Here is a 55,639-nt window from a genome sequence, read left to right on the forward strand (position 1 = left end):
GACGGCACGCACCGCACGAGGAGCACTACTGGGAGACCTTTGCCGCCGCGGAGCTGCCCGAGGAGGCGGTCTACCTGCGGCAGGAGGAGCTGCTCGGGCATCCGGCGGTGGCCGCGGTCTGCACGGCGCGGGTGCTCGCCGCGTGCAGCCGTGACCCTGCCCGAACGGTCGGCTGGGAGCTGGAGCCGTGGCCGGTGCAGATCGGCCGGGACCGCTGGATCTTCCACTGTCTGGCCGGGCCCGGCACGGGTGAATGGCTGGGCAGCGCCTTCGCCTGAGGCGGCATACTCATCGACATGGGTCCCCTCGCACGCCGCGGCGCGGTCTTCGCCGGATTCGCCGCGGCCACCGCGCTCGCCGCGTACGCCCTGCACGACACCAACCTCGACGCATGGACCTGGTTCAACGCCGACCCGCAGGGTTTCGAGCAGGAACTGTGGGCCTGGTTGACGGCGGGGGCGTTCACGGCGACCTCCGGCACGCTGGTCGCCCAGGTCGCCGCGCTCCTGTTCGGACGGTACGCGGCACGCATGGGCGCGAACCTGGCGTCGGCCCTGGCCGGAGGGCTCGGCCTGGCCGTGGCGCAGCTGGCGGTCGCCGTGCCGATGGCGGTGGACCGGCTCAACGGCAAGGGCATGGCCATCGAGATGGCGCGGCACGGCCACCCGTTCGACCCGGCGCTGTGGCGGCAGCCGGCGGTGGTGACGGCGGTGCTGGCGACCACGCTGAGCTGCCTGGCCTGGGCGGCGGTCGGTCACGGCATCGGCCGGCGCACCGGACGCGCGGTGTGGGCGGTGCTCGGCGGTGTCGTCACGGTTGTGTACGTGGCGGTCCTGGCCATGTTCACGGGCGCCGGGCCGTGGTGGGCGCCGGCCGTGCCCCTGCTCGTTCCATGCATCGCGGCGGCGGTCCTGGCCCTGCGCCCCTCTGCCGAGCACCCGACCCCGGCCACGACCTGATCGGCCGCGTTCAGCGGTCGAGGAGCCTGCGCAGCACGGGTCGGGCCGCGTCGACAGGGTCGGTGTCCGGGGGCACGCTGAGCGCTCCGGCCAGCCACAGGCTGGCGAAGCCGTGGGCGATCGACCAGCCCGCACGGGCGGTGTTCTCGCTGCCCTCAGAGGTGGCGACCGTGCGGGCCCCCTGCGCGAGCAGCGCTCCTGCCCGGTCGCGGGCGTGCCGCACGGCGTCGTCGTCGGCGCGGTAGAGCTTCGGTTGGAACATCACGCCGAAGTGGACCGGGTGTTCGGTGGCGAAGCGCACGTAGGCGAGCCCGGCCTCCAGAAAGTCCGGGCCCGCCTCGCGCAGGGTGTCGGCGAGCAGGTCGAAGCCTTCGGCGGCCAGTGCGGTCAGCAGCCCGGCCTTGTCCCCGAAGTGGTGCGCGGGGGCGGCGTGCGAGACCCCGGCACGGCGGGCCAGCTCGCGCAGGCTCCAGCCGTCGAGCCCGGACTCGCCGATGGCGTCGACCGCCGCGTCGAGCACCGTACGCCGCAGGTCTCCGTGGTGGTATCCGATCGTCCTCACGCCCTTCCGCCGTGACCGAGGTCTCCATCTTTCCATTGACAAGTTCAGCGTGTCCAGATTACCGTCAAGTCTGAACTTGTCAATGACTAGATCAGGAGCGTCATCATGACCACCCCCGTACTGATCATCGCTTTGCTGGTTCTCCGCGGCCTCGGTGCGCTAGGCGTCCGCAGGTTCGCGACCTGGACCGCGAGCGGCGCGCACGCGCTCGCCGTGATGCTGGTGATGACCGCGAGCGCGCACTTCGTCCCCGCCGGCGTGACGGTGATGCCGACCCACGCCGACCTGGTGGCGATGGTGCCGCCATTCGTGCCGGCCCCCGGCCTCACGGTGTACGCCACCGGCGTGCTGGAACTGCTCGGCGCGATCGGGCTCGTGCTCACCCGGACCCGCCGCGCCGCCGGATTCGGCCTGGCGGTGCTGTTCCTGCTGCTCCTGCCCGCCAACGTGTACGCCGCGGTCGCCGACGTGCCCTTCCACGGCGAGGCGGCCTCGCCGCTGTGGCAGCGCATCCCCGAGCAGGTGCTCTACATCGGCGTCGCGCTCGCCGCGGCGCTGTCGGCCCCGGACCGCGCGTCCGCCGCGACCCGGCAGACTGAGCCGGTCACCGCCGCCCTGCCGTGACCCGCAGGGCGACACCGCCGCCGGTTCGCGTCAGCCGACCGCCTCGACCTGCGGTCGGGCCTGCAGCGAACCGGCGGCGCTGAAGCCCAGCAGCGCGACGCCGGCCAGCACGCCGGTCCACGGCGACGCGGCCTGCGTGACGGTCAGGGCGAGCACTCCCCCGGCGACCGCCAGGCCGATCATGGTCCAGCCCAGGCGGGCGAAGACCGGGGCGTGGAACACGCCCGCGAACGGCAGGAAGTGCGCGCCCACCACCAGCACCACCCACGGCACCGTCAGCACGGGCTGGTGCGCGACGTTGTTGAGCAGGTTCGCGCCGACCGGGATGCCGAGCGCCATCGCCGTCACCGAGAACCCGTAGACGCGGATCGCCTGCCGCGACGGCGGTTCGGCCGGGCCCGGCCCGCCCGACGGGCGGACGACCGCGAACCACACCACGGCAGCGAAGGCCAGCACTCCCACGACCCGAGCCAGGGTGCTCACGGGTGCGGACAGCTCCCCCGCGTTGACGAGGATGAAGACCAGACCGCCGATGGAGCCGATCATCGCTCCGATACGTTCTCCGCGCATCGCCCCATCCAACCATGATCACTGACGGTGAGACACGGCGGTACGAATCCGGCGGGCGCGCAGAACGCCGACGCCGCAAGGCGTGTGTCCCCCACCACTCGACCCGGCGCGAAGGGGCGGCCTGCGGTAGCGTCGGCGGCGCGAAGGGGAGTAGCTCCCGAACGTGGTGGTCGACATACTGGCCCGCTCCGGCGGGCCCGGCCACCCGACCTGGCTCCGGCCAGGTGAGCGAGACCTTCGACCAGGCAGTCCATGCCGGGTCGAGGTCGTCGCGCGCGTCTTCCACCCGGTGAACACGTCCCGGGAGGACACAGTGGAAGGTTTCCTCGCCGCTCTGGCGATCAGTTTCGGCGTCGTCTTCGTGGCCGAGCTGGGTGACAAGTCGCAGCTGATGGCGATGACGTTCGCGACCCGCTACCGCACCGGCATCGTGCTGGCCGGCATCACCATCGCCACCGCCGTGGTGCACCTGGTGTCGGTCGGGGTCGGCGTCGGGCTCGGCAGCGCGCTGCCGACCGGCTGGATCGCGCTGGCGGCGGGCCTGGCGTTCCTGGCGTTCGCCGCCTGGACGCTGCGCGGCGACAGCCTCACCGAGGAGGAGAAGTCGAAGGCCCAGCGCGGCGGCAAGTCGGCGCTGTGGGCCGTGGGCGGGGCGTTCTTCCTCGCCGAACTCGGCGACAAGACGATGCTGGCCACCATCACCCTGGCCACCCAGCACGGCTGGTTCGGCACCTGGATCGGTTCGACGGTGGGCATGGTGGCCGCGGATGCACTGGCCATCCTGGTCGGCCGCTGGCTGGGCCGCAGCCTGCCAGAACGGGCCGTGAAGTACGGCGCGGCCGCGCTGTTCGTCCTGTTCGGACTGTGGCTGCTGGTCGACGCCTACGGCCGGCTCACCTGAGCAGACCCGGGGCGGCGTGCGGGTGCGCGCCGCCCCGGTTCACGAGTCGGGTCAGCCCAGGTCTCGGCCGAGCTTCACCAGGAACTCGGTGTCGTTGTGGTGGCCCTCGAAATCGGCGAACTCGCCGGCCACGAAGGTCCAGCCGCCCTCAGCGATGATCGCCCGAAGCTTGTCCATCGGCAGCCGCACCGCCTCCACGGGCATCTCCCACTCGCCGACGATGACCTCCTCGGCGCGCTCGCGCAGCTCGTCGAACGTGGCGAACTCGTCCGGCTCCTCGTCGGCGACCTCCAGCCACTCCCCCTGCGCGGCGCGGCGCAGCAACTCGGCCTCCATCGCCTCGACCCCTTCGATGGACTCGTCCCAGTCGTGTTCGAAGAACGAGAAGCGCAGCAGCACACTGTGGTCGGTCATCGGCGGATCGTACGGCGGCCCGGCGACGGATTCAGCCGCCGTCGACCGCCGCCAGCACCGCCGGGTCCTGGCAGCCGCGCGCGAAGCCCGCGATCCGGCGGCGGATGTCGCGCCCGAGCAGCCACACCCCGATCCGGTCGGCCACCGGGCGCAGCAGCGCGGGCCGGGTGCGGAAGTGGTATCGCCAGGTGGCGACCGTGTGCCCCGGCTCGGCCGCCGGGGCGAAGCGCCAGCCTCCGGCCATCATCTCGAAGAACCACGGCCCGCGGACCATCTTCATGCCCACGTTGGTCGGCGGGGCGTAGGAGACGTACTCGCTGACCATGGTCAGGCCGTGCCGCGAGCGGGTGAACGTGCGCACCCCCTTGCCGGGGCGGGCCGCGCCGTCGAGCAGGCGCTGCTCGCGTACGAACGGGTCCCAGCGGTAGCGGGTCTCACCCGTGGTCTGCGACACCGCGAACGCGACGGCGGGCGGGACGGGGACGATCGCGACGGCCTCCACGACGGGCATCGGGCCATCCTGCCACGGCTCACCCGTTGCGCGCCTGGTACGCGGCCCGGCTGGCCTCGATGTGCGGGACGTGTTCGACGGCCCAGCCGGCCAGGGCCAGCGCGGGCGGGATGAGGCTCTTGCCGTTGGCGGTCAGGGCGTACTCCACCCGGGGCGGCACCTCGGCGTACACGGTCCGCGACACCAGGCCGTCGCGCTCCAGGTTGCGCAGGGTCAGCGTCAGCATGCGCTGCGAGATGCCCGGGATCTGCTGGTGCAGGTCGGAGAAGCGCAGCGTGCCCTGGTCGAGGGTGGCCACGACGAGCAGCGTCCACTTGTTACATATACGGTCCAGGATCGCCCGGATCGTCTGGCCGTCGTCGCCCCGGATCAGGCACGTGTGCTCGTACTCCATGACAGCTCCCTGTGCCTCACGCACACCCGTGTGCCTTTTGTAAGCCGTCGCTCACTGACGCATGATGTGGCGACTTCCGGATGGTAACCATCCTGGTCACCGCCGCATCTCGCCACCGAGGGAGCGCTCATGGAACTCGCCTACTGGATCGTCGCGGGGTTGCTCGCGGTGTTCTACCTGTACGCCGGCGGCAAGAAGGTCGCGCAGAGCCGGGAGCAGTTGCAGCCCATGATGGGCTGGGTCGACCGGGTCCCGATGCCGCTCGTGCGGGCCATCGGGGCACTTGAGGTCCTCGGCGCGGCCGGACTGATCCTGCCGCCGCTGAGCGGCATCGCGACCTGGCTCGCCGTCGCGGCCGCGATCGGGCTCGTGCTGATCCAGGTCGGCGGCATCGCGGTCCACCTGTCCCGCGGCGAGGCCCGCCTCATCGGCCTCAACATCGCGCTGCTCGTGACCGCCGCCGCCACCGCCTGGCTCGCCACCGCCTGGCTCTGAGCAACGCACCCAGCCGACGTCGACAAAAACGGGCCGGCTCGGGAGCGCGAATCCGGTCAGGCGGGCAGGTGGGAGCCTGAGGACAGGTTGAGCGTTGCGGCGAAGGTCAGGTAGACCAGCCACAGGCCGACCAGGATGTGCAGCAGGCCGAGCACCTTCTGGCCCGGGTTGCTCGCCGGCCGGCCGTCGTGTGCGGGCTTGCCGCCGATGTTGAAGCTGGCGAAGAACTCCGCGACGTACACCAGCATCAGGCCGGTGAAGAGCAGCCCGAGGGGCCAGTCCCCGGCCTTGAAGAAGACGATCATGCCGAGGATGCCGAGCAGCACGAACGGGATCGACATGTATCCGTTGGGCCTGGCGTCCGAACCCTGCAGCCGGATCCAGCCCAGGGCGAACCAGTGGATGCCGTACGCGCTGAACGCCAGGGCGGCCATGTACAGCGTCTTGTTGGTGGTGAAGACCTCGAACCAGGTCAGCCCCACGAACAGGTAGAGCCCGACCAGGAACTGGCAGAAACCGGGCATCAGGATGCCCCACACCCCGTTGCTCCGATCGACCTGCCGGTCCCGGGGCGGATAGCCGAACAGCTCCTGCGGGCCGTAGATCAGGTACCCGGTGGCGAGCCCGAAGAAGCCCAGCGCCACCGGCACGAACATCGAGGCCGGAAGGATTTCCATGGCAGCATCCCCTCGTGGACCGACGCCGCCGTTTCCGGGCCGCACGGCCCGGCCGGGGTGGAACTGCCGGCGGCCACGATCATTTTACTGCCGCGCCACCTGCCCCGATCCGGTTTCGGAAAGGACGGCCGGGGCCGACCCCGCTGCCGGGGCGGCGACGCCGACCGGCAGCAGGATCGCCGCGGCGATCAGGAGAGGAAACCGCCTTACAGCGTGGTCTCCCCGTTGAGGCCGAAGAAGTCGTGCCACTTCGCGCCGCGGCCCCCGAAGGGAACCGCCGTTGTTCGACGAACCTCGCGACCGTCCTCAGGCGACGACCGTGAACGACGCCCGGCGCAGGTCCTCGGCCCGCGAGGACGGACCCACCCGCAGCTCGAACTCGCCGGGCTCGACCACCCGCGCGCCCTTCGCGTCCACGATGGCGCAGGCGGCGACCGGCAGCTCCAGCTCGACCACACAGGTCTCCCCGGGCGCCACCGGCATCTGCCGGTAGGCCTTCAGCTCCTGCTCGGCCCAGGTCACCGAGGTCACCGTGTCGCTGACGTACACCTGGACCGTCTCCAGCGCCGGCCGCGACCCGGTGTTGCGCAGCTCCACCTGCGCCCGCACCGTGCCGTCGAGGTCCACGGTCGGCGTCAGCACCCGCAGGCCGGAGTACTCCACGGTGGTGTAGCTCAGCCCCTGCCCGAACGCGAACGCCGGAGCCTGCGTCAGGTCGGCGTAGCGGTGGCCGTGCTGGCCGCGGACCTGGTTGTAGTAGGTCGGTTGCTGCCCGGCGTGCCGGGCGAACGAGATCGGCAGCCGGCCGCTCGGCTCGATCAGCCCGAGCAGCAGTTCGGCGACGGCCCGGCCGCCGCGCATGCCGGGGTTGGCGGCGTACACGATCGCGGCCGCGTCGGCCACTGACGGCGGCAGCACCAGCGGCTTCGAGCTGAGCAGCACCACGACCAGCGGCTTTCCCGTCGCGGCCAGCGCGTCGAGCAGCGCCACCTGGCCGCCCATCAGCTCCAGCGTGGCCGTCGAGCGGTACTCGCCGACCAGCTCGATCCGGTCGCCGACGACCGCGACCACGTAGTCGGCCCGGCGCGCCTCGGCCACCGCCGCCGCGATCATCGCCTCGTCGACCGGAGCGGGCAGGGCCACGTCGGGGCGAGGCTGGCCGTCGGGGAAGAACTCGCCCTCCGGGTCGGGCCCGGTCACGACGATGTCCGCGCCGCGAGCGTGGGTGACCGTCCACCCGGCCGGGGCGACCTCGCGGAAGCCGTCGAGCACCGTGGTGATCATCTCGCGCGGGTGGCCGTCGGGCAGCCACTCGGCCTGACCGGACGCGCCCGCCCAGTCGCCGAGCTGGGTGTGCGGGTCGTCGGCGTTGGGGCCGACGATCGCGATGGTGCGGGCCGGGGCGTCCGGGGCGGCGGCGCGGCCGTCCGGCCCGGCGGTCAGGCCCCCGGCCAGCGGCAGCGTGCCGTCGTTGCGCAGCAGCACCAGCGAGCGCCGGGCGACCTCCAGGTTCAGCTCGGCGTGCGCGGCCACACCGATGACCTCGGCCTGGCGGGCGGCGTCGGGGTGCCGCGGGTTCTCGAACAGGCCCAGCTCGAACTTCAGGGTCAGGATGCGCGCGACCGCCGCGTCCAGCTCCGACTCCTCCAGCAGGCCCTTGGCCACCGCGTCCTGGGCCCCGTCGAAGAAGTCGGGCGTGGTCATCACCATGTCGTTGCCCGCCTTCACCGCGGCCGCCGACGCGGCCGTGAAGTCGGGGAAGATGTGCTGCTCCCAGACCATGCGCCCGACGTTGTCCCAGTCGGTGACCAGGGTGCCCCGGTAGCCCCATTCGCCGCGCAGGACCTCGTTGAGCAGCCAGTCGTTCACGGTGACCGGCACGCCGTCCATCGACTGGTAGCCGAGCATGAAGGTGCGGCAGCCCTCGCGGGCGACCCGCTCGAACGGCGGCAGGAACCACGAGCGCAGCTTGCGCCGGGAGATGTCGGCCTCGCTGGCGTCGCGGCCGCCCTGGGTCTCGGAGTAGCCGGCGAAGTGCTTCGCGCAGGCCAGGATCGCCGTCGGGTCGGCCAGGCCGTCGCCCTGGTAGCCGCGCACCATCGCCGAGGCGAACTCACCGATGAGGAACGGGTCCTCGCCGAACGTCTCGCTCACCCGCCCCCAGCGCAGGTCCCGGGCGATGCACAGCACCGGCGAGAAGGTCCAGTGCACGCCGGTGGCGGCGACCTCCACGGCGGTGATCCGGGCGACCTTCTCGACCAGCGCCGGGTCCCAGGTCGCGGCCATGCCGAGCTGGGTCGGGAAGATGGTCGCGCCCTCCCAGAACGAGTGGCCGTGGATGCAGTCCTCGGCGATCAGCAGCGGGATGCCCAGGCGGCTGCGCCCGGCCAGCTCCGCCGCCTCGCGCACCCGCTCGGGCGAGGCGTGCAGGATCGAGCCGACGTGGAACTCCTCGACCAGATGGCGTACGCCGTCGCGGGCGGTGAGCTGGAGCATCTGCCCGACCTTCTCCGGCAGGGTCATCCGCCCGACGAGGTCGGCGACGCGCTGCTCGGTCGGCAGCGTGGGGTCGAGGTACGGCAGGGAGGACACAGGGTTCCTTTCACGGACACCGGCGGTGTCCTGACTGGCGGGGGTGGGAAAGCGCGGCGGGTCGGTCAGCGGCGTCCGGTGAGCGCCGACGACCGGTCCAACGAGCGGGTGGGCGGGATCAGCAGGGCGGCGTCGGGTCCGGTGCTGTCCCGCACGACGAGGTCGATGGCGAAGAACCGCCGCCAGTGCGGCGCGGCCGCGCCCTCCAGCAGCGCCCTGGTCGCGGCGGCGGCCATGTCCTCGACCGGCAGCCGCATGCTCGTCAGCGGCGGGCTCATGCAGGCGGCGACGACGCTGTCGTCGAACCCGACGACAGCGATGTCACCGGGCACGCGCCGACCCGCGTCGGTGATCGCCTGGACCGCGCCCGCCGCCATCTGGTCGCAGGCCGCGAAGATCCCGTCGACGTCGGGGTGCTCGGCCAGCAGCCGGGCGGCCGCCGCGTAGCCGCACTCGCGGCTGAAGCCGCCGTCGACGGCGAGGTCGGCCAGCCCCAGCTCCCGGACAGCCTCCAGGTGGCCGGCGCGGCGACCGGCCGCGCAGGTGTTGGCTTCGGGTCCGTGGATCGCGGCGATGCGGCGGCAGCCGATCCGGTGCAGGAAGGCGACGGCGTCGTACGCCCCGCGGCTGTTCTCGGGTTCGACGGCGGGCACCTGCGGCGCGGTCGCACCGAGCGACACCACCCGCCGGCACCGGGCGTGGAACCTGGCCGCCAGCTCCGGCGGCACGTTGACCAGCACCGCGCCGGCCGTGGCCGACTGCGCGACCCGGTCGATCAGCTCCGGCGCGCCGGCCGGCTCGGTCACGTTGACGCGCAGCTGCACGTCGCCGCCGGCCAGCGCGGCCATGACCCCCGCGATGACGCGGCTGTAGTACGGGACCGCGCCGAACATGTGCGCGTCCGTGCGGCACGCGATCACGACCAGGTCGAGCACGTCGCGGCGGCCGGAGGCCAGGGCGCGGGCGGCGGCGTTGGGCCGGTAGCCGAGGTCGGCGACGACCCGGTTGACCCGGTCGCGCAGCTCCTCGGAGACGCCCCGGGCGTTGTTGAGCACCCGCGAGGCGGTGGCGCGCGACACCCCGGCCTCGTGGGCCACGTCCTCGATGGTCAGCTTCCGATACGGCATGGGCACTCGCAATCTCGGCACGGCGGGACGTCCCCGTTGCACGTCCCGTCGGCACCATAGTTTGGAGAGCGCTCTCAACGGAACCCGGTATGACGATGCTCCACCTGCCGGGATCGCGCTCTCCAGACGATGCGGCGCGGGCCTGCTCTAACTACGGCTCCACCGGGCCAGCGAGCCCCACTCGCCGAAGCCCGGCACCGGCTCCCACTGCGTGCTGACGTCCACGCCCACCCGGTCCTCGACGGTGCGCTGCTGGGCGGTGTCGTCACTGATGACACGGCGGGCGCTGCCGTCCTCGCGGAACTCGAACCAGGTCACGCAGGTCGCCCCGGACAGGGTCGCCGCATCGGCGTCCGGGTAGTCCCACTGCGTCATGCCGCCGAGGAAGAGCAGCTCGCCGCTGCGCCGGAAGGAGTAGTGCAGGCACTGGCGGCCGTAGGCGTCGAAGAACCAGACCCCGGCGTGCCCGTTGTCCCAGGCGATCTCGATGACCACGTCGGGCACGCCGTCGGCAGGCGCGGCCGGGACCACGGCGTACGGCTCACCGGCGGAGTCCCTGGCCTGGGCCTCACCCGCGGACAGCGGGTCGACCGGCTCGTGGCGGCGGAAGTTCCACCGTCTGCAGTAGACCGGCGGCAGCGCCGGGTCGTGCCCTGCGATGTGGACGGTCACGCCGAGTCCTCCCCGTGGTCAGGCGTGACTCACGGTAGACCGTACGGGCCGCGCCGGGCAATCGCGGCGGGCCCGCACGGCGAGCAGAGCGAGCAGCACCACCTCGGTGAGCAGCAGATACCGCTCGGCCGCCCCGATCAGGAAACGGTCGGCCAGTGTCGCGCTGGCCAGCATGAGCCCCGCGAACCCGGCGGCCGCGGCTGCGGTCCAGCGGACGGCCCGGCCCACCGGGCGCAGCGTCACCGCGGCCAGCGGCAACGCGACGAACGCCAGCATCGAGGCGTAGCGGTGCACGTAGCCGGTCGTGCTCAGCGGCCCGAGATCCGTCGGAGCCAGCGCCGCCACCGCCATGGCCGTCCCGAACAGGGCGAGCAGGACGCGGGGCGCGGTCTGGCGCAGCGCGGGCAGCAGGCACCAGGCCGACAGCCCGAACACCACCATCGCGGTGTCGGTGGCCCCGCCGCGGTCGTGCACGGCGAAGTCGCTGACCGTCAGCGAGACGTGGCTGAGCTGCGGGTCCGGGTCCACCTGGCCGACCGCGGCGAGCAGCGCGGTCAGCGCGCTGCCCGCGAGGCCCGCACCGGCGAGAACGCGTCTGTCGATCATGAATCGACGGTATGCGCGCTGCGGCCGCCGAGCGCTCCGGTGTTCACCCTGCCCCGACCCCGAGTTGTCCGGCCGCGCGCTGCGGGTGATCCCTGAGCGGGGCATCCCGGACCGCGACGGGAAAACCCGCGCGACGGCTCGCGTCGACGCCGGTGAGATGTTCCTGGTCACCGGCTTCGTCCACCCCGCACACCGTGACCGGGGCCATGGCACGGCGATGTTGCGCCGCCTGGAGGCGTACGCGGGCACGCTCGGCTCGGGCGCACCGTTTAAGGTGCTCGGCGGCAACGCCGACGACGGGCAGCCGGGCTCGCGGCAGCTGCTGCTGGACCACGGCTACCGGGTCGCGTTCACCGTCGTCGACCTGAGCCGTCCCGTCTCCGCCGACGAGCCCGACGCGCCGGCACCCGGCCTGGATGTCCGCCCCGTGCTCGCCGAGCACCACCCGCGGATACACGCCGCGATCGCCGAGTGCTTCACCGACAGCAGGCTCGGCTTCGTCTCGGTGGACTACGACACCTACCTCGCGGGGGTGCGCGACACCGAGCTGTGGGCGGTCGCCTGGGACGGCGACGAGATCGCCGGACTCGTGATCAGCGAGCGGGAGGGCGACGGCGTCGCCGACTCGTCGTGGGTCGCGGTGCGGCCCGCGTACCGGCGTCGAGGGCTGGCCTCGGCGCTGCTCAGCCACAGCCTGGCCGCCATGCGCGAGCACGGCGTCGGCGTCGCCACCATCCGCACGGTGGCCGAGAATCCGAACCGGACCGTGCAACTCTACGAGCGGGCCGGCTACCAGGTCGTACGGCGGCAGCCCCGCTACCGCAAACCGCTGACCGCCGCTTTCACCTGAGCGGAGTACACAGATCCGCCGTCAACACTGTTGCTCGAAGTTTCTCTTGATCACACTTCGACAGATGTCGGGTGACGTCCCCGCACACGAGACTGTCCTGGAGATCCCCAAGCGGATGATGCAGTTCTTCCCGGAGGTAGGCGCCAGTGGCGGTGCAGCCGACATTCGCTGAACTGCTGGCCAAGTGCCAGCGCAGTGCCGTCCACCTCGAGATGCGAGACGGCTACATGCTCGACGACCCGAACTACCTCGCGTGGCGCAACGGCGAACGTCCGGTCCCCGGTTCCAGACCCGAGTGGGCTCACCCCTGGTACGAGATGGTCGGAGCCGTGATCAGTCGCGGAGGTTCGGTGCGCCGTGCCCGCATCGTCAGCGAACCCATCAGCGATTACGTCAGATTCGAGTACGACACCACCGACGTCTGCAACATCACCGCCGGTGAGGCCGTTCGCTGGCTTCCCCGCCGGCAGGCGTCTGACCTCACGCTGCCTGGCAACGACTACTGGCTGTTCGACGACGGCATCGTGTTGTTCAACCATTTCGACGGGGAAGGTAACGCCACCTTCCGCGACACGAGCAGCGACCCGGCGGTGGTCGAGCTGTGCAGGCACGCGTTCGAAGCAGTCTGGCAGCGGGCCATCCCGCACCACGAGTACCGGCCGGCCTGACTCGGGACCGCACGTGGCTTCGAACACTTCGTCCAGTTCGCAGGAGGCCCTGAATGCGCTTGGCCAGCGCTTGCGTGAGTTGCGCCTGGACGCCGGACTCAGCGGCAGGGATCTTTCCCGGCTGACCGGCTGGCCCCCGTCAAAGGTCAGCAAGATAGAGAACGGCAGGCAGGCACCGTCGACCGAGGACGTCCGGCAGTGGTGCTTCCACTGTCGGGTTCCCGAGCAGATACCTGACTTCATCACCTCCCTGCGTGCGGTTGAGGGGATGTTCGTCGAGTGGCGTCGCATGGAACGCACCGGACTCAAGCAGGCGCTTGAGTCCACGGTTCCGCTCCACGAGAAGACGAAACGTTTCCGCACGTACAACGCGTGGCTGATACCGGGCATCCTGCAGACGGCCGACTACACGAAAGCGGTGCTGTCCACCATTGCCGGTCGGCGAGGTGTGCCCGACGACAGCGACGAGGCCGTCAAGGTGCGGCTGAAGCGACAGCAACTCACACGCATGGGAGACCACCGTTTCGCTGTCATCGTGGAGGAGTCCGTCCTCTACAGCAGCATTTTGAGCCCTGAGCTGATGTACAGGCAGCTCGAATACGTCGTGGACATGTCCGCCCTCCAACGGGTGAGCCTTGGTGTCATCCCGAGGAGTGCCGACCGCAGCTCCATGTGGGCGGTCGAGTCCTTCTGGATCTACGACGAGGACAGGGTGACGGTGGAGCTGGTATCGGGCTTCCTGAACCTCACCCGGACTCATGAGGTACGCATGTACGCCCAGGCGTTCGCCGCCCTTTCGGCGATTGCACTACACGGGCCACCGGCCAGAGATCTCGTCCTGGCGGCTGCGCGCACCTACCGCGATCTTCTGCGGTAGCCGTGCCTAGCCGATCCATGGTGCTTGCGCAGCAACCTGGAGCAACGTCGTACAACCTGTCGGCCCATGCCGCCTAGCGTCGAACCGTCACCTGCGGACAGCTGGCTCCCGCTCGTACGTCGGAGCGCCCTCCCGGCTCGCACCCTGGGAGTGCCCGCCGTTCGCAGGTGACCACTACGACGGAAGGTGTGCACCGTGAACCGGCAAGTCCCACGACGTTCGGAGCCGTCACCTCCACCGACCTGCCCGCAACCTGCGGGAAGCGTCTCATACGACGGAGTGTGGTTCGTCCGGGCCATGAACAGCACGCATAGATGGGACACCTCCACGGCGACCGTTCAGTTGGTTTACGAAGCACTCAAACGTTCGGTGGATCGTCGTGGGTAGCCCGACGAACTGGCTGATCGACGACGGGCACATGGTGTCGATCGGTGACTACGTCGCCCTGGACCTGGACTGCGACGCGGTCGGCCGCATCGTCGAGGTCTGCGGCGACCACACCGGCCGCCCGGTGGTCGAGGTGACCGAGGGCCGCAGGGCCGGTAAGAAGATCGCCGTCTGGCCGTCGCAGATACTCCTCCGCGTGACTCGGTAGAGAACTCACGGCTGCGGTCAGGTTGCGTCGCTGGTCGACTGCGCCGGTTGTCCGTCCCTGTCCTCGCCCCAGAGCCTCGTGTACGTGCCGCCGGGCCACAGTCGGTGTTCCTCCAGGAGCGCGCAAGCGACCTCGACGAGCTGCCGCCCGTACCCGGTTCGCGGCCGGAACGACCTGCGGACCTGGTCGGCCGCATCCTCAGGTGCCTCAGCCAGGAGCGGCAGCAGGAGCAGGAAGCGCGCCATCGGGAGGACCACGCCGGACCGGCGGGGAGCAGTCGTCGCGATCCCGACGAGTTCGTCCCACTCCAGCACCCCGACGGGCTGATCGCCTTCCATCGAAGCCAGGGTGACCGGTGCGCCGTCAGCGCCGACACGCTCGAAGTCGATGCCCGCGTCCTCGGGAAAGTTGCGATAGATCACCGCGAGGTGGCCGCCTTCGCGCAACGGCACCCGCAAGTGCGGCCACCGCTCGGGATCGGTCAGCTTCACGCTGAGCGCGTCGACGTCGGCACCGTCCACATCCAGCATCTCCATCAGTTCGCCGATGTCGTATGCCCAGAATAGGTAACCCGGCCAGAAGGCAGGATCAAGGACCAGTCCAGAGGTATCGAGCAGCGGGTAATCGGCCCGGCCGGGAAAGAGCATGTGCTGAGCCCGTCATGCGCTCGTCGGTGCCGCGTTCGCCGCGTGCGGGAGTTGCTCGGCGACGGCATAGTGGTCCACCAGGCCCGCGAGGACCTCGCGGGTCCGCTGCATCTCGCGGAGCTGGTCGTCGACCCGGGTCAGTTCGTCGCGCAGCCGCGCGGTCAGTGCGGGGGTGCGGATGGCCTGCTCGGTGATGCACGGCAGGACGTCGTAGATGGTGCTGCTGGACAGCCCGGCGGCCAGCAGCGAGCGGATCAGGGCGACCCGCTCGACCGCCGTCGGCGGGTAGTGTCGCTGCCCGCCGGTGCTCCGGGCGCTGCCGAGCAGCCCCTGCTCCTCGTAGTAGCGCAGCGATCGCGGGCTCGCCCCGGTCGCTTCCGCCAGTTCGCCGATACGCATGCGGAGACCTGCCTCACAAGACTTGACCCTGACGTCAATGTGAGGTCCTACCTTAACCGCATGACCGACGTCATAGCACCCGCCACCGCCTCCGGCGCCCTGCTCGCACCGGCGCTCGAACCGGTCACCATGGCCGGCCTGCGACTGTCCACACGCTTCGTCATGGCCCCGATGACCCGCGCCCAGTCGCCCGGAGGGGTCCCGACGCCCGCGGTCGCGGCGTACTACCGCCGCCGTGCCGAACACGGCGTCGGGCTCATCATCACCGAGGGGGTGCTGGTGGACCACCCCAGCGCCGGGCACGAGTACGCCGTGCCCCGGATGGCGGCGGGTCCGGCAGAGGACGGCTGGCGGCACGTCGTGGACGAGGTTCACGCGGTCGGCGGCCGGATCGCGGCGCAGCTGTGGCATCTGGGCAGCCTGCGCGAGCCGGTCGACGGCCTGGCGGCCTGGTCGCCGTCGGCGGTGCCGGAGCCGGGGCGTCCCCTCGCCCATCCGATGTCGCTCACCGACGCCGACACGATCCTGATGGCGTACGCCGAAGCGGCCCGGGTCGCGGTGCGCGCCGGATTCGACGCGGTCGAGATCCACGCCGCGCACGGCTACCTGCTCGACGAGTTCCTGTGGCCGCGGACGAACCGGCGCACGGACCGGTACGGCGGGTCGGCGGCCGGCCGGGCCCGGTTCCCCGCCGAGGTCGTGCGCGCCGTGCGCGCGGCCGTCCCCGCGGACATGCCGGTGATCGTGCGGTTCTCCCAGTTCAAGGAACGCGACTTCGACGCCCGCATCGCCGACTCCCCGGCCGAACTCGCGACGATCCTGGAAGCCCTCACCGGGGCGGGAGCCACCGTCCTGCACGCCTCCCAGCGCAGATTCTGGCAACCGGTGTTCCCCGGCTCGCCGCTCAACCTCGCGGGCTGGGCCAAGCGGATCACCGGCCTGCCGGCCATCACCGTCGGCGGGGTGGGCCTGACCCGCGACTTTCTCGAACCCGGCCGGGAGACCTCGCTGACCGGACTGGTGCAGCGACTCACCGACGGAGAGTTCGACCTGGTCGCCCTCGGCCGCATCCTGCTCGGCAATCCCAGCTGGGTGACCCTCGCTGCCGGGGGCCGGATCGACGGCATCGAGGACCACCGCAAGGAGCACGAGCACACGTTCGCCTGAGATGGCCTGGAGTTCGCCGAATCTTCGAGCTGATTCTGTGAACCCAGGGGTCATCAACGCCCCTCCCCGCACATGGCGTTGATCCCTGAGTCGGTCCTGGATGCCGGGGGCTGCGTCGGTATTCTCCCGAGCCTCGCTTCCGGATCGACATCGGTGACCACGAGGTACCCGGTTGGCAGTTGTTGTCTTCACTGACACCATGCCGATCATGCGATGGGCACCGAATCAAGATCAGAATGTTTACGTGATGGTCGGGCCGTCCGGGGGTCGACCCGACTTCGAGCAGGTCCCGCGCATTTCATCGACTATCTTCGCTCCACCTGGCCAAGACGTGACCCCGCCTGCCGGCATTGTGCATCTGGTAGGCGACCTGGTCTTCTATCCGCATGTCGCACGCATGGCCCTGCTCAGTGCCATCGGCCGCTGGATTGCCCATTGGGTGGTGTTCCGAGGCGGCTGGACGGTCTACATAGATGCGCCGGACCGGGACCCGATCAAGATCAGATGTGCTGGGCGAGCGGAAGCCCGCGTCCGCGCAGATCAGCTCGCGGTCGAGATGGAAACCCATGGCGTGGAGGCGGTGGACCGGCTGGCCCGGTAGCGGTTCGCCGAGGATGCGGTCGCGGCGGATGACCTGCCCGGACATGCCGAGTCGCCGGTTGATCCACGCCGGCCACACTCCGCTCAGGATGTCAGGAGCGGGGCGGCGTGAGCGCGGCGGCGTGCAGCGCGGTCAGGGCCGCGTCGAGCGCCGCCGACAGCGGCTCGATCGACCGGGTGGCCTGGGTCAGCAGCAACCCGCCCTGGACGGAGGCGAACACGGCCAGCCCCAGGCGGTCGGGGTCGGCGTCGGGGCGCAGCAGGCCGCTGTCACGCATGCGCCGCAGCCCGTCGCGCAGGTATCCGCACCAGCTGTCCAGGTGCCCGGCGACCTGCGCGGCCGCCACCGGGTCGGTGCCGGTCAGCTCGCTGACCAGGGTGCCGACGGGGCAGCCCCAGTGCGGCTGGGAGCCGTAGTGGGCGAGCAGCGCGTCGCGCCAGCCGTCCCAGTCCGCCCAGGTGTCGAGCGTCTCCAGGTAGGGCCGCTGCGCCTGGAGCACCCGCTCGAACTGGTAAGTCGCGATGGCCATGACCAGTTCGGTCTTGCCGCCGGGGAAGTAGTGGAACAGCTGGCTCTTGCTGGTCAGCGTGCCCGCACGGACGTCGTCGAGGCTGGTGCCGCCCACTCCGCGCGCCAGCACCAGGTCCGCCGCCGCGGCGACGATCCGGGCGCGGGTGGCGGCACCCTTGGCGGTGAGCCGGGGTGCGGTGGCGGTCGTCATCAGCACATTCTAGCGATACTGGACCACAAGGTCCAATTCTCGGCGAGGCTCCCACGCCGTGGGCGGCCCTGACCCGATGAAGAAAACTTTTGTAGGCTCCCCGGTGACATAGCTATTTCCTACAGGGGGAGCGCATGAACGAGCCGACGCGGACCATGTCGGTGGCGGTCTCCGCCGCCGGACTCTGGACCTCCCCCGACGTCGTACGCCCCCTGGACGCCCCCGCCCTGAGCACGCCGGCGGGGTTGCGCGCCTGGGCCGCGGCGCAGGGCCCCGACGAACGACGTGACCTGTGGGGCCGGCTCGACAGCCAGCTGCTGCTGGGCGAGACCGTGCTCGTCGCGGAGGTCCGCGACGGCTGGGCCCGGGTCAACGCCCCGCTGCAGCCCTCCCGCAAGGACCCCCGCGGCTACCCGGGCTGGCTGCCGCTGTCGCAGCTCGCCGCCCCCGCCGAGCCCACCGGCGAGCAGGTGGTGGTCACCGAGCAGGTCACCGAGCTCAGAGACGCTCCCGACGGCAGGGTGCTCGCCGACGACGTCAGCTATGCCACGGTGCTGCCCGCCCGCCGGCGGCAGGACGCGTTCACCGAGGTCGTGCTGCCCGGCGGGAGCACCGGGTGGCTGGCCGACAAGCACCTCGACGCCTATCGCGCCCGCGGTCCGCTGCCGACCACGGAGCAGCTGGTCGCCGCGGGACGGCTGTTCCTCGGCCTGATGTACCTGGCCGGCGGCACCCACGGGCTGATGCTCGACTGCTCCGGGCTGCCCCACCTCATCTACCGCCGGTTCGGGCACAGCGTCCCGCGCGACGCCAGCGACCTGGCCCTGCTGGGCGAGCACGTCGAGGTGGCCGAGCTGGCCCCCGGCGACCTCGCGGTGTTCCAGAACGACGAGACCGGCGACGTGTACCACACCGGCATCTGCACGGGCGGCGAGCAGCAGGTGCTGCACGTCTCCCAGCCCGACTGGGCCTGCCTCGACGGCGCGCTCAGCGAGCGCCGCCGCCGACATCTCGTGTCGGGCCGCCGCCTGCGGTCGGAGTAGCGCGCCCGCTCCCGCGCGGGCCGGCGGCGGCCCGCGCGGGAATGGTCGGCGTCAGCCGCCGTTGACCGGCCGGAACGGGGTCAGGTCGACGGTCGGCCGGGTGGTGCGGGCCGTGGCCGCGGCGACCGGGGCCGGGATCGAGTCGAACAGCTGTCGGCCCAGCACCGCGTGCGCCTCGACGGCCGGGTGGGTGGCGCCGTAGTTGTCCAGCCCGCCGAGCGAGTCGGCGAAGAAGGCGAACGTCAGCGCGGGCGCGCCCGAGCTGTCGAACATGATGCCGACCTCGTGGCGGCCCGCGCCCAGGGTGTTGAAGTCGGCGCCGTACTTGACGGCCACCCGGCTGCGCTCGTTGGACGACATGTTGCGCCGGATGCCGTCGTGGTAGCCGTTGACCCAGCGCATGATGCCCAGCAGGAAGTCGCAGGACTTCGGGGACAGCAGGGTCTTGTTGGCCAGCCGCCACAGCAGGTCGTGCATCTCGGCGGGCGTGGTCTTGCCGAGGAAGAAGCGGTTGGGGTTGGCCACCGGGATGACCCGGGTGTTGACGAAGCCCTTGGCCGCGAGGATCTGGTTGATCTCCAGTGCGGGCACGACCCGGCCGCACATGCGCACCGCGGTGTTGTCGGAGACCAGCAGCAGCGCGGTGAGGAAGTTCGCGACGGTGATGTCGTCGCCCCACACGGTGTGCAGGTGGTAGATGCCGCTGCCGCCGAGGATGATGTCGGCCTGCAGGTCGAGCTTCTGGTTGAGCTGCAGCTCGCCGCGGTCGATCTTGTCCATCACGGCCACGGCCACGGCGACCTTCTGGACGCTGTAGCCGTCGACGATCGCATCGACGTCGTCGGCGATGATCGTCTCCAGCACCCCGGCCGCGTTCACCGCGGCGACGTGCGAGTGCCAGACGCCGCCGGCCTTGGTCTTCTGTCGCTGGTACACCCGGCGCAGGTGGCCCGGGCCGGTGCCGCGCTCGTCCTCGGCGGCCGACGCCGGCGCGGCGACCCCGAACGTCGCCGCCGCGGCGCCGAGGCCGAGGCCGCCGATGGCGGCGCGGCGGGAGAGAGGTGTGGACACAGGGGTTCCCCGTTCGTCGTCAAAGGATGGTCCGGTCGATCGTAGGCACGCCCACGTCCGGTTGCCGACCCGTCGCCGCCGCGGCCTGCACAGATATCCATCAGGGCGCATGCGGGCGGCGATCGGTCCCTCCACTCTCGACTGTCGGCGGCCGCGCGAGCAGCGCCGATCACCGGACGTGCGAACCCGATCGGGTGACTGTCACCAAAGCGACACGCCCGCCACGGTACGCGAGCCGCCCTCACGACCTCGGCTGCCTGGCCATACGCATGATCCATCTGCCGTGACATCGATCCCTGACGCTCATTCAGGTTTGCGGGCAACTCGGCCGGTGTCGGGCGCTTCGCCGGGAGTGCTACCTAGGGACTCTTCCCAGGATTCGGCAGAGGAGACGGACCGGCGTGCTCGCGGACGATGACACCAGGCAGTGGGCGCAACGCCTCGCGGCGGCGACCGCACCGCAGGAGACCGGCATAGCCGACGGCGTCGTCGAGGCGTACCTCGCCGGCGGAGCCCAGCGTGAGGCGATCCTGCGCCCCGGCCGCACCGGCTCCGGTTCGGCGGGCGTCGAACTGGTCACCGCGCTCGCCGCGGTGCTGCAGGCCGTCGACGTCGCCGGGGTGCACCTGAAGGCGCTGCTGGACGCCGAGGCCACCGGCAACGCCCTGAACCTGCTCGCGCTCATCGTCGGGATCAAGGCCTACCGCACCTCGAAGGCGAACCGGCCGCCGCAGGACCCGCCCGTCGACCCCGAACTCGCCGCGCGGGCGAGGGCCGCGGTGGACCGGATGCAGACCTCCCTGGAGAAGTCGGGACTGCCCGCCGACGAGGCGCACGAGCGCGCCGTCCTGATCATCAAGGAGCTGCTGGCGGCCCCCGCCTCCGCCGCCGCGTTCGTCCGCCGGGTCAGCGCCGAGGCCGCCGCGGAGCCCCACTCCGGGCCGCCCAACAGCTCGCGCCGCTGGTTCCGCCGCGGCGGCAACTGAGATGGGCCCGCACCGGCCGCGGCGACCGGCCCGATGACCGCCACCGCACCCGCGCCGGCCGTCGCGCCCGCGCTGCCACGCCCGCTCGCGCCGCCCTGGTTGTGGCTGTTCTTCGCGCTGTGCCTGCTCAGCACGGCATGGAACCTGCCGAGCCTGCTCACCGACCCGGTGGCGGCGACCCGGGCCGTGTTCGACCGCGGCTCGCACGCCGACCCGACCGTGACCGCGATGCTCGCGGTGCTGGCGGCCTGTTCGGCACTGCCCACCCTGCTGATCGGCCTGGCGCTGGTCGCGGTGCTGCTGCCGCGGCTGCGGGGGCGGCTCGTCGAGCGGCGGCTCGTGCCCCCCGGCGCGCTGCCGGTGCGCGCCGCGTCGGCCGTCGCGCAGATGCAGTCCTTCGTGGACACCGTCCACCGCGGCGTGGTCGTCCGGCTGTCGGCCGCGCCCGGCAACGGCGGCGCGCAGGTGTACGCCGCCGGCTGGCGCGCGCCGCGCATCCTGGCGTACCCGCCGCTGGTCGCGCTCTGGGAGCAGGACCCCGCCGCCGCCCGCGCCATCCTGGTGCACGAGCTGGGCCACATCCGCAACGGCGAGCACCTGCTGGTCGGGCGGCTCGGGCCGTTCGCGCTGCTGGCCCGTGCCTGGGCGCCGGTCTACCTGGCGCTGCTGGCCGCGCCGCCGCTGCTGCTGCCGATCGCCGACGAGCAGGCGTTCGAAGTGGCGGGCTCGCTGCTCGGCGGCGCGGTGACCGCCGCGCCGTCCGGGCTGATCGCGCCCGTGCTCGCGCTGTGGGTGGCCGAGCTGACCGCCGACCGGGTCGCCGCCGAGGACGGCCGGGCGCAGCCGCTGGCCGGCACGCTGTCGCGGGGCCGCCGCGCGTTCGGCCGCCTGCTCACCCACCCGCCGCGCTGGCTGCGCCGGGCGCTGCTGCGCCGCCCCGACCCGGCGACCGTGGCGGTGCTCGCGGCGTGGCCGCTGACCTTCCTCGGCGAGCTGGCGCTGCTCGGCGCGGCGGCGCTGGTCGCATCGGCCGGTGAGCGGTGGACGCTGGCGCAGGCCTGGCACCACTACACGGGAGCGGGCCACGGGTTCGCCTCGGCCGGGCTGCGCACCTGCCTGGTCGCCGGCCTGCTGCTGCTGTGCTGGCCGTGGCTGAGCGGCGGGTGGCCCGCGCTGTGGACCCGCGGGCGCGCGCCCGTGCGGCCGCGCACCGGCACCGCGCTGCACGTGGCCGCGGCACTGATCCCGCTCGCGGTCGCCGGGGCCGTGTTCGCCGTCCGGCCGGTGCCGCCGGGGCAGCTGTGGAGCCTGGACTACCCGACCCGGCTGACCGCCGAGCTGAGCGGCGTCGGCCCGGCCACGACGCCGCGGCCCGGACCCGACCTGCCCGACGGCGCGGGACCCGGCTGGACGGGCGGCCCGCTGACCTACCCCGTGCGGCTGCGGACCGTCGCCGTGGTGTCGCTGACCCGCCTTGGCGGCAGCGACGGCCGCGCCGCCGAGGCGAACGCGATCCTGCTCGGCAGCACCTGGGAGTTCACCGCTGACGGCCGGGTCGTGTGCCGGCCCTCCGCCGGGCGCAAAGCCGTGGGCGGCACGTTCACCGCGGACGGGCCGTGGCGCCTGTCGGTGGGCGCGTTCCCGGCCGACTTCACCGACCCCGTCGCCGACAGCGTTGTCGGCCGATTCGACCTCGCCGTGAGCCCGCCACGGGCCGAGCTGCAGTGGTCCGTCGGCTGGTCGGCCGACGGCGACAGCAGCCAGTACCGGACCGTCGTCACGCTGATCCCGCAGGACACGCCATGAGACCGCTGCCGTCCCTCGCCCGCTTCTACCGGCGCCACCTGCGGATCAGCGGGACCGTGAGCACCCTGCTGCTGGTCGCCGGGCTGACCACCGCCGCGCTGCTGCCCGCCCCGCCCGCGGCCCGGCCCGCGCTGGACATGACCCGGGCGAGCGCATGGCTGGAGAGCACCACCATCGGCGCGGTGTCGCTGGTCAGCGCCACGGCCGGCCGCGTCGTGACGGTCACCGCCGTGCCCGGCGCGGCCGGCCACCGGATGTCGGTGCAGCAGGACGGGCCCGATCCGTACGTGTCCGATCTCGACGCGAACACGATCACCCGGGTCGACGGCGCACGCCTGGCCGCCGACCCGGCGGTGGCGTTCCCCGCCCCGGTGGACCTCGTCACCGCGGGCGGCGACCAGTACGCCGTCTCCACGACCGCCGGCTCGGTCACCGCCGTCGACCCGGTGACCCTGGCCGAGACCGGCGTCCCGCTCGGCCTGCCGCATCCGCCGCTGAGCGCGGTGCTCGCCGGGCCCGACGGCACCCTGTGGGCGCACATGACCCTCAACGGCACGCTGGTCGGCGTCCGCGACGGCGCCATCCGGACCAGCGCGCCGTCGGCGTTCTTCACCGAGCAGGTCGCCCTGTCCGAGGTCGACGGCACGGTGGTGCTGGCCAACCTCGCCAAGGGCATCGTCGTCGCGCTGGACGAGCGCGGGGTGCCCGCGCAGCGCTGGGCGGCGCTGCCCGCCACCGGGCCGACCGCGCTCGTCGCCGCCCGCGGCGCGGACGGCGTCCTGCCGGTCGTCCTGCCCGGCCGGGGTGAACTCGTGCTCAGCCGCCCCGGCGGGGCCCCGGCCGACATCGTCGACCTGCGCGCCGGTTCCGCCGCACGCCTGGGCAGGCCGGTGCTGGCGGGCGGCGTGGTGTACGTGCCCGACGACGCCACCGGCCGGGTGCTGCGCTACGCGCCGGGACGAGGGCTGCTCGCGCCGCTGTGGGTCACCGCGGGCCAGGCGAGCCTGCGAGTCATCGCCCGCGACGGCCTGGTATGGGCGCACGACGCGGACGGCCCGCAAGCGGTCGTGGTCGACGGCGACACGGTGCGCAGCCTGCTCAAGTACACCGTGCCGAGTCCGAGCGCCGTCCCGTCGGCCGCACCGCCGAGCGCCGCCGCGCCACCATCGCCCGGCCCGTCCCCCGTGCCGCGCCGCGACCCGGTGCCGCGCCTGCCGATCACCTACCGGGCCGTGTCCATCACGTCGTTCACGCAACTGCAGGGCCAGCCCGCGTGGGCGCCCGCGATCAAGGACCGGCTGCTGCACGGCACCTGGCGGCTGACCAAGTCGGGTTCGATCTCGTACACCGCGCCGGGCCTGGCCGCCAACATGCAGCCCGTGCGCGGCACGTTCTCGGTGTCGGGCAGCCGCGTCAGCTTCCGCGGCAGCAAGACCTACCGGGACTCGGTCGCGAACAACTCGCTGACGATGTCCGGCACCATCACCGCCGGTCCCCGGCCGGTCATGACGGTCACCTTCAACTCGCGCAACGAGACCGTCGCGGTCGTCAACGGGCAGACCTTCCGGACCGTCGTCATCTCCCGCTACCGCGCCACGCTCCGGCTCACCGCCTGATGAACCCCTCGGAAAGGACCTATATGACCGACCTGCGCAACGGCACCGTCCTGGCCCAGCAGCCCCCGCCGCCTCCGCCGGACGTGGCGGCGTTCGCCCGCAGCTTCCGCAGCCTCACCGGCGTCGTCGAGCAGACCGTGCACGGCCAGGCCGAGCACGTCGCGCTCGCGGCGACCTGCCTGCTCGCCGAGGGCCACCTGCTCATCGAGGACGTGCCGGGGGTCGGCAAGACGTCGCTGGCCACCGCGCTGGCCGCGGCGTTCGGCGGGCGGTTCCGCCGCATCCAGTTCACCGCCGACCTGCTCCCCGGCGACATAACCGGCGTCACCGTGTACGACCAGCGCCGCAACGAGTTCACCCTGCACAAGGGCCCGGTCTTCGCGAACGTGGTGCTCGCCGACGAGATCAACCGGGCGTCGCCGAAGACACAGTCGGCGCTGCTGGAGGTCATGAGCGAGCAGCAGGTCACCATCGACGGCACCCGACACCAGCTGGAGTCGCCGTTCCTGGTCGTCGCCACGCAGAACCCGGTCGACCACGACGGCACGTACCCGCTGCCCGAGGCGCAGCTCGACCGCTTCCTCATGCGGCTGGAGCTGGGCTACCCCGACCACGGCGCGGAGCGGCAGATCCTCGCCGGACACCGGGGCGGGGCTGCGACCAGGCCGCGCCCGGTCACCGCGCTCACCCCGGAGCAGGTACGGGACATGGCCGCGACGGCCCGCTCGGTGCACGTCGACGACCAGGTCGCCGACTACATGATCCGGATCGCGGCGGCGACCCGGGCGGCGGAGCAGACCCGGCTGGGCGTCAGCCCGCGCGGCACGGTGGCGCTGCAGCGCGCGGCGCAGGTGTGGGCGGCCGCGTTCGGGCGCGAGTTCGTCACCCCCGACGACGTCGTCGCGCTGGCCCCGTGGGTGCTCACGCACCGGATCCTGCTGACCGCAGACGCCGAGTTCGCCGGAGCCACCGCGTCCGGTGTGGTGCAGGCGGCGCTGGACGCGGTCGCGGTGCCCCGCCAGCCGGTGCGGCCGTGACGGCGTCCGGGCTCACCCGCGCCGGCTGGGCGGTGGCCGCCGTCGCCGTCGTCGCGCCGGCCGGCGGATACCTGCTCGGCTACGCCGAACTGCTGCTCGTCGGTGTCGCGGCGTTGGTCGCGCTGGCCGTGGCGGGGATCTCGGTGCGCGGCGCGCTGCCCGCCGCGGCGGACCTCGACCGGCTGCCCGCCCGCGCGCAGCGCGACACCCCGACGTCCGGCCGGCTGGTGGTACGCGCGCCGTCGCGGCGCCGCAGCCGCGCGTGCACGGTCCACCTCCAGGTCGGCGACGCCCTGGTGGCCGTGACCGTGCCCGCGCTGGCGGCGGGGCGGGACTGGAGCGGCCCGGTGCCGCTGCCCACCGGCCGCCGCGGCGTCGTCACCGTGTCCGCGCCGCGGCTGTCCCTGGTGGACGCGCTCGGCCTGTGCCGCCGCGAGCGCATCGGGCACGGCGGCGGCAGCATGTGCGTGCACCCGGTGGTGGCCGCCGGGCTGCCGTCCGGACGTTCCCCCGCCGGGGACGGGCACCCGGCCGGCCAGCCGTCACCGGCGGGCCTGACCCACTGGGGGCTGCGGGACTACCAGCCCGGCGACGACCTGCGCCGGGTGCACTGGCCGTCCAGCGCGCACACCGGCCGCCTGCTGGTGCGCCAGTTCGAGCAGGACCTCCAACCCGGGCTGACCCTGCTGATCGACAACCGGCCGGACGCCGACCCCGACGGGTTCGAACTGGCCCTCGACGTGGCCGCGACGCTCGCCGTCGCCTGCCTGGCGGCGGGAGCGGGCTGCGAGGTGCGGTTCACGGCCGGACCCGGCTGGCGGCCGGCCAACCCCGCGACCGCCCGCGCGGGCCTGCTCGACCTGCTCAGCCGCACCGCCGTCGCAGCCTCCGGGCAGCTCACGCCCGCCCGGCGCGGCGGCGCGGCGGCGCTCGCGGTCGCGGTCACCGCCCGGCCCGCCGGCGCCGACCCGGCGCTGCTGGCGCACCTGTCGGGGCTGGGCCGCCCGGTCCTGGTGCACACCGGCCCCGGCGCGCCGATCACCTCGCTGACGGGGTTCACCGCCGCCTGGCCCCGGCTCGCCGCGACGGCCCGCTCCCGGGCACGCCGATGACCGCCCCGGACACGGCGGTCCGGGCGCAGGTCCCGACATCAGCCACCGCCACGCGACGGCCGACGGGCGCGGCACCGGTGTACACCTGGCTCGCCGCGGCGGCCGCCGGAGCCTGCGCCGCGGTCGGCTGGCTGCGGGTGCTGCCTGGCACCCGGATGGCGCTGCTGCTGACCCTGGCCGCGACCGCGCCACTCCTGCTCGCCGCTGCGGCCCGGCTGCTGCGGCGCACAGCGTCCACTCGCGACCTGAACGCGGAAAGCGGCTCACGGTCGTCGGCCGTGCCTGTGGTCGTGCCCGCCCCGGTGCCCGCATCCTCGCCTGAGCCCGCATCCTCGCCTGGGCCCGCGTCCTTGCCCATGTCAGTGGCTCTGGCCGCGTCCATGCCGGTGCCGGTGCCGGTCACGCTAACGCTGTCGCTGGCCATCGCGGCGGCGGTCGCGGCCGTGGCGTTCTGGGGATCACCGGCGCGGGTCGCCCAGGCCGCGGCGGCTGCCGTCGACGGCTGGGCGCACCTGCTGGCGACCACGGTGCCCGCCGACCCGGCTCCGCTGCTCGCGACCGGTCCGTTCCTGCTGGTCTGGCTGGCCGCCGCGATCACCGGCGAGCTGCTCGCCCGGACCACGCGCACCGCCTGGGTCCTGATGCCCGGTGCCGTCGTCTTCGCAGCGTCGTGCGCACTGGCAGGCGGCACCGCGTACGCGGTCGCCGCGGCGGCGGCGTTCACCCTCGGCGGTGTCCTGCTGCTTCGTGCACGGGCCCGCGACCTGCGCAGTCCTGCCCCCGTCACGGCGCGCGCGGCACGGGTGGCGCGGGCCGGGGCGGCGGCCGTCGCGGCCGTGGCGGTGGCCGCCGCGGTCACCCCGCAGCTGCCCGCCCGGCCCCGACTCGACCCCCGTGACCACGTGACCGTGCCCGACACGGCGCTGACCGGGGTCAACCCGCTGGACCGGGTGACACCGTGGCTGTCCGCCCCGGACACCGAGCTGTTCCGGGTCACCGGAGACGGGCCGCTGCCGCAGCGGCTGGCGCTGGTCGCGCTCGACGCGTACGACGGCCGCGCCTGGACCTCGACGGCGCGCTACCGGCCCGCCGGGTCGGGTGTGCCGTCTGCCCCGTCCGGCGGGCGGCGGCTGACCGTCGAGGTCGCCGTAACAGGGCTGGGCGGCGTCGCGCTGCCCAGCGTGGAGCGCCCGGTGCGGCTGGACGGCCCGGCCACCCTCGCCGTGGACCCGGACACCGGCCTGCTGCTGGACACCGGCGGTCTCGCCCCCGGGCTGCGGTACACGATGACGAGCCTGGTGCCCGCGCTGCCGCAGCCCGCCGACGTGGACGCCGCCCCGCGCGACCCGGCCCCGGCGACGGCGCTGCCGCCCGGCGTACCGGCCGAGATCGACGCCCTGGCCCGGACCGCGGTCGGCGGCGAGACACGACCCGGGGCGCAGGCCCGGCTGCTCGCCGCCTACCTGTGGGCCAGGGTCCGCAACGACCCGGGCAGCGCCCCCGGCCACGGCTACGGCCGGCTGGCGGCCGTGGCCGCGACCGGCGTCGGCGGCGCCGAGCAGATCGCCGCCCTGTACGCCGTCGCCGCGCGCGGCCTCGGCCTGCCGGTACGGCTGGTCGTCGGGTTCACCGTGCCGGACGGCGCGAACGGGCTGGTGCACTCTGGCGACGTCGCCGTATGGCCGCAGGTGCGCCTCGGCGGGCTGGGCTGGGTCTCGTTCGGCCCCACCGCGCGGGCCGCGCCCGGCTGGCAGGCGGCTCCCCCGCCCACGGCGGCACCACTGCCGTCGACGCCGCCCCGCCTCGTGCCGGGCGCGGGCGCACCGACCCCGGGTGACCAGCTCGCGGCGGACGGGCCGCTGCCCGTACGCCGCCCGGACTGGCCGCTGATCGCGCTGATCGCCGCTGCGCTGCTGGCCACGGCGTGGCTGTCGCCCCGGGTGGCCCGTGCCCTGCGCCGCCGGCGGCGGCGAACCCGTTTGGACCCCGCCGAGCGGGTCGCGGCCGCGTTCCAGGAGGTCGTGGACACCGCCGCGCGCGCCGGAACGCCCGTCGCGCACAGCGCCACCGTGCGGCAGGCGCTCGACCGGGTCGACACCGCCATCGACCGTCGCCGGCCGCCCGACACCGACTTCGCTCCCCGCCAGGTCGACCTGCACGTGCTGCGGGAGCTGACCGAACGCGCCGTCTACGGCGCGCGGCCGCTCACCACCGCCGAGGCCGACGACGCCTGGGCCCGCGCGGACCGGCTGCGGCGCAGGCTGCGCCGGCCCGTCCCACGGCGGCGACGCCGCCCCTGAACGCGGGCCCCGGCGCACCTCCGGGGCCCGTCCGGACCATCCATCCATTCCCGACCGGAGGAACCACCCCCGATGCGAAACCTCTTTTCCCTACGATCACTGACCGCCTTGGCCGCAGGTCTGACCCTGGCCGTCACCGGCGGCCTGCCCGCGTCGGCCGCGCCCGCCGAGGAGCCGACCATCGTGCTCAGGCTGGACGACGCGTTCGCGGCCAAGACGGCCGCCCAGCAGAACCCCGCCCTGCGCGGCTGCGCCGGGATTCCGGGCGGGTCCGCGCAGGGCGTCGACGGCTGGGTGTTCAACCAGCCCGTGCCGGCCACCGCGAAGGCCGTCTACCTGATCAGCTACCAGAGCGCCGACCTGAGCGAGGCGTACCTGCTGGGCGTCAACGACGCCGGGGTCACCCGGCTCACCCCCGACGGCGAGCCGCCGGTGCCGGCCACCCCGCCGGCCGGGGTCGCGGGCGGGCTCATCGGGCCGAGCGGCGTCGGCGGCGTGTGGCTGCAGACGCCGTCCGGCTGGAACCTGGTCGAAGGCCTGATGCGGGCGTACGTCGCCGAAGCCGAGCGGACCACGTTCGACCTGGTGAAGGTGTGCCGGGTCGGTGAGGAGCAGCCCCCGGCCAGCCCGTCGGCGAGCGCGTCGCCACGGCCCGGTTCCGCGTCGCCGGTGCCGGGCACGGGCGGCGGCCTGCCGGTGACCGGCCCGCAGGTGTGGTTGCTCGGCGGTGTGGGAGCCGCCCTGGTCGTGGCCGGTGGTCTGCTGCTGCTGGTCCGCCGTTGCCGGGTGAACATGGACGATTCCCTCGCGTCCTGACCACTGTCACTGTCGGATCCCCGCGGGCGCGCGCTCGCGGGGATCCGCGTGTATGGGCGGCCGGACCGCGTTGCCCGATCTCCGACAACGCTCTGATTGAACATTCAGCTTTCGGCCCTAGGCTCAAAGGATGCTGAGTCGCGCCGGAAAACTCGACCGCCTCCCGGACGCGCCACCCGCTGCCGCACCGGTGGAGGCCGAGCCCTCGCCGACGCCGCCGGCCCGGTGGCGGCTCGACCGGCGTGCGCTGGTCGCGGCCGGTGTCGCGACGGCGCTGGCGGTCACCGCTGTGGTCGCGTTCCGGTGGGGCGCCGCGGGATCCGACAGCCCCGCCGTCGTCACGCCGACACCGTCGCCGTCGGACGACGGGGTGCTCACCGTGGCCGAGGTCTACCAGGTCTTGCTCCCGTCGGTGGTGTCCATCCGGACCACCGGCGCGGGGCGCGACGCGGCGTCGGCGTCGGGCACCGGGGTGCTGGCCAACGCCGACGGCACCATCCTGACCGCGCTGCACGTGGTCAAGGGCGCGGCCGCGATCGAAATCACCTATGCCGACGGCAGCACGACCCCGGCGACCGTCGCGGCGTCCGACCCGGCCAAGGACATCGCCGCGCTGACCCCCAAAGACCTGCCCGCCGTACTGGTCCCGGCGGTGCTCGGCGGCACGCCCGGCATCGGCGAGCAGGTCGTCGCGATCGGCGACCAGCTCGGCCTGACCGGCTCGGCGACCACCGGCGTGGTGTCCGGCCTGGAGCGGTCGGTCACCGTCGCCGACGTGGGCAAACTCGGCGGCCTCATCCAGTTCGACGCCGCGGTCAACCCGGGCAGCTCCGGGGGGCCGCTGGTGAACATGCGCGGCGAGACCGTCGGCATCGTGGTCGCGCTGGCCAATCCGACCGACGCCGGCACCTTCATCGGCGTCGGGTTCGCCGTGCCGATCGTGACGGCCGCGGCCGCCGGCGGCCCACCGCCGCCCCTGTGACGTCCCCCGACCACACCCGCAACGACCCTCGATCCGAACAGGACGGTTCCATGAACACACCCGCTTCCGGCAACGGCCACCGGCAACCCTCCCGCCCGGGCGGGCCGTCGCCGGCCGCCGGCCAGAGCACCGTGGAACAGGTGCTCTACGAGGTCAAGAAGGTCATCGTCGGGCAGGATCTGCTGCTGGAGCGGCTGATGGTCGCGCTGCTGGCGCGCGGGCACATCCTCGTCGAGGGCGTGCCCGGCCTGGCCAAGACGCTGGCCGTGAAGTCGCTCGCGGAGGCCGTCGGCGGGCAGTTCCACCGGGTGCAGTTCACCCCCGACCTGGTCCCCGCCGACATCACCGGCACCCGCACCTACCACCAGCACAGCGGCGAGTTCCAGGTGTCGCTCGGGCCGGTGTTCACGAACCTGCTGCTCGCCGACGAGATCAACCGGGCGCCCGCGAAGGTGCAGAGCGCGCTGCTGGAGGTGATGCAGGAGCACCAGGTCACCATCGGCCGGGAGACGCACCACGTGCCGGAGCCGTTCCTGGTGCTGGCCACCCAGAACCCGATCGAGTCCGACGGCACCTATCCGCTGCCCGAGGCGCAGGTGGACCGGTTCATGATGAAGGTGCTGGTGGGTTACCCGACCGCCACCGAGGAGTTCGTGATCGTCGAGCGGGCGGTCAGCCCCGGCGCGGCGATCCAGCGCATCATCGACCCCGCGCAGCTGATCGAGTTGCAGCAGCAGGCCGACCGGGTCTACGTCGACCCCTCGCTGATCGAGTACGCGGTCCGGCTCACCGCCGCGACCCGCGATCCCGGTTTGGTCGGCCAGCAGCAGCTGGCCCGCTACGTCACCTACGGCGCGAGCCCTCGCGCGTCGATCAACCTGGTGCTGGCCGGACGCGCGCTGGCGTTCCTGCGCGGGCGGGAGTACGCGCTGCCACAGGACCTCACCGATCTGGCCCTGGACGTGCTGCGGCACCGGCTGGTCATGTCGTACGAGGCCCTGGCCGACGAGGTCAGCGCGGACGCGGTGCTGGACCGGATCATGTCCGCCCTGCCCGTGCCGGAACTCGCCATGCAGGGCCGCTGAACATGACACATGCCTCGGATCGGCTGCTGCGGCGCCTGGAGTGGCAGGTGCTGCGCCGCCTCGACGGGCGGTTGCAGGGCGGGCACCGTACGGTGTGGCGCGGCGCCGGGCTCGACTTCAGCGACGTACGCGCGTACACGCCCGAGGACGACGTCCGGCACATCGACTGGAACGTCACCGCGCGGATGGACGAACCGTTCGTGCGCCAGTACACCGAGGACCGCGACCTCACGGCGTGGCTGGTGCTGGACCGGTCCGCGTCGATGCGCGGCACCGGCCGCCAGGGCAAGGACGCGACGCTCAACGAGCTGGCCGTGTGCCTGGCCCGGCTGCTGACCTACCGCGGCAACCGGGTCGGCGCGATCCTGTTCGACAACCGGCACCAGCGGGTGATCCCACCGCGCACCGGCCGCGACCAGGTGCTGCGGCTGACCCACGAACTCGACGCGCCCGCGCCGCGCACCGCGGCGGGGGCCACCACGGACCTGTCGGCGATGCTGCGGCTGGCCGCCGCCACGGCCCGGCGGCGCAGCCTGGTGCTGGTGCTGTCGGACTTCATCGGCGACCCCGGCTGGGAGCGGGCGCTGGCGCTGCTGTCGCACCGGCACGAGGTCGTCGCCGTACGCATCGTCGATCCGGCCGAACTCGACCTGCCCGACCTCGGCATGATCTTCGTCGAGGACGCCGAGACCGGTGAGCAGCTGCTCGTCGACAGCGGTGACCCGCTGCTGCGCCGCAGGCTGGAGGCCGAGGTGCAGGCCCGGGAGAGCGGGCTGGCCGACACGATGAACCGGGCCGGCGTCATGGCCCATCGCGTCACCACCGACACCGACCTCGTCGACGCCCTGGTCGACATGGTGCGCAGGACGAGGCGGAGAGTCCGATGACCGTGCAGTATCCGTTCCTGATCGCCCTGGCCGTGGTCGGCACCGGCGCCGCGGTGCTGGCGTACCTGCGGCTGCAGCGGCGGCGCACCGCCGTGCTGCGCGGCGCGGGACTCGGCCTGACCGCCGCGGGCGGCCGGGGTGCGGTTCGCCGGCACCTGCCGTACGTGCTGTTCCTGGCCGCGCTGCCGATGCTGCTGGTCGGCCTGGCCCGCCCGCACGCGGAGCTGCCCGTGCCGCGGGTGTCGGGCACGGTGATGCTGGTGTTCGACGTGTCGAACAGCATGGCCGCCACCGATGTCGAGCCGTCCCGCCTGGCCGCCGCGCAGTCCGCCGCGCAGGGTTTCGTCGACCAGCAGCCGTCCACCGTGGACATCGGGGTGGTCATCTTCGGTCAGGGCGGCTTGCTGACGCAGACCCCGACCGACGACCGGGCCGCGGTGAAGAACGCCATCACCCGCCTGTCCACCAGCGGCAGCACCTCGCTGCGCCAGGCGATCCTGACCGCCCTGTCGGCGATCGTGGGCGAGCCCGTCGAGCTGCCGACCGAGGAGGACGCAGCCCCGCCGGACCTCGGCTACTGGGGCTCGGCGACGATCATCGTGTTCTCCGACGGGCAGGAGACCGAGAGCCCCGAGCAGGCACAGGCGTCGGCCGCGCTGGCCGGCGCCGCCGGGGTGCGCATCGAGACCGTCGGCATCGGCACCCCCGAGGGCGCCACCGTCGAGGTCGAGGGCTTCCAGGTCGCCACCGCACTGGACGAGCAGCTGCTCACCGAGCTGGCCGCGGTCACCGGCGGCACGTACCACCCGGCCCGGGACGCGGCCGCGCTCAACGACATCCACCGGTCCATCGACCTGCGCATCACCACCGAGCCCGAGCACATCGAGCTCACCGCGCTGTTCGCGGGCTCCGCGCTGCTGCTGCTGACCCTCGGCGGACTGCTGATGATCCGCTGGTACGGAAGGATCGTCTGATGTCGCTCGCCTGGCCGTGGGCGCTGGCCGCCCTGCTCGTGGTCCCGCTGCTGCTGCTCGCGCGCTGGTGGCTGAACCGCCGCCGGCGCAAGGTCGCCGTGCGGGTGTCCAGCATCGCGCTGATCCGGGCCGCGCTGCCCGGCCGGTCGCGCTGGCAGCGGCGCATCCCCGCGGCGCTGTTCGCGCTGGGGATGCTCGCGCTGGGGCTCGCCGTCGCCCGGCCGCAGGCGTCGCTGGCCGTGCCGCAGGACTCCACGTCGATCCTGCTGGCGATGGACGTCTCGCAGTCGATGTGCTCCACCGACGTGCCGCCGAACCGGCTGGCCGCGGCCCGCGACGCGGCGCGGGAGTTCGTGCTGGCCCAGGACGACGGGACGCAGATCGGCCTGGTCGCCTTCTCCGGCATCTCCGGCCTGCTGGTCGAGCCGACCGACGACAAGCAGGCGCTGCTCACCGCTATCGACAACCTGCGCACCTCCCGCGGCACCGCCATCGGCCAGGCCATCCTCACCTCCATCGACGCGATCGCCGAGATCAACCCGGCGGTCCCGCCGACCGGGGTGGAGCTCGGCTCACCGGACGCCCCCGCCCCCGGCTCGTACGTCGCCGACACGATCGTGGTGCTGACCGACGGCGCGAACACCCAGGGCGTCGACCCGGTCACCGCGGCGCAGGAGGCCAAGGCGCGCGGGTTGCGGGTGTACACCATCGGTTTCGGCACCACCGAGCCCGCGCCGCTGATCTGCAGCCCCGACCAGATGACCGCGGGTTCCGGCGCGCGGCCCGAGTGGCGGGGCGGCGGTGGCGGCCAGCGCGCGCAGCTGATCGACGAGGAGACCCTCGGCGAGGTCGCGGAGTTGACCGGCGGGGAGTACTTCCGGGCGCAGGACGCCGAGCAGCTCGTGGACGTGCTCACGGACCTGCCGGGCACGATCGTCGTGCAGAAGCGGGACGTCGAGATGACGGTCTGGTTCGTGCTAGCCGGAGCACTGCTGGCCGGTACCGGAGTGGGGCTGTCGCTGCGCTGGAACCGCTCCTAGGTGGCGGCCCGCGCCCATCTGCCGCACACGCGACAACGGCCCCGACGGTCATCCGCCGGGGCCGTTCGCTGTCCGCTGTGCCGGGTCAGGCGGGCGGGAGCACGACGGTCCACCCGATGGCGCGGGCCGAGGCGACGGTGCTCGTCGCCGTCACCGCGGGCCACGGCCCGGCCGCCACACCGCCGGTGTCGGCCGCGACCACCACGAGCCGGCCGCCGCCGCTGCCCGTGGTCGTGGTGCGGGAGGTGACCGTGGCGGGCACCGACCAGGTCGCGGTGTCGCTGACCTTCTGCACCCAGTAGCTGACCACCGTCGACCCGGCCGACATGACGGTGACCGCCGCCGTCGGGTGCGTGGTCTTGCTGGCGGTGTCCTCGAACGCGGCGGCGGTGACCGGGCCCGCGCCGGAGTACGCCATGACGACCAGGCTCGCCTTGGTGATCGCGTCGAACGTGGTGGTCACCGACGAGCCCGCCGTGCCGGCGACCGCGGTGCGGGTGAACAGCCACGACACCATGTCGGTGCCGTCGGTCTTGGTGCTCAGCAGCGTCCAGCCGGCCGGGGTGGTGGCCGTCGCGCCGCGGTTGGCGGAGACGAACAGCAGCAGCGTGTCGCCGGGCTGCACCGCGGCGGGCACGGTCACGACGGGCCGCATCACGTTGGCGTCGACGCCTGCGACCGACCGGTAGGTGACGGTGCCGCCGGTCGGCGGGGTCGTCGCGGTGACGGTCCGGGTGAGGGAGTCGGTCGCGCCGTCGTCGTCGGTGACGGTGAGGGTCACGGAGTAGCTGCCCGCGGCGGCGTACGTGTGCGACGGGTTCGGCCCGCTGCCGGTGCCGCCGTCACCGAACGTCCACGTGTGCCCGGTGACGTCGCCGTCCGGGTCGTCCGAGCCGGTGCCGTCGAACGTGCAGGCCAGCAGGGTGCACGAGGAGCTGAACGCGGCGACCGGGTCCTGGTTGGACGGCGGGTTGCCGCCGTCGGGGACCAGCACGACCGAGTACGCCTGGCCGCCGCCCCCGGCCACGGTGACGCCGGAGATCCCCGGCACCGTGATCGCGGTGGGACGGCTCGTCGTGGTCCCGTCGCCGAGCTGCCCGTCGGCGTTGTAGCCCCACGTCTTCACGGAGCCGTCGGCCATCGCGGCGATGCCGTGGTCGCGGCCCGACGCGATCGACACCGCGGAGCTCACCCCGGTCACCGACACCGGCCGGGTGCGGTTGGTACTGGTGCCGTCGCCCAGTTCGTTGCGGTAGTTGCGGCCCCAGGACAGCACCTGGCCGTCGGTGCGCAGCGCGTACGAGTGGTGCGCGCCCGCGATGATGTCGGCGATACCGGCGGCGAAGATCTGCACGGGCGTGGTCCGGTTGGTGAGCGTACCGTCGCCGACCTGGCCGTACGCGTTCCAGCCCCACGCCCACAGCGAGCCGTCGGCCAGGCGGGCCAGCCCGTGGTCGCGCCCGCCGGCGAGCTTCTCGACGTTGGTGAGCGTGCCGACCCGCACCGGCGACGTGCGCCGGGTGGTGGTGCCGTCGCCCAGCTCCCCGTTGGTGTTCTGACCCCAGCCGTACGCGAATCCGTTGGCCCGGATGGCATAACTCATGTCCCGCCCGGCGGCCAGCGACACGGCGTCGGTGAGGCCGGGGACCGCGACCGGCGAGAGCCGGTTGGTGGTCGAGCCGTCGCCGATCTGCCCGGTCGTGTTCAGACCCCACGTGTAGACCGAGCCCGACGCGGTGCGCGCCATCGAGTGGTCGTGCCCGGACGCCACCTCGACGATGCCGGTCAGTCCGGGCAGCATCACCGGCGACAGCCGGGTGGTCGTGTTGCCCGTGCCGAGCTGGCCGAACGCGTTGCCGCCCCAGGTCCACACGCGACCGTTCGCGTCGAGGGCGACGACGTGGTCGCGGCCGCCCGCGATCTGCACGATGTCGGTCAGCCCCGGCACGGTGCCGGGCGTACGGCGGGCCGTGGTGGTGCCGTTGCCGAGCTGCCCCAGCCCGTTGCCGCCCCAGGTCCAGGCGGTGTGCGTGACGTCGGCGGCCGCGGTGACGGCCGGCGTCGCGACCACCACCAGCAGGGTCGCCAGTGCCACGCCAATGTGCTTTACCGACACGCGCATCCGCGAACTCCCGACTCAGTGTGGTCTGCGCGAACCTAACGTCTGGGACAACCCTCGCGGCAGGGCCGGTTCAGCCATTTCCGGGTCATGATTACGACCGGCCCGACCGCCGAGCCGACCCGATGGACTGCCCGATCCGGCGAAGCCGAAAGGACGCCGCCGGCCCGCCGGGACGGCGCGCGGTTCCGGTGGCTGTCGGGCCACGCGGATACGCTTGACCGATGATCGATCGGCGGCAGGTGCTGAACTTCCGGGTCCGGGCCCAGCAGCTCGACCGGGCGGCGGGGGCGCTCGCCGACACCGCCGTGCTCGACCTCGGCGTGCAGGACACCGGCACTGACGGCGCGGCCTGGGCGCTGGCGATCCGCGGCGTCGACGTCTCGGCACTGTCTGAGCAGGACACAGTCATGCTGTGGACGGTCCGGGGCGCGCCGCACCTGTACCGCCGGGCCGACGTGGGCCGGATCGCGGCGGCGGTCGAACCGTTCTCCGACGCCGACGCCGGCAAGCGCATCTACGACGCGTCCAAGCCACTCAAAGCCGCCGGAATCGCGAACCTGGCCGCCCTCGACGAGGTGGCCGCCCGGATGCGCGAGATCGTGACCAGGCCGACGGTCAAGGGCGACGTGTCGGGAGCCGTCGCGAAGGTCCTTCCGGAGCCGTACCTGCGCTTCTGCCGCCCCTGCGACGCCATCCACCTGTACGAGATGCCGTTCCGGCTGGCCGCTTTTCGTGCGGGCCTGGAGCTGGAACCCGGCACCTCGCCCCCGGTCCTGCGGCGCATCACCGGCTTCCGCCAGGCGGCCGCGCCGGGTGAGCGATTCGACGTGCTACGTGCCTACCTGCGGCTGCTCGGCCCCGCCACCCCGAAACACGTCGCCGACTACCTCGACGCGCCGGTCAAGGATGTGCAGGCGCACTGGCCCGAGGACGTGGTCGAGGTCGAAGTCGGCGGCGAACGGCGCTGGCTGCTCGCCGACGACGAGCCCGCTTTGACCTCTGCCCCCGCTGAGGCGACCCGGCTGCTCGGCCCGTACGACCTGTTCCTGCAGGCCAAGGACCGGTCGACGCTGGTTGCCGACGAGGCCCGCGCCAAGCAGTTGTGGCCCGTGCTGGGACGGCCGGGTGCGGTGCTGTCCGACGGTGAGCTGGTCGGCGTCTGGCGTCCCCGCAAGTCGGGCAAGAAGTTCACGGTCGCCGTCGAGCCGTGGGGCACGATGCCGGCCCGGGTCCGGCAGGCGGTCACCGAGCAGGCCGAACGGCTCGCCGCGCACCGCGAGGTCACACTCACCGGCATCGAGTTCGCGGGCTGATCACACCGAACGGCCCGCGACCCCGACGCCGCAGGCATCAATCACCGACGGAGGTCCGGGCAGACATCGACGCCGTAGGAGACCGGCTGCCACCAGCCCTGGTCCTCGCGGGCGCTCAACCGATCGGCCTCACGCGCGGCGAGCACCAACTGGCTCGTGGTTCGAGGCACGGCTGCCATGAACACCGCTCCGACATGACGGCAGAGCAAGGGGCCGTGCCCCAGTCGCCGCATCGGTTCACCGGCGAGCATGGCCAGGTCCTCCAGGCGCCAGCCCAGCGGCCCGGCGACCTGCTGCAGCGCGGACAGCGATTGCCCTCCGCCGCCCAGCATGCACCTGATGGTGGGTAGCGACAGTCCGACGAACGGCAACTCCCGCAGCCCCAGGCCGCGGTTGCGCATGAGACCGTCCAGCACGGCCGGGAACGGCTCAGGATCGGCCGCGTCGCGGGCCGGGCGGGACTCGGGTGTCGCGCCCTCGTCCGGCATGCTCGCCAGGAATTCACACAGGGCGGCGAGCTGCGGATGGCCGCAGAACGAAACCCGGTAGCCGAACTCGCGCAGGACCTCGAGGTCGCGCTCCGGCGGCAGCAGCCGCCCCGGGATCGGATGGCCGGCCACCAGGAGCACGTCGGCCGGCGGCAGGCCGAGCTCGACCGCGACCGCCTCCAGCCGAGGCGTGTCAAGATCCCGGCCGTTCTCCAGCAGATCCCGCAGCGCCTGGGCCCGCGCCAGGCCGTTCGTCTGCTCCGCTTCCTTGATTCCCTCGTCCACGTCGGCCATTTTGGCGGCCTTGGCGGAATCCGCAATGGTCCGCTCAGCGCTGAGGAAGGAGCGGAGAGAGGACCGTCCGCCCTGCGGTTACATCTTTTTTGATGTGCCCACATCGAAAAAGATGTAACCGCGGCGGGTGATACCCGTTGCCGCGAGGCGTGACAGAGAGCAACGGAGATCACCCATCAGCGACCGGCCTACCGGTGGCGGAATCGGACGGTCTCGAACAGTTCAGTGCCCGCACGCAGGTTGCGCACACCGGACTCGGCCCGCTGATGCCCCGGTCTGCGGAAACAGTTCGACGACCCGTGAGCCTCGTTGGTACGGTCGCCCGCGTGGACGGCATGCCCTGCGTCGACCGGGCCGACTTCCGGGATACCGACGACGAATCCACGCTGATCCTGTCCGCGGGCGGCCTGCACGTCGTGATGATCCGCCTGCGCTACGGCGGCAGGTGGGGCGATACCGATGAGGTGATCAACAGCGCCGGCGACGTGGCGACCGGGGCGGTCAGTTCATGGACGCTCATCGGACAGGTGCTGACGCTGGAGTTGAACCGGCGGGCTGCGGAGCGGCTGGGGTTCCCGCGCGACTACCGGCTGCGCCTCGATCTGACGCCCGAGGCGTTCTCGCTGGCGCGGGCCAGCCTCCTGGACATCCTTTACGCAGAGTGCTTCGTGGTTGACATGCCCGAGGGCCGCGTCACCAGCTGAGCCTGGCTCACCAAACCTGCGGTGTGGCACAGCGCGGTTCCGCTACCGACCGGTCATCGCCGCATCAGGCGTGGGGCGGGAGCCATCGGGGCCAGGCCGAGCGCGGCGACGGCAGCCGTGCCCCGGGCCGCGTCGCTTCCCCCGGCCAGCACCAGGGTGCGGGCCGACTGGTAGCGGCAGCCGGCGGCGTCGAAGGCGTCCACGGTGGCGAGCAGCCGCTCCCGCTCGCCGTCGAGCAGCGCCTGCGCCCGTTCCACGATCGCCTCGGCGACCGGGTTGCCGGCCACGACCGTCCGCGCCGCGGCCACCCGGTCTATTGCGTCCGGGCTTCCGGCAAGCACCGACGCTTCGGCGCGCAGAGCGACGTACCAGTGGTGCCAGATCCAGGTGACCCATTTCCACACGTCGGCGGGCTCGGGTGCCATCCGGCGCAGCGCCAGGTCGGGCTGGCCCTCGTGGAGCAGGCCGAGCGCATCGAAGACGGCGCCGTAGCCGTAGGTGTGCTCCGGCGGGGTGCCGAGCTGCCGCAGGACCGCGTTCCAGTCGCGCCGGGCCTCATGGTCGTCGCGCAGGCCGTGGACCATCGCGACGGCGGCCACGGCAGGGCCGAGCACGGACCGGGCGGGGCTGCCCGCCCGCTGCCAGGCCTCCAGGAAGCGCTCGCTGACCGCGAGCACCTCGTCGACGTCGCCCGCCAGCGCGTCGACGACGAGCAGCCAGCTCGTGGCCCGGTGCCCGACCTCGGCCAGCAGCGGATGCTCGGCCAGCCGCCGGCCCCAGCGCCGCGCCGCTGGCAGGTCGCCCGCGCCCAACGCGGCCTCGGTGGCCATGCCGAGGGCGTCGAGCAGTTCGTGGGTCACGGCGGGGGTCTGCGGCAGTGGCGAGAGCAGCGAGACCCTGCGCCGGGCGGTGGCCGCGGCGGCGAACGCGTCGCCGGCCCAGCTCTGCGCGCCGGTGAGCGCGTCGAGGGCGGCGGACTCGGCGAGCGGGTCGCCGGTGCGGGCGGCGAATTCGACGGCCAGTTCGGTACGCGCGGTCGTGTCGTCCACGGCGTTGTCGGCCGGGCCCTGCGCCGCGCCGAACGCGTCGGCCAGCACCCCGGCCTCGGCCAGCGCCACGGCGGCCTGTGCGGCCGGGTCGTCGCCGGCCAGGTCCCGGGCCTGGGCGACGAGGGCGATGGTCTCGTCATGTGGCGGGAGCTGCTCGAACTTGCTCCAGAACCGGTGCGCGTTGGTCGCGGCGGTGGCCAGGTCACGGGCTGCCCCCGCGGTGTCCCCGGCCTGGCGGGAGGCGTCGGCGGCGGCACGGTGCAGGCGGTACATGTCCTCCCCGCGCATGCGGCAGCCGGCCACGGCGGCGGCGGCGCGTAGCAGCTCCGCGGCGGTGGCGGGGTCGTCGGTGAGCGCGGCAGCCTGCTCGTAGCGCAGCTGCGACTCGCCGACGTAGGTGCGGGTGAAGCTCAGCTCGGCCATGTGCCGGGCGAGGTGGTGCATATCCGTACGCTGCTCCGGCCGGTCGGCGGCCCAGGCCAGCGCCGCGCGCAGGTCGTCGGCGGTGGCGTCGAAGCGGGCCCGCAGGTCGGTACGCGCCCCGGCCATGTCAGCGGCCTGCGCCAGGCACCAGCGCAGATGCCGAGCGCGGGCGTCGTCGAGTTCACCGGCCTCGGCGAGCCGCTCGATGCCGTACTGGCGGATGGTCTCCAGCGCCCGGTACTCGGTGCGGTTCGCCGTCGCGGTCACCACGAGCAGGCTCTGCTCGGCCAGCCGGGCCAGCCCGTCGGCGACGACCGGCGGCTCCAGGCCGGCCACCCGCGCCGCCGCGTCGACGGTGAACGGGGCGACGAACACCGCCATCCGGCGCAGCAGTGCCTGGTCGGCCGGGTCGAGCAGGGCGTGGCTCCAGTCCAGGGCGGCGCGCACGGAGCGGTGCCGCTCGTCGGTCCGGGAGCCGCCGGACAGCAGCCGCAGCTGGTCGGACAGTCCCGCGGTGAGGCCGTCGAGCCCGAGCGTCGGCCACCGGGCGGCGGCAAGTTCGATCGCCAGCGCCACCCCGTCCAGGCGCTCGCAGACCGAGGCGATGTGCTCGCGGAGCACGGTGTCGGGCGGCCAGCGCAGCTCGCTGACCCGGTCGAGGAACAGCGCGACCGCGTCGGATTCGCCGTCGCCGGCCAGCGACATCGGCGGGACCTGGTACACCCGCTCGAACGGCACCATCAGCCGGGCACGGCTGGTGGTCAGCACCGTCAGCCGGGGGCAGGTGGCGAGCAGCCGCTCCAGGAACGGCGCGACGCCGTCGCGGACGTGTTCGCAGTTGTCGAGCACCAGCAGGGCCTGCCGGTCGGCGAGCGCGGCGTACACCGACTCGTCCATGGCGCGGCCGGGCTGCTCGCCGAGGCCGAGGGCGGCGGCGACGGCCGCCGCGACGGCACCCGCGCCCGGGTCGGTGACGGGGACCAGGTCGACGAACCACACGCCGTCGGCGAACTCGCCGGCCACGTCGGCAGCCACCACCAGCGCGAGCCGGGTCTTGCCGACGCCGCCGGGACCCAGCGCGGTCACCTGCCGGTGCGCCTTGAGCAGGCCGGCCAGTTCGGCCCGTTCCTGCGCGCGGCCGACGAACGAGGTCAGCGGCGTCGGCAGCGCCGGCGCGGGCTGGGCGCGGTCGATGCGGGTCAGCTCGGACGCGCGCTGGGCCAGCGCCCGCCGGTCCGGGGCCTCGACCTTGCGCAGCAGCGAGGACACGTGGCTCTCCACCGTCCGCACCGAGATGAACAGCCGGGCCCCGATCTCGGCGTTGCTGAGGTGCTCGCCCAGCAGCGCCAGCACTTCGGACTCCCGGGCCGAGATGTCCACCGTCGTCGCCGTCATGGGCCCCATTCTGGCGCACCGCCACGTGGCGCGAATCCGAGGTGCTTTCCGTGGTCGGCACCGATGCCCTCGCGGCGCGCCGCGACGACGCTCAGAGCAGGCACACGGGAACTCGGAAACGGAGCACGAGATGAAGCAACTGCGAGACGGCGCGCGGTCCTGGATCGGCTCCGTCGGCCGGCTGGGCAGGCATCCGGCACTGCGCTGGATCATGCCCGCGCAGCTGGTCTCGGCCCTCGGCGACGGCATGAGCATGGTCGCGGTGGCGTGGCTCGCGGTGCAGATCGCGCCGGACGGGCAGGCCGGTGTCTGGACCGGGCTGGCGGTCGCGGCGTACGCGCTGCCGGCCCCGCTCGGCGCGGCCGTGCTCGCTCCGCTGATGCGGCGGCTGCGGGCCGCGCAGCTGGTCGCTGCGGACGCCTCGGTGCGCGCGGTGACGCTGGGCGCGGTCGCGGTGCTGGCGGTGAACGGTCTGCTGGAGCCGGTCGTGTTCGTCGCGCTGCTGGCGGTGTCGTCACTGCTGCACGCCTGGGGCAGCGCCGGGGTGTACACGCTGGTGGCAGAGCTGCTGCCGGAGGACGACCAGGTCACCGGCAATGCGCTGCTGTCGACGTTCGCGCAGTCGGCGTTCGTCGTCGGCCCGGGGCTGGCCGGTGGGCTGACCGCGCTGACCGGGCCGGGCTGGGTGATCGGCGTGGACGCGGCGAGCTTCGCCGTGCTGGCGGTCGCCGCGTGGACGCTCGCCGCGCGACAGGCGACCACCGCCGGCACCACGGACCCGTCGGACGCGCCGGAGAGCAGCGGTTGGCGCGCCATCCTCGACCGGCCGCGCCTGCTCGGGCTGCTCGCCGTCACCTGCGTCTTCTTCTTCCTGTACGGCCCGGTCGAGGTCGCCCTGCCCGTGCACGTCGCGCACGGCCTGCACGGCTCACCCGGCCTGCTCGGCCTGTACTGGACCGTGTTCGGGATCGGGGCGACGGCAGGCTCGCTCGCCACGGTGCTGCTGCGCCACCTTCCGCCCTGGCGGGTCGTGGTCGCTGTCATCGTCGGCTGGGGCGCCGCCCTGCTGCCGCTCGGGTTGACCGACGCCGTCGTACCCGGGCTGGTCGGGTTCGCGTTCGGCGGCCTGATCTACGGCCCGTTCACCGCGATCTCCACCGCCCTGTTCCAGCGCGGGACCCCGCCGCAGGTGCTCAGCCGCGTGCTCGCCGCCCGGTCCGCGCTGACCGCCCCCGCCACCGGCCTGGGCACGCTGCTGGGCGGGCCCGTCGTGACGGCGATCGGCGGTCGCGCCACGCTGTTGATCTCCGCGCTGCTCACGATCGCGCTGGGCCTTGCCGTCGCGGCCGCGCTGCGGTTCGGCCGACGGAGGACGGGCACGGCCGCCGCACCGGCCCCGGTCCGGCCCATGTCCCCGGGCGGCCCATTGGTCCCCGTCGGGGCGGCGGCATCGCCGCGGTCCTAGGCGCTCCGCACCGGCGTTCCGTGGCCGGTTCCGTGGTCGCCACGGATGCCCGCATCCCCCTCGAAACGACAAGCTCTGACCAGTTCCCGCTGGCAGACAGCCCGCCGAACGGGCCACGACGGCCCACGACCATAGGAGTGATCATGACCGGCTCTTCCACCCACGGCGTCCAGACCGTGCTGCACCCCGTGTCCGACCTCGCCGCCGCGAAGGCCGTGTACAGCGCCCTGCTCGGCGTGGCGCCGCAGACCGACTCGGCGTACTACGTCGGTTTCGACGCCGCCGGCCAGCAGATCGGCCTGGTGCCCGCTGCCGGGCCGCAGGGCCTGACCTCGCCGGTGACGTACTGGCACGTGCCCGACATCGAGGCGAAGCTCGCCGAGGTGACCGCCGCGGGCGCGACCGTGCGGCAGCCCGCCCAGGACGTCGGCGGCGGTCGTCTCGTGGCCACCGTCACCGACCTCGACGGCAACGTGCTCGGCCTGATCCAGGACCAGTGACCCGCACACCGCGACCTCGCCGACAGGGCGGTCCGGATCAGCCGGATCCGGACCGTCGGCCGTGGACGGCACCTGTACCTCCGTGGCACGTCCCACCCGGACCTGGTACGCGGTGAGCCGGTAGCTCTCATCCGGGTAGCCTGCTGCGGGTGATGCTGCCGCTGCCGCCCGGGGAGTTCCGGGCCTACCTGTTCGACTGCGACGGCACCGTCGCCGACTCGATGCCGCTGCACTACCGTGCCTGGTCGCAGGCGGTCGGCGAGTGGGGCTGCGACTTCCCGGAGGACCTGTTCTACGCGTGGGGCGGCCGTACGGTGCCCGACATCATCGCCGACCTGAACGCCACCCGTGGCCTGGCGATGCCGGTGGCCGAGGTCGACGAGCGCCGCGAGGGCCTGTACCAGCAGCTGCTGCCGCAGCTGACCGCGGTGCCGGAGGTACTGGCGCACATCGAGGACGCCCATGGGCGGATCCCGTTCGCGGTGGTCTCCGGGGGCGCCCGCGCGTCGGTGAGCGCGTCGCTGACCACGCTGGGCCTGCTGGACCGCTTCGACCTGATGGTGTGCGCGGAGGACTACACCCGGGCCAAGCCGGACCCGGAGGCGTTCCTGCTGGCCGCTGCGGGGCTCGGGGTCGCACCGGAGCACTGCGTGGTGTTCGAGGACACCGACCTGGGCGTGGCCGCGGCGACCGCGGCGGGCATGGCGTGGGTACGCGTGCCGCCGCCCCGGCAGCGCGCGACCGCCTGACCCAGGCGGCGAAAAGCCGGGGTGCGCAGGTTCGCGCACCCCGGCTTCAGCTCACTGCGATCAGGGCTGCTGCCCGGCGGTGCCGGGCTTCTGCACGACCACGGCGGAGCCGACCACGGTGACACCCGGCACGGTCGAGGCGGTCATCTCAGTGGTGAGAGCGCCGAACCCGGTCTGGATGCCGCGGACGTTGATCGTGTACGACACCGAGCCGCCCGGGGCGGGGTCGGTGCTGGTGACGACCAGGTCCTCGGTCGGCAGGGTGCCGACGGGGAGCTGCTCGCCGCCGGTGCCGTCAGCGCTCTCCGCGCCCACGATGTACGCCTGACCACCCGGGTCGGCGGGCAGCGCGGCCGCGTCGTACGCGTACGAGATGTCCTGCGTGCCGTTGACGCCGATCCAGATTTGGAAGTGGCGGTTGGAGTTGGTGCCCCACACGTCCACCTGCCACTCGATGACCAGCCAGGTGCTGACGCCGTCGGTCAGCGTCGCCACCCGCAGGCCCTCGTCGTTGCTGCCGTCGAGGTCGGTCCAGAACGGTGCCAGCACGTTGTTCGGGCGGGCGGTGTCCGGGATCTGGGTCAGGGCGCAGCAGTTGTTGTCCTCGCTGGTGGCGCCGCCGACGACGGCGTAACCGTTGGAGAGGATGCCGATCGAGGTGTACGTGATGCCGTTGTACACGTAGGGCGGCACGTTGTAGTTGATGACGGACTCGTCACCGAGCGGGTCCGGCGTGATGCCGAACGCCGCCAGCGGGATGTAGCCCGCCGGTCCCGCACCCGGGGCGATCGACGGCACGCCCGGCTTGGCGCCGGTCAGCGCGACGTTGTTCTTGGTGACCTGCCACGGCGTGTCCAGGGTGGCACCGGTGACGCCGGTGGCCTTGAGCTTGCCGTTGAGCACGGTCTTGAGGTCGACGTCGGCGTCGGCGAACGCGTTGTTCGTCGCGGTCACCGTGCAGGTGGTGCTGCCCGACAACGGGATCGAGCCCGCGGCGCAGGTGCTGGTCAGGCTGACGTTGCCCTGCTGCGGCACGAACGCCACCGGCAGGTGCAGGGTCGGCATGCCGGCCCGGGTCGCGTCCAGGTCGATCTGGCCGAAGTACTGCCCGGTGGGCGCGTTCGACTCGATGGTGACCTTCAGCTTCACGGACTTGCCCGGGTTCAGCGTGAACGTCGCCGGCGCCACGGTGATCTTGCTACCGGCCGGAGCCGACGTGGTGACCTTGTAGGTCTGCGCCTTGTTGCTCACGTTGGTCGCGGTGCGGTACGTCGAGACCCGGCCCGGCAGGGTCGGCACGTTGATCGACGGCAGGTTCAGGTGCACCGCCGCGAGCGGGTCGTTGCCCAGCGCGAACATGCGCTCGGCGGTCTCGTCGAAGGTGATGCCCGGGTTGGACGCCTTCGTCAGGTCCAGGCGGCCCGAACCGTGGTCGAACGGGTCGGCCGGGGTGACCGTGTCCTCCTTGACGACCGACGTCTTCGCCGTGGTCATCATGGCGGACTTGATCTGGCCGGGCGTCCACGTCGGGTGCGCGGCCTTGAGCAGCACGGCCGCGCCCGCGATGTGCGGGGCGGACATGGACGTGCCGGCGATGGCCTGGAAGTACTCGCCCGCCGGGCCGCCCTCGACGGCGTCCGGGGTGGGCGTGTTGCCCGCCAGGATCTGCACACCCGGGGCGGTGATGTCGGGCTTGATGCCCAGCCCGCCCGGGCCGCGCGACGAGAACGCCGCCATCACGTCGGCCTGGCCGTTCTGCTTCTGCCCGGCCGTGAACGACGCGGTGATGCCGGCCGGGTGGGCCGCCACGAACGCGTTGAACTGCGTGCCGTCGGCCAGGTGCACCGTCGGCAGGTAGTGGTTGTCGGTCTCGATGTCGGCCAGTGCGGCATTGAACAGGATCATGCCTGCCGCGCCGCCCGCCTTGACGTGGTAGCCCTTCTCCACGCGGGCGTTGACGCCGCGCTGGCACGCCACGATCTTCCCGGCGACCGAGGCGGGGGCGTCGGCCTGGCACAGCGGGTCGCCGTACGACGAGGCCATCACCACGGGCAGCTCGCCGACCCCGGAGGTGATCGACGCGCCGTGCAGCACCAGGGTGTCCGCACCCGACTTGAGGGTCAGCGTGGACACGAACTCACGGACCTGGGTCGACGCCGCGACCGTGGTGACCCACGGCGACACGTGGTCGGTGGTCGCCGAGCCGGGGCCCGAGTTGCCGGCCGAGGCCGACACGAACACGCCCGCCGCGTACGCGTCGAGGAACGTGAGCTCCACGGCGTCGGTGAACGGGTTGCTGCCACCCGAGATCGAGTAGTTGATCACCGACACGCCGTCGAGGATCGCCTGCTGCGCGGCCGCGGCCAGGTCGGAGCTGTAGCCGCCCTGCGGGCCGAGGGCCTTGTACACCGACACCCACGCACCCGGGGCGACGCCGTTCAGAGGACCGCGCTCGACGCCGAACACCGTCGCCGAGGTGAGCTTGTTGCCGGCCGCCGTGGACGCGGTGTGCGTGCCGTGGCCGCCGCTGTCACGCGCCGACGGGTACATGTCGTCACCGGTCTGCGCGTCGTAGGTGTCCAGGAACTTGGCACCGCCGATGAGCTTCTTGTTGCAGACGAAGACGTCGGTGGCGGGGGTCAGCGGGTTGTCGCCGAAGTCGCACTCGCGCGGCGTGCCGTCGGCCTTGGCCGGCGGAGCGCCCAGGTTGCCCTGGTCGGCGAAGGACGGGTGCTCCGGCCACGCACCGGTGTCGATGACACCGATGATGATGCCCTTGCCCGCGTTGGCGGTGCCGCCCAGGCCCGGGTAGAGCGAGGTCGCACCGATGAACGGGGCGCTGGCGTCGGTGAGCGTCTTGCGCAGCTCGTCCTTCTGCACCGCGGACACGCCCGGGATCTTCAGCACGTCGGCGATCTTGTTGGCGGGAACGACCGCCGCGACACCGCCGTACACGGTGCGCAGCCGCTGCCCGGCCTTGGCGCCCTTGACGTTGCCGAGGGCCTTGACGAACGCGTCCTCACGCTGGGCGAGGTAGCCCTCGTAACGCTTCTCCGCGGCGTTGCCCGACAGCTTCTTGCCGGTGACGCGCGGGCTGGTCGCGGCGTAGCCGTCGATGCCGCCGGCGTAGGTCGCCACGGCGTCGACGTCGAGCTTCACCAGCACCGGCACCAGGGCGGTGTCGGTGCGGCCGAGCAGCGACGGGTCGGTCTGCGCGAGGCGGCTGCTGGGGGTCTTGTCCGCCGTGATGTGCGACGTCGCCGTCACCTTGTTCGCCTTGAAGGGCGAGGGCTGCGGAGCCGCCATTCCGGGAGTGGTCCACGTCGCGCCGGTCAGCGGCACGACGAGAACCCCCACGAACGCAGCTCGTAGCCACCTGGGTGTTCTCATCCGGACACCTTTCTAGGGCCTGAGCGGAGGTGGCGGCGCACGGAGCCGCAGAGCGGTCCGGAACAGGAGAGCGCCGCTAGGGGGAATGCGAAGGGATCGTTGCACAAGAAGGCAATCCGGCACCAGAGTCTCAACGGTCAGAACGTAGTCAATCAGTGTCCGAACAGGATCCAAACGATGCGCACAAGAAGCCGAACCGATGACATCGACGCAGGTCGCAGCCGCGCGGATGGCGCAATCAACCGACGCGGTGCAAACCCGGCCGTTTCACCGACGCATTTCGATCCGGGTGGGCGAGGCCGCGAAGCGACGCGGACGCCCTTCGCTCTTTCCGGACATTCTTTGTATGGCCGGTCAACGCGAACCGTCGGCGGGAGCCTTTCCGGCGGCAAGGTGGCTCAGCACCCGGTGGAAGACGGCCCAGTCCCGCGCGCCGACCTCGTCGCGCCAGCGGTTCTCGGTCTCGGCGAGGATCTCCAGGATGCGCGCCTGCAGGCGCAGGCCCTTGGCGGTGGGTCGGACGATGCGGGCGCGCCGGTCGGCGGGATCCGGGTCGACGTGCAGGAAACCGGCCTGCTGCATGGTGGCGACGAACTCGCCGAGGGACTGCTTGGTCATGCCGACGCGGGCGGCGAGTTCGGTGGGGCGCAGCCCTTCGGCGGGGGTCATCGAGAGCAGTCGCAGATGCGAGCCGCGCAGGTGGTGCGGTTCATCGGCGACCTCGGCCTCCATGCCCCGCCGGCCGGCGGTCAGCGCCTGCCCCAGCAGGTCGAACACGTGCGGGGGATCGCCGTTGACCGAACTCATCAGGCTACCTTACTATCTCCCCAGGTCGTCAGGTAGCCTTACTATCCCGGAGCCGGTGATGGAACTGTCCGCAACGGAAGTGGCCGAGGTCGCCAAGCTCGTGCTCGGCACGGACACCGACCCCGGCCCCTGGCACGTCGAGCCGATCGCCTACCAGTCCGGCTCCCCCGCCACCGGTGGCCTGGCCCGCGTACGCGGCGCGGGCGACGGCCGCCCGTGGAGCGTCTTCGTCAAACTGGTGCACCACGCGCGGCACTGGCCGCTGCTGCACCTGGTGCCCGAGCAGTTCCGGGACGAGCTGTGCCGGACCCTGCCGTGGCGGCAGGAGCTGGCGATGTGGAAGCAGCCGTTCGCCGGACACCTGCCGGAGGGGCTGCGCGTCCCCGTCCTGTACCGGATCACCGAACTGGACGACGAGCGTCTGCTGCTGTGGATGGAGGACGTCGACGCCATCGCCGATGCCGAGTGGACCCTCGACCACTACCGGCGCGCCGCCACGGCGCTCGGCGGGCTCGCCGCCCTGCGCAGCACCCCGGAGCTGCTCGCCGGCGCGGGCGAACCGGGGTGGGCGCTGCGGATGCTGGTCGGCAACCGGGTCATGCGCGGCTCGGTCCCCGCCCTCGACGAGGACGGGATCTGGGCCCATCCCCTGGTCGTGTCCACGGTCGACGCCCGCTTGCGCGACGATCTGCGCCGCATCGCCGCGGCCGTGCCCGAGATCCTGGACCGGCTCGACGCGCTGCCGCAGGCGCTGGCGCACGGCGACGCGAGCCCCCAGAACCTGCTGGTCCCGCGCGGCGAACCGGACGTGTTCGTGGCCATCGACGTCGCGTTCCAGTGCCCGCTGGCGATCGGCTTCGACCTCGGCCAGCTGCTGGTCGGCCTGGCCCATGCCGGACATGTGGACGCTGCCGCACTGCCGGCGATCCACGACATGATCGTGCCGGCCTACCTCGAGGGCATGCGCACCAACGGCGTCGACCCCGACCCGGACGCGGTCACTTACGGTTACGTCGGGGGCCTGGCCGCCCGCGCCGCCCTCACCTCGCTGCCGTACGAGACGCTGGGCGCGCCGCCGACCGAGCAGCTCACCACTGTGTGGCGGCAACGGACCGCACTGACCCGCTTCCTCGCCGACCTCACCCTCAACCTGCTCGAGCCTGCCGTCGCCAAGGGCTGACCGACAACACCGAGCACCGGGTCACTTCACAGCGGGCGGCCCCCCAGCCGCGACCGGGCTCACCCGGGCAAGCGGCGCGAGCATCCGACCGGCCGCAGGCGCAGGCGCACCGTGCTGATCACAGCCAGCCCCGCCGACCCGCTTCCAGGCCGGCCTGGAAGCGGCTGCGCGCGCCGAGGCGATCCATGAGGTCTGCGGCCATCCGACGTACGGTGCGCAGCGACACGCCGAGCTTGCGGGCTGCCATCTCGTCGGTCTGCCCATCGGCCAGCAGCTGGATCAGCTGCTTCGACTGCGAGTCGAGGCCGTTGGCGTCGGTGGGGGCGGCTTGCCCGAAAGCCACCGCGCCGGCCCAGATCTGCTCGAACAACGCGTGGACGGCGGCTACCACCCCCGGACTGCGGACCTCGACCGCGCCGAGCCTGCTATTGCCGGGGTCGAGAGGCAGCATGGCGATCTCGCGGTCGTAGATGATGGCGAGCATCGGGACGGTGGACGTCGTTCGCAGGCCGCCACCCAGACCCGTCAACCAGCGGGCATAGGTGACCAGGGCAGGATCGTTGCGGTAGCTCTCCTGGTAGATGCACCGCAGCCGCACCCCGCGCTCGATCATCTGCTGGTTCAGGGGAGTGCTGGCGGACTTGGCGTCGGCAGTCTGCGCGCTGCGCGGGTTGAGTGACAGGCACTCGCTGCGGACGACGCGCGAAAGCTCGGCGATACGTGCGCGGACGGCATCGACACCCTCGTGGCGCACCGCGTTGTCGCGCTCGGCATGCCTCGCCTGTTCGAGCGCGATCGCCGCAACCGCCTCGCGGGTAGCGGCGATCTGCCGCTGGCGTTCCAGCATCTCGGACTCGGCTCGAGCGAGCAGGGCGTTGAGGCCGACCGACGGGCCGACGGCGCGCACACCTGCACCGCTCTGTTCGTCGGCCAGCAGGGAGAGGTCGGCGAGCTGGTCCAGTGCCTGACGTACCTGCTTCTCGGTGGATTCGAGGCGCTCCGCGAGCTGCTCGACACCCAACGTGTGGTCGGCGAGCATCGCCCGGTACACGGACTCGGCGAATGCACTGATTCCCAGCGGCGCGAGCATCTCATTACCCCCGTAACTTGCTCGCCCGAAGTATCGATCATGACTTGGGAAGGCGCAAGGCATGTCCGATTAGCACCCGATACGGCATTCCGGCTGTTTGCAGTGAATGGTTCGACGTACAGGCTTCGAGCTGCCGAAACATGCCACATTCGACTGCCCGCTGCTGGCACCAAAGTGCAGGGCACGTTGGTGCCAGTGCGTTTCCGATGACTTCGCGAATTCGCTCGGACATTCTTGTTCCAGCGAGCCGAAGGGGTTCGGAAAGTGATGGAAACGGGGAAACGGAAATGAAGCGTACAGCGAGCGCGGCCGTGATCGCGATAATCCTCTCTCTGTCTGGAATGTTCCTCGCCCAGAGTCCGGCCGCCGCTGCCGCTTCGACCGCCGTTTCCACGAACGGCGGCAATGAATGGGGGTGACATGCACCTCGTCAAGATCAACCTGCGGGGCGACCACCAGGCACGACTGGCGAGCAGCGAACCGATCCTGACCGACCTGATCTGGGCTCACGCCGGACAGGACGGAGGAGTCGAGCACATCAGAGTTCGAATCCGACCCGAAGCAATGGCGATCGCCCTCTTCATTCGAGTAGCCGATGAAAGCCGCGCACACGACGCGGCAATCGAATTGATCAAGCGCGTACTGGATGCCCCCGCAATGCAGGGCTGGCAACTTATCTGACTCTTTCGTAAAGGCAAGGCGGTGTCCTCCGGGCCCCGTCGCGATGACTCACACCCTTCATCAGAACGGAAACCACGATGCGTACCCACACCCCCACGTACCGCAGGCTGGCCAGCGGCATGCTCGGCCTCGCCCTCGCTGCCGGGCTCGGCGCGAGTGTCGGCCTCGCCGTCGACCTGTCGGCCACGCCCACGGCCGCCCATGCAGCATCGGTCAAGGGCGGATCGATCACCCGGGCGGAGGTCATCGAGCGTGCCGAGTACTGGCTGGACCGCGCCGGCAGCATCTCCTACAACCAGAGTGGCTCCTATCCGGACCCGCAGGGAGACAACTACCGGACCGACTGCTCGGGCTACATCGCCATGGCCCTGCACATGAGCACCCAGCCGAGCACCGGCGGGTTCGCGAGCCACCCGGATGTCATCGCCATCTCCCGCTCGGAGCTGAAGCCGGGCGACTTCCTGATCACCAGTGGACACGGCATCCTCTTCGGCGGCTGGGAGAGCGCCAGCACCTTCTCCTACTACGCCTTCGGCTCGACGCCGGTCGATTTCAACCCCGGCCACTCCTTCTCCGACGCGACCCTGGACGGGCACGCCACCAGTGGTTACCAGGCCTATCGGTACACGAAGATCATCGACAGCCCGCGGATCGCGGACTTCGACGGTGATGGCAAGACCGACCAGGCGGTGCTCCGGCCGTCGACCAACACCTGGAACATCATGAAGAGCGGCAGCGGCGGCTCCGCGACGACCTGGGGTCAGAGCGGCGACGTCCTGACCCCCGGCGACTACGACGGCGACGGCAAGACCGACGTCGCGATCTGGCGGCCCTCCACCGGCAACTGGTCCATCATCCGCAGCGGCAACGGCACCAACTACGCAGTCACCTGGGGCCAGTCCGGTGACGTGGCAACGCCCGGCGACTACGACGGCGACGGCAAGACCGACGTCGCGATCTGGCGGCCCTCGACCGGCAACTGGTCCATCATCCGCAGCGGCAACGGCACCAACTACGCAGTCAACCTCGGTGTCAGCGGGGACAAGCCCGTGGTCGGCGACTTCGACGGCGACGGCAAGACCGACCAGGCCGTGTTCCACCCGGCGAACGGCACCTGGAGCATCCGCAAGAGCAGCACCGGCACCGTCACGAACACGACCTGGGGCCAGAGCGGCGACGTCCTGACCCCCGGCGACTACGACGGCGACGGCAAGACCGACGTCGCGATCTGGCGGCCCTCCACCGGCAACTGGTCCATCATCCGCAGCGGCAACGGCACCAACTACGTCGTCACCTGGGGCCAGTCCGGTGACGTGGCAACGCCCGGCGACTACGACGGCGACGGCAAGACCGACGTCGCGATCTGGCGGCCCTCGACCGGCAACTGGTCCATCATCCGCAGCGGCAACGGCACCAACTACGTCGTCAACTACGGCCTGAGCACCGACGTGCCGGTGTTCGGCGGGGTGAGCACGAACTGACCGGCTGCAGGTGAGCGGTGAGGGGCACGGCGTCCAGCGCCGTGCCCCTCACTTGCTGCCACACAGTCGGCAGGGCGCTTTACCACCGGCTCGGGTCGGCGAACCGCCGCCGTATCACGCGTCCCCGGCCCGCGACGTCAACGGCTGTCGCGGCCCGCCTGCCGGCGCGCCCCGGCCGCGCGGGATGAGGCCTGGCGCTTGCGCAGGCCCGGCGAGTCCGGTGACCGGTCGGCGACCTGGCTGCTCGGCCGGGCCTTGGCCGGCGGGCGGGAGGGCCGGGGCGGGGTGGTGTTGCGGCTCTCCTTGGCCAGCTGCAGCCGTTCGGCCTTGAGCTGCTGCGCGCTGGCCTTCGCGGCCAGCGCGACGGCGCGGCTGACCCGGGCCAGCGCGTCCTCGAACACCTCGGCCTTCTGCCGGTCGCGGGTGCCCTTGGGGTTGGCCTTGCCCCGCCCCCCGGACTCGGCGACGCGCAGGCCGGACTGGCGGCGGTAGAGCTTGACGTACTTGTTGCGTGCCCGCCGGATGCGGTCGTGCAGGTCGAGCAGACCGTCCTCGTCGAGGCCGGTGAGCCGCTCCCGCTCGGTCTCGCGGACGAGCATCATCTCGTCCTCGGTGAGCGTGTTCATGATGGCTGTGCTCATGGGCTCCCCCGACGTCGCGCGGCGCGCCGCAGCGGTCTGTTCACGCACTCTCGCTGGCCATGCTATGTCCGAGGCGGACTGCTACGGACGGAAATGCGGCATCGGGCCGGTGCTCACGACGGGTGGGATGCGCTGGGTGTCGAGCAGGCCGGGCCATTCCGCGGTGAAGCGGCTCACCGCCTCCAGGGCCTTGAGCCGGTCCTTGTCCGCCTCCCGGGCCGCGTCGTCGTCGATCTTGGCGCCCATCAGCCGGCCGTCCATCTCCCAGCGCGGGTAGCCGGCCAGTCGCCCGGCGGTCTGCACGGTGCGCGCCACGAACCGGCGCGACAGGTTGACGAACTTTTCCTCGATCCCCACGGCAGCGCTCCCCTCATCCCTGGCGACCTGCGGAAACGACCGGCGTTCCCGCTTCGATCATGCGGCGGCGGCAGCTCGTTTTGCGAATGCTCTTTCGGCTTTGAGTCGTTTTGCGCATCGACGGACCGGGCCGCCACGCATTGACGTACGTGGCCACAGACTCCAATATGTCTCTCGATACGAAACACTGTTTCGCCTACAGAAACGGGAACCTCGTCGTGAGAACATCGAGCCACCGTGTACGGCGTGCCGCCGTCGCCGCTCTCACCGCCACCCTCGCCGCCGTGACCGCGGCGCTGGCCGCACCCGTGCCCGCCTCCGCCGCGTACTCCTCGGTCACCGTCTACGCGAGCACCGTCAACGGCGACGCCGCCGACGTCTACCACCCGGTCACCAGCTCACCCCACGACCCGTGGCCGGTGGTGCTGCTGCTGCAGGGCGCCAACGTGGACAAGGCGCAGTACTCGGGCTACGCCGCCAAGGTCGCCTCGTACGGCTTCGCGGTCGTCGTGCCCAACCACTTCCAGGTGCTGTTCGGCCAGCCCGGCCTCTACGCCACCGGCGCGCAGGCCGGCTGGACGGTGACGTGGGCCCAGGCCGAGAACGCCCGCGCCGGCTCGCCGCTGCTGGGCGCGCTCGACCCGGGCAGGCTGCTGCTGCTCGGGCACTCCTTCGGCGGCGCGGCGGCGCTGAACCTGACCACCGGCCTTTGCACCCCGCCGTTCTGCACGGTGCCCGCGCCCGCCCCGCCGCAGCTGAAGGCGGTCGCGCTGTACGGGACCAACAACACCCAGCCCGGCACCGGCACCACCCCGCCGGTGGCCAACACGGTCCCGGTGGCCCTCATCCAGGGCAGCGCCGACGGCGTCGGCAGCCCGGCCAACGGCTACGCCACCTACCAGGGCGTCACCTCGCCGCCCAAGCTGTACGCCGGCGTGCTCGGAGCCAACCACTACGGCATCACCGACGCGCAGAACCCGGCCGGCGCGCGGCCCGACCTGTCCCCGCAGACCCTCGCCCAGGCGCAGAGCGTGGAGACCGTGGCCCGCTGGAGCGCCTACTGGCTGCGCGCCCAGCTCGGCGACCCGATCGGCCAGGCCTGGGTGTACGGCTTCGGCGACCTTGT

Annotated in this window: 55 protein-coding genes (2 of these 55 running past the window's edge); 33 read left to right on the forward strand and 22 right to left on the reverse strand. The window is 72.6% G+C overall.

Going from position 1 to position 55,639, the window contains the following annotated elements:
- On the forward strand, positions 1-278 hold the final stretch of the coding sequence (locus AB0B35_RS22350) for a protein kinase (RefSeq protein ID WP_361048498.1). 1,159 nt of this gene lie to the left of the window's left edge; 278 of the gene's 1,437 nt are visible here — the last part of the coding sequence; its start codon lies beyond the left edge, outside the window; the stop codon is at positions 276-278.
- An 18-nt stretch (positions 279-296) separates the two neighbouring features.
- Positions 297-959 carry a hypothetical protein gene (locus tag AB0B35_RS22355; RefSeq protein WP_361048500.1) on the forward strand — a complete coding sequence of 221 codons (663 nt, stop codon included), beginning with the start codon at positions 297-299 and terminating at the stop codon, positions 957-959.
- A gap of 10 nt (positions 960-969) precedes the next feature.
- Here AB0B35_RS22355 and AB0B35_RS22360 read toward each other — a convergent pair whose 3' ends face one another.
- Positions 970-1,521, reverse strand: a complete 552-nt coding sequence (locus tag AB0B35_RS22360) for a TetR/AcrR family transcriptional regulator (RefSeq protein ID WP_361048502.1) — start codon at positions 1,519-1,521, stop codon at positions 970-972.
- 105 nt (positions 1,522-1,626) lie between these two features.
- Here AB0B35_RS22360 and AB0B35_RS22365 point away from each other — a divergent pair, with 105 nt between their 5' ends.
- Entirely contained in the window at positions 1,627-2,145 is a 519-nt protein-coding gene (locus AB0B35_RS22365; RefSeq protein ID WP_361048504.1) for a hypothetical protein, read from the forward strand.
- A gap of 30 nt (positions 2,146-2,175) precedes the next feature.
- On the opposite strand, the gene AB0B35_RS22370 is transcribed toward AB0B35_RS22365, so the two are convergent.
- The gene (locus tag AB0B35_RS22370) at positions 2,176-2,715 is read right to left on the reverse strand and encodes a hypothetical protein (protein WP_361048506.1); all 540 of its coding nucleotides are present in this window, start codon (positions 2,713-2,715) and stop codon (positions 2,176-2,178) included.
- A gap of 313 nt (positions 2,716-3,028) precedes the next feature.
- Here AB0B35_RS22370 and AB0B35_RS22375 point away from each other — a divergent pair, with 313 nt between their 5' ends.
- Entirely contained in the window at positions 3,029-3,616 is a 588-nt protein-coding gene (locus AB0B35_RS22375) for a TMEM165/GDT1 family protein (RefSeq protein ID WP_361048507.1), read from the forward strand.
- 51 nt (positions 3,617-3,667) lie between these two features.
- On the opposite strand, the gene AB0B35_RS22380 is transcribed toward AB0B35_RS22375, so the two are convergent.
- From AB0B35_RS22380 to AB0B35_RS22390, 3 genes are read right to left on the reverse strand one after another with little or no spacing between them, the layout of a single operon-like run.
- A complete protein-coding gene (locus AB0B35_RS22380) occupies positions 3,668-4,030 on the reverse strand; it encodes a hypothetical protein (protein ID WP_360531727.1) in 363 nt (120 codons plus the stop codon).
- Between the two features lie 31 nt (positions 4,031-4,061).
- Positions 4,062-4,541, reverse strand: coding sequence for an SRPBCC family protein (locus tag AB0B35_RS22385; protein ID WP_361048509.1), 480 nt, complete (start codon positions 4,539-4,541; stop codon positions 4,062-4,064).
- A 19-nt stretch (positions 4,542-4,560) separates the two neighbouring features.
- Positions 4,561-4,935, reverse strand: a complete 375-nt coding sequence (locus AB0B35_RS22390) for a helix-turn-helix domain-containing protein (protein ID WP_361048511.1) — start codon at positions 4,933-4,935, stop codon at positions 4,561-4,563.
- A gap of 129 nt (positions 4,936-5,064) precedes the next feature.
- Between AB0B35_RS22390 and AB0B35_RS22395 the strand changes: the two genes are divergently transcribed.
- On the forward strand, positions 5,065-5,430 hold the full coding sequence (locus AB0B35_RS22395; RefSeq protein ID WP_360531736.1) for a DoxX family protein: 366 nt from the start codon (positions 5,065-5,067) through the stop codon (positions 5,428-5,430).
- Positions 5,431-5,486: 56 nt separating this feature from the next.
- Here AB0B35_RS22395 and AB0B35_RS22400 read toward each other — a convergent pair whose 3' ends face one another.
- The 5 genes from AB0B35_RS22400 to AB0B35_RS22420 all read right to left on the reverse strand — a co-directional run bounded on the left by AB0B35_RS22400 (position 5,487) and on the right by AB0B35_RS22420 (position 11,104).
- Positions 5,487-6,107 carry a hypothetical protein gene (locus tag AB0B35_RS22400; RefSeq protein ID WP_360531739.1) on the reverse strand — a complete coding sequence of 207 codons (621 nt, stop codon included), beginning with the start codon at positions 6,105-6,107 and terminating at the stop codon, positions 5,487-5,489.
- Positions 6,108-6,413: 306 nt separating this feature from the next.
- Positions 6,414-8,699 carry a glycoside hydrolase family 3 N-terminal domain-containing protein gene (locus AB0B35_RS22405; protein ID WP_361048513.1) on the reverse strand — a complete coding sequence of 762 codons (2,286 nt, stop codon included), beginning with the start codon at positions 8,697-8,699 and terminating at the stop codon, positions 6,414-6,416.
- A 65-nt stretch (positions 8,700-8,764) separates the two neighbouring features.
- Entirely contained in the window at positions 8,765-9,826 is a 1,062-nt protein-coding gene (locus AB0B35_RS22410; RefSeq protein ID WP_361048515.1) for a LacI family DNA-binding transcriptional regulator, read from the reverse strand.
- A 147-nt stretch (positions 9,827-9,973) separates the two neighbouring features.
- Complete coding sequence (locus tag AB0B35_RS22415; RefSeq protein ID WP_361048517.1) at positions 9,974-10,498, reverse strand: hypothetical protein; 525 nt, start codon at positions 10,496-10,498, stop codon at positions 9,974-9,976.
- A gap of 18 nt (positions 10,499-10,516) precedes the next feature.
- Positions 10,517-11,104 (reverse strand): DUF998 domain-containing protein, encoded by a 588-nt coding sequence (locus AB0B35_RS22420; protein WP_361048519.1) that lies wholly within the window; start codon positions 11,102-11,104, stop codon positions 10,517-10,519.
- Positions 11,105-11,189: 85 nt separating this feature from the next.
- Between AB0B35_RS22420 and AB0B35_RS22425 the strand changes: the two genes are divergently transcribed.
- The 4 genes from AB0B35_RS22425 to AB0B35_RS22440 all read left to right on the forward strand — a co-directional run bounded on the left by AB0B35_RS22425 (position 11,190) and on the right by AB0B35_RS22440 (position 14,094).
- Positions 11,190-11,954, forward strand: a complete 765-nt coding sequence (locus tag AB0B35_RS22425; protein ID WP_361048521.1) for a GNAT family N-acetyltransferase — start codon at positions 11,190-11,192, stop codon at positions 11,952-11,954.
- Positions 11,955-12,100: 146 nt separating this feature from the next.
- Positions 12,101-12,622 carry a DUF6879 family protein gene (locus tag AB0B35_RS22430; RefSeq protein ID WP_361048523.1) on the forward strand — a complete coding sequence of 174 codons (522 nt, stop codon included), beginning with the start codon at positions 12,101-12,103 and terminating at the stop codon, positions 12,620-12,622.
- Between the two features lie 13 nt (positions 12,623-12,635).
- The gene (locus tag AB0B35_RS22435; protein WP_361048525.1) at positions 12,636-13,499 is read left to right on the forward strand and encodes a helix-turn-helix transcriptional regulator; all 864 of its coding nucleotides are present in this window, start codon (positions 12,636-12,638) and stop codon (positions 13,497-13,499) included.
- Between the two features lie 379 nt (positions 13,500-13,878).
- Complete coding sequence (locus AB0B35_RS22440; RefSeq protein ID WP_361048527.1) at positions 13,879-14,094, forward strand: hypothetical protein; 216 nt, start codon at positions 13,879-13,881, stop codon at positions 14,092-14,094.
- Positions 14,095-14,111: 17 nt separating this feature from the next.
- Here the strand turns inward: AB0B35_RS22440 and AB0B35_RS22445 are convergent, their stop codons facing one another.
- Positions 14,112-14,741 (reverse strand): hypothetical protein, encoded by a 630-nt coding sequence (locus AB0B35_RS22445; protein WP_361048529.1) that lies wholly within the window; start codon positions 14,739-14,741, stop codon positions 14,112-14,114.
- Between the two features lie 12 nt (positions 14,742-14,753).
- Complete coding sequence (locus tag AB0B35_RS22450; protein ID WP_360531764.1) at positions 14,754-15,140, reverse strand: MerR family transcriptional regulator; 387 nt, start codon at positions 15,138-15,140, stop codon at positions 14,754-14,756.
- Positions 15,141-15,200: 60 nt separating this feature from the next.
- Between AB0B35_RS22450 and AB0B35_RS22455 the strand changes: the two genes are divergently transcribed.
- A complete protein-coding gene (locus AB0B35_RS22455) occupies positions 15,201-16,307 on the forward strand; it encodes a 12-oxophytodienoate reductase (protein WP_361048531.1) in 1,107 nt (368 codons plus the stop codon).
- A gap of 199 nt (positions 16,308-16,506) precedes the next feature.
- The gene (locus AB0B35_RS22460; protein WP_361048533.1) at positions 16,507-16,908 is read left to right on the forward strand and encodes a hypothetical protein; all 402 of its coding nucleotides are present in this window, start codon (positions 16,507-16,509) and stop codon (positions 16,906-16,908) included.
- Positions 16,909-16,999: 91 nt separating this feature from the next.
- Here AB0B35_RS22460 and AB0B35_RS22465 read toward each other — a convergent pair whose 3' ends face one another.
- Positions 17,000-17,629, reverse strand: coding sequence for a TetR family transcriptional regulator C-terminal domain-containing protein (locus AB0B35_RS22465; protein ID WP_361048535.1), 630 nt, complete (start codon positions 17,627-17,629; stop codon positions 17,000-17,002).
- Positions 17,630-17,763: 134 nt separating this feature from the next.
- Between AB0B35_RS22465 and AB0B35_RS22470 the strand changes: the two genes are divergently transcribed.
- A complete protein-coding gene (locus tag AB0B35_RS22470) occupies positions 17,764-18,672 on the forward strand; it encodes an NlpC/P60 family protein (protein WP_361048537.1) in 909 nt (302 codons plus the stop codon).
- Positions 18,673-18,723: 51 nt separating this feature from the next.
- Here the strand turns inward: AB0B35_RS22470 and AB0B35_RS22475 are convergent, their stop codons facing one another.
- A complete protein-coding gene (locus AB0B35_RS22475) occupies positions 18,724-19,743 on the reverse strand; it encodes a serine hydrolase (RefSeq protein WP_361048539.1) in 1,020 nt (339 codons plus the stop codon).
- Positions 19,744-20,144: 401 nt separating this feature from the next.
- On the opposite strand from AB0B35_RS22475, the gene AB0B35_RS22480 reads away from it, so the two are divergent.
- The 12 genes from AB0B35_RS22480 (at position 20,145) to AB0B35_RS22535 (ending at position 34,384) form a co-directional block, all read left to right on the forward strand.
- Entirely contained in the window at positions 20,145-20,729 is a 585-nt protein-coding gene (locus tag AB0B35_RS22480) for a hypothetical protein (protein ID WP_361048541.1), read from the forward strand.
- A gap of 33 nt (positions 20,730-20,762) precedes the next feature.
- Positions 20,763-22,535 carry a hypothetical protein gene (locus AB0B35_RS22485; RefSeq protein ID WP_361048542.1) on the forward strand — a complete coding sequence of 591 codons (1,773 nt, stop codon included), beginning with the start codon at positions 20,763-20,765 and terminating at the stop codon, positions 22,533-22,535.
- On the forward strand, positions 22,532-24,151 hold the full coding sequence (locus AB0B35_RS22490; RefSeq protein ID WP_361048544.1) for a hypothetical protein: 1,620 nt from the start codon (positions 22,532-22,534) through the stop codon (positions 24,149-24,151). The genes AB0B35_RS22485 and AB0B35_RS22490 overlap by 4 nt, the downstream gene beginning before the upstream one ends.
- A gap of 23 nt (positions 24,152-24,174) precedes the next feature.
- Entirely contained in the window at positions 24,175-25,188 is a 1,014-nt protein-coding gene (locus tag AB0B35_RS22495) for a MoxR family ATPase (RefSeq protein WP_361048546.1), read from the forward strand.
- Positions 25,185-26,300 (forward strand): DUF58 domain-containing protein, encoded by a 1,116-nt coding sequence (locus AB0B35_RS22500; RefSeq protein WP_361048548.1) that lies wholly within the window; start codon positions 25,185-25,187, stop codon positions 26,298-26,300. The genes AB0B35_RS22495 and AB0B35_RS22500 overlap by 4 nt, the downstream gene beginning before the upstream one ends.
- A complete protein-coding gene (locus AB0B35_RS22505; protein ID WP_361048550.1) occupies positions 26,297-28,600 on the forward strand; it encodes a transglutaminaseTgpA domain-containing protein in 2,304 nt (767 codons plus the stop codon). The genes AB0B35_RS22500 and AB0B35_RS22505 overlap by 4 nt, the downstream gene beginning before the upstream one ends.
- 108 nt (positions 28,601-28,708) lie before the next feature.
- The gene (locus AB0B35_RS22510) at positions 28,709-29,416 is read left to right on the forward strand and encodes a hypothetical protein (protein WP_361048552.1); all 708 of its coding nucleotides are present in this window, start codon (positions 28,709-28,711) and stop codon (positions 29,414-29,416) included.
- Between the two features lie 130 nt (positions 29,417-29,546).
- Entirely contained in the window at positions 29,547-30,398 is an 852-nt protein-coding gene (locus AB0B35_RS22515; RefSeq protein ID WP_360531802.1) for a trypsin-like peptidase domain-containing protein, read from the forward strand.
- 50 nt (positions 30,399-30,448) lie between these two features.
- Positions 30,449-31,483: a MoxR family ATPase gene (locus AB0B35_RS22520; RefSeq protein WP_361048554.1), complete on the forward strand. Its 1,035-nt coding sequence runs from the start codon at positions 30,449-30,451 to the stop codon at positions 31,481-31,483.
- 2 nt (positions 31,484-31,485) lie between these two features.
- Positions 31,486-32,370, forward strand: coding sequence for a DUF58 domain-containing protein (locus AB0B35_RS22525; RefSeq protein ID WP_360531808.1), 885 nt, complete (start codon positions 31,486-31,488; stop codon positions 32,368-32,370).
- Positions 32,367-33,344, forward strand: a complete 978-nt coding sequence (locus AB0B35_RS22530; RefSeq protein ID WP_361048556.1) for a VWA domain-containing protein — start codon at positions 32,367-32,369, stop codon at positions 33,342-33,344. The genes AB0B35_RS22525 and AB0B35_RS22530 overlap by 4 nt, the downstream gene beginning before the upstream one ends.
- Entirely contained in the window at positions 33,344-34,384 is a 1,041-nt protein-coding gene (locus tag AB0B35_RS22535; protein ID WP_361048558.1) for a VWA domain-containing protein, read from the forward strand. The genes AB0B35_RS22530 and AB0B35_RS22535 overlap by 1 nt, the downstream gene beginning before the upstream one ends.
- Positions 34,385-34,469: 85 nt before the next feature.
- On the opposite strand, the gene AB0B35_RS22540 is transcribed toward AB0B35_RS22535, so the two are convergent.
- Positions 34,470-36,479 carry a PKD domain-containing protein gene (locus AB0B35_RS22540; protein WP_361048560.1) on the reverse strand — a complete coding sequence of 670 codons (2,010 nt, stop codon included), beginning with the start codon at positions 36,477-36,479 and terminating at the stop codon, positions 34,470-34,472.
- Between the two features lie 248 nt (positions 36,480-36,727).
- On the opposite strand from AB0B35_RS22540, the gene AB0B35_RS22545 reads away from it, so the two are divergent.
- Positions 36,728-37,819: a winged helix DNA-binding domain-containing protein gene (locus AB0B35_RS22545; RefSeq protein ID WP_361048562.1), complete on the forward strand. Its 1,092-nt coding sequence runs from the start codon at positions 36,728-36,730 to the stop codon at positions 37,817-37,819.
- 41 nt (positions 37,820-37,860) lie between these two features.
- On the opposite strand, the gene AB0B35_RS22550 is transcribed toward AB0B35_RS22545, so the two are convergent.
- Positions 37,861-38,601: a hypothetical protein gene (locus AB0B35_RS22550; protein WP_361048564.1), complete on the reverse strand. Its 741-nt coding sequence runs from the start codon at positions 38,599-38,601 to the stop codon at positions 37,861-37,863.
- Between the two features lie 335 nt (positions 38,602-38,936).
- On the opposite strand from AB0B35_RS22550, the gene AB0B35_RS22555 reads away from it, so the two are divergent.
- Positions 38,937-39,305 carry a hypothetical protein gene (locus tag AB0B35_RS22555; protein WP_361048608.1) on the forward strand — a complete coding sequence of 123 codons (369 nt, stop codon included), beginning with the start codon at positions 38,937-38,939 and terminating at the stop codon, positions 39,303-39,305.
- Between the two features lie 53 nt (positions 39,306-39,358).
- Here the strand turns inward: AB0B35_RS22555 and AB0B35_RS22560 are convergent, their stop codons facing one another.
- The gene (locus AB0B35_RS22560) at positions 39,359-42,172 is read right to left on the reverse strand and encodes a LuxR C-terminal-related transcriptional regulator (RefSeq protein ID WP_361048566.1); all 2,814 of its coding nucleotides are present in this window, start codon (positions 42,170-42,172) and stop codon (positions 39,359-39,361) included.
- A 130-nt stretch (positions 42,173-42,302) separates the two neighbouring features.
- Here AB0B35_RS22560 and AB0B35_RS22565 point away from each other — a divergent pair, with 130 nt between their 5' ends.
- The 3 genes from AB0B35_RS22565 (at position 42,303) to AB0B35_RS22575 (ending at position 44,886) form a co-directional block, all read left to right on the forward strand.
- On the forward strand, positions 42,303-43,637 hold the full coding sequence (locus AB0B35_RS22565) for an MFS transporter (RefSeq protein WP_361048568.1): 1,335 nt from the start codon (positions 42,303-42,305) through the stop codon (positions 43,635-43,637).
- A gap of 143 nt (positions 43,638-43,780) precedes the next feature.
- Positions 43,781-44,137: a VOC family protein gene (locus AB0B35_RS22570; RefSeq protein WP_361048570.1), complete on the forward strand. Its 357-nt coding sequence runs from the start codon at positions 43,781-43,783 to the stop codon at positions 44,135-44,137.
- A 152-nt stretch (positions 44,138-44,289) separates the two neighbouring features.
- The gene (locus AB0B35_RS22575; RefSeq protein ID WP_361048610.1) at positions 44,290-44,886 is read left to right on the forward strand and encodes an HAD-IA family hydrolase; all 597 of its coding nucleotides are present in this window, start codon (positions 44,290-44,292) and stop codon (positions 44,884-44,886) included.
- Positions 44,887-44,946: 60 nt separating this feature from the next.
- Here AB0B35_RS22575 and AB0B35_RS22580 read toward each other — a convergent pair whose 3' ends face one another.
- Both AB0B35_RS22580 and AB0B35_RS22585 read right to left on the reverse strand, forming a co-directional pair.
- Positions 44,947-48,276 (reverse strand): S8 family serine peptidase, encoded by a 3,330-nt coding sequence (locus tag AB0B35_RS22580; RefSeq protein ID WP_361048572.1) that lies wholly within the window; start codon positions 48,274-48,276, stop codon positions 44,947-44,949.
- Positions 48,277-48,630: 354 nt separating this feature from the next.
- Complete coding sequence (locus tag AB0B35_RS22585; RefSeq protein WP_361048574.1) at positions 48,631-49,083, reverse strand: MarR family transcriptional regulator; 453 nt, start codon at positions 49,081-49,083, stop codon at positions 48,631-48,633.
- A gap of 58 nt (positions 49,084-49,141) precedes the next feature.
- On the opposite strand from AB0B35_RS22585, the gene AB0B35_RS22590 reads away from it, so the two are divergent.
- Positions 49,142-50,263, forward strand: coding sequence for a hypothetical protein (locus AB0B35_RS22590; protein ID WP_361048576.1), 1,122 nt, complete (start codon positions 49,142-49,144; stop codon positions 50,261-50,263).
- A gap of 118 nt (positions 50,264-50,381) precedes the next feature.
- On the opposite strand, the gene AB0B35_RS22595 is transcribed toward AB0B35_RS22590, so the two are convergent.
- Positions 50,382-51,353 carry a helix-turn-helix transcriptional regulator gene (locus AB0B35_RS22595; RefSeq protein ID WP_361048578.1) on the reverse strand — a complete coding sequence of 324 codons (972 nt, stop codon included), beginning with the start codon at positions 51,351-51,353 and terminating at the stop codon, positions 50,382-50,384.
- A gap of 420 nt (positions 51,354-51,773) precedes the next feature.
- On the opposite strand from AB0B35_RS22595, the gene AB0B35_RS22600 reads away from it, so the two are divergent.
- Positions 51,774-52,034, forward strand: a complete 261-nt coding sequence (locus AB0B35_RS22600; RefSeq protein ID WP_360531853.1) for a hypothetical protein — start codon at positions 51,774-51,776, stop codon at positions 52,032-52,034.
- Positions 52,035-52,111: 77 nt separating this feature from the next.
- Positions 52,112-53,515: a VCBS repeat-containing protein gene (locus AB0B35_RS22605; protein ID WP_360531855.1), complete on the forward strand. Its 1,404-nt coding sequence runs from the start codon at positions 52,112-52,114 to the stop codon at positions 53,513-53,515.
- A 137-nt stretch (positions 53,516-53,652) separates the two neighbouring features.
- Here the strand turns inward: AB0B35_RS22605 and AB0B35_RS22610 are convergent, their stop codons facing one another.
- Positions 53,653-54,156: a hypothetical protein gene (locus AB0B35_RS22610; RefSeq protein WP_361048580.1), complete on the reverse strand. Its 504-nt coding sequence runs from the start codon at positions 54,154-54,156 to the stop codon at positions 53,653-53,655.
- An 81-nt stretch (positions 54,157-54,237) separates the two neighbouring features.
- Positions 54,238-54,513: a hypothetical protein gene (locus tag AB0B35_RS22615; protein WP_361048582.1), complete on the reverse strand. Its 276-nt coding sequence runs from the start codon at positions 54,511-54,513 to the stop codon at positions 54,238-54,240.
- 218 nt (positions 54,514-54,731) lie between these two features.
- Between AB0B35_RS22615 and AB0B35_RS22620 the strand changes: the two genes are divergently transcribed.
- On the forward strand, positions 54,732-55,639 hold the 5' portion of the coding sequence (locus tag AB0B35_RS22620; RefSeq protein WP_361048584.1) for a hypothetical protein. 34 nt of this gene lie beyond the right edge of the window; the window shows 908 of its 942 coding nt (coding positions 1-908); the start codon lies at positions 54,732-54,734; the stop codon falls past the right edge of the window.

The sequence above is a fragment of the Catellatospora sp. NPDC049133 genome (assembly GCF_040648455.1).
GTDB lineage: Bacteria > Actinomycetota > Actinomycetes > Mycobacteriales > Micromonosporaceae > Catellatospora > Catellatospora aurea.

Excerpts from the sequence above, each read along its gene's own strand:
- AB0B35_RS22355 (WP_361048500.1), top strand. The coding sequence starts at position 297 with ATGGGTCCCCTCGCACGCCGCGGCGCGGTCTTCGCCGGATTCGCCGCG.
- AB0B35_RS22365 (WP_361048504.1), top strand. The coding sequence starts at position 1,627 with ATGACCACCCCCGTACTGATCATCGCTTTGCTGGTTCTCCGCGGCCTC.
- AB0B35_RS22370 (WP_361048506.1), bottom strand. The coding sequence starts at position 2,715 with ATGCGCGGAGAACGTATCGGAGCGATGATCGGCTCCATCGGCGGTCTG.
- AB0B35_RS22380 (WP_360531727.1), bottom strand. The coding sequence starts at position 4,030 with ATGACCGACCACAGTGTGCTGCTGCGCTTCTCGTTCTTCGAACACGAC.
- AB0B35_RS22385 (WP_361048509.1), bottom strand. The coding sequence starts at position 4,541 with ATGCCCGTCGTGGAGGCCGTCGCGATCGTCCCCGTCCCGCCCGCCGTC.
- AB0B35_RS22390 (WP_361048511.1), bottom strand. The coding sequence starts at position 4,935 with ATGGAGTACGAGCACACGTGCCTGATCCGGGGCGACGACGGCCAGACG.
- AB0B35_RS22395 (WP_360531736.1), top strand. The coding sequence starts at position 5,065 with ATGGAACTCGCCTACTGGATCGTCGCGGGGTTGCTCGCGGTGTTCTAC.
- AB0B35_RS22400 (WP_360531739.1), bottom strand. The coding sequence starts at position 6,107 with ATGGAAATCCTTCCGGCCTCGATGTTCGTGCCGGTGGCGCTGGGCTTC.
- AB0B35_RS22410 (WP_361048515.1), bottom strand. The coding sequence starts at position 9,826 with ATGCCGTATCGGAAGCTGACCATCGAGGACGTGGCCCACGAGGCCGGG.
- AB0B35_RS22420 (WP_361048519.1), bottom strand. The coding sequence starts at position 11,104 with ATGATCGACAGACGCGTTCTCGCCGGTGCGGGCCTCGCGGGCAGCGCG.
- AB0B35_RS22445 (WP_361048529.1), bottom strand. The coding sequence starts at position 14,741 with ATGCTCTTTCCCGGCCGGGCCGATTACCCGCTGCTCGATACCTCTGGA.
- AB0B35_RS22450 (WP_360531764.1), bottom strand. The coding sequence starts at position 15,140 with ATGCGTATCGGCGAACTGGCGGAAGCGACCGGGGCGAGCCCGCGATCG.
- AB0B35_RS22455 (WP_361048531.1), top strand. The coding sequence starts at position 15,201 with ATGACCGACGTCATAGCACCCGCCACCGCCTCCGGCGCCCTGCTCGCA.
- AB0B35_RS22460 (WP_361048533.1), top strand. The coding sequence starts at position 16,507 with ATGCCGATCATGCGATGGGCACCGAATCAAGATCAGAATGTTTACGTG.
- AB0B35_RS22465 (WP_361048535.1), bottom strand. The coding sequence starts at position 17,629 with ATGACGACCGCCACCGCACCCCGGCTCACCGCCAAGGGTGCCGCCACC.
- AB0B35_RS22470 (WP_361048537.1), top strand. The coding sequence starts at position 17,764 with ATGAACGAGCCGACGCGGACCATGTCGGTGGCGGTCTCCGCCGCCGGA.
- AB0B35_RS22485 (WP_361048542.1), top strand. The coding sequence starts at position 20,763 with ATGACCGCCACCGCACCCGCGCCGGCCGTCGCGCCCGCGCTGCCACGC.
- AB0B35_RS22490 (WP_361048544.1), top strand. The coding sequence starts at position 22,532 with ATGAGACCGCTGCCGTCCCTCGCCCGCTTCTACCGGCGCCACCTGCGG.
- AB0B35_RS22495 (WP_361048546.1), top strand. The coding sequence starts at position 24,175 with ATGACCGACCTGCGCAACGGCACCGTCCTGGCCCAGCAGCCCCCGCCG.
- AB0B35_RS22505 (WP_361048550.1), top strand. The coding sequence starts at position 26,297 with ATGACCGCCCCGGACACGGCGGTCCGGGCGCAGGTCCCGACATCAGCC.
- AB0B35_RS22515 (WP_360531802.1), top strand. The coding sequence starts at position 29,547 with ATGCTGAGTCGCGCCGGAAAACTCGACCGCCTCCCGGACGCGCCACCC.
- AB0B35_RS22520 (WP_361048554.1), top strand. The coding sequence starts at position 30,449 with ATGAACACACCCGCTTCCGGCAACGGCCACCGGCAACCCTCCCGCCCG.
- AB0B35_RS22525 (WP_360531808.1), top strand. The coding sequence starts at position 31,486 with ATGACACATGCCTCGGATCGGCTGCTGCGGCGCCTGGAGTGGCAGGTG.
- AB0B35_RS22530 (WP_361048556.1), top strand. The coding sequence starts at position 32,367 with ATGACCGTGCAGTATCCGTTCCTGATCGCCCTGGCCGTGGTCGGCACC.
- AB0B35_RS22535 (WP_361048558.1), top strand. The coding sequence starts at position 33,344 with ATGTCGCTCGCCTGGCCGTGGGCGCTGGCCGCCCTGCTCGTGGTCCCG.
- AB0B35_RS22545 (WP_361048562.1), top strand. The coding sequence starts at position 36,728 with ATGATCGATCGGCGGCAGGTGCTGAACTTCCGGGTCCGGGCCCAGCAG.
- AB0B35_RS22550 (WP_361048564.1), bottom strand. The coding sequence starts at position 38,601 with ATGGCCGACGTGGACGAGGGAATCAAGGAAGCGGAGCAGACGAACGGC.
- AB0B35_RS22555 (WP_361048608.1), top strand. The coding sequence starts at position 38,937 with ATGCCCTGCGTCGACCGGGCCGACTTCCGGGATACCGACGACGAATCC.
- AB0B35_RS22560 (WP_361048566.1), bottom strand. The coding sequence starts at position 42,172 with ATGACGGCGACGACGGTGGACATCTCGGCCCGGGAGTCCGAAGTGCTG.
- AB0B35_RS22565 (WP_361048568.1), top strand. The coding sequence starts at position 42,303 with ATGAAGCAACTGCGAGACGGCGCGCGGTCCTGGATCGGCTCCGTCGGC.
- AB0B35_RS22570 (WP_361048570.1), top strand. The coding sequence starts at position 43,781 with ATGACCGGCTCTTCCACCCACGGCGTCCAGACCGTGCTGCACCCCGTG.
- AB0B35_RS22575 (WP_361048610.1), top strand. The coding sequence starts at position 44,290 with ATGCTGCCGCTGCCGCCCGGGGAGTTCCGGGCCTACCTGTTCGACTGC.
- AB0B35_RS22580 (WP_361048572.1), bottom strand. The coding sequence starts at position 48,276 with ATGAGAACACCCAGGTGGCTACGAGCTGCGTTCGTGGGGGTTCTCGTC.
- AB0B35_RS22585 (WP_361048574.1), bottom strand. The coding sequence starts at position 49,083 with ATGAGTTCGGTCAACGGCGATCCCCCGCACGTGTTCGACCTGCTGGGG.
- AB0B35_RS22590 (WP_361048576.1), top strand. The coding sequence starts at position 49,142 with ATGGAACTGTCCGCAACGGAAGTGGCCGAGGTCGCCAAGCTCGTGCTC.
- AB0B35_RS22595 (WP_361048578.1), bottom strand. The coding sequence starts at position 51,353 with ATGCTCGCGCCGCTGGGAATCAGTGCATTCGCCGAGTCCGTGTACCGG.
- AB0B35_RS22600 (WP_360531853.1), top strand. The coding sequence starts at position 51,774 with ATGCACCTCGTCAAGATCAACCTGCGGGGCGACCACCAGGCACGACTG.
- AB0B35_RS22605 (WP_360531855.1), top strand. The coding sequence starts at position 52,112 with ATGCGTACCCACACCCCCACGTACCGCAGGCTGGCCAGCGGCATGCTC.
- AB0B35_RS22610 (WP_361048580.1), bottom strand. The coding sequence starts at position 54,156 with ATGAGCACAGCCATCATGAACACGCTCACCGAGGACGAGATGATGCTC.